General features: G+C 68.8%; 54 protein-coding genes and 1 pseudogene (1 of these 55 running past the window's edge). 39 read left to right on the forward strand and 16 right to left on the reverse strand.

Going from position 1 to position 56012, the window contains the following annotated elements; genetic code table 11:
* Window positions 1–119 precede the first annotated feature (119 nt).
* From parC to QMX80_RS01110, 3 genes are all read left to right on the forward strand, one after another.
* Entirely contained in the window at window positions 120–2363 is a 2244-nt protein-coding gene (gene parC, locus QMX80_RS01100; RefSeq protein WP_282274686.1) for a DNA topoisomerase IV subunit A, read from the forward strand.
* 158 nt (window positions 2364–2521) lie between these two features.
* Window positions 2522–2773, forward strand: coding sequence for a hypothetical protein (locus QMX80_RS01105; RefSeq protein ID WP_282274688.1), 252 nt, complete (start codon window positions 2522–2524; stop codon window positions 2771–2773).
* An 11-nt stretch (window positions 2774–2784) separates the two neighbouring features.
* Window positions 2785–3444, forward strand: a complete 660-nt coding sequence (locus QMX80_RS01110) for a thiopurine S-methyltransferase (protein WP_282274692.1) — start codon at window positions 2785–2787, stop codon at window positions 3442–3444.
* Between the two features lie 74 nt (window positions 3445–3518).
* Here QMX80_RS01110 and bfr read toward each other — a convergent pair whose 3' ends face one another.
* The gene (gene bfr / locus QMX80_RS01115; RefSeq protein ID WP_282274693.1) at window positions 3519–4007 is read right to left on the reverse strand and encodes a bacterioferritin; all 489 of its coding nucleotides are present in this window, start codon (window positions 4005–4007) and stop codon (window positions 3519–3521) included.
* Between the two features lie 348 nt (window positions 4008–4355).
* Here bfr and QMX80_RS01120 point away from each other — a divergent pair, with 348 nt between their 5' ends.
* Window positions 4356–6704, forward strand: coding sequence for a penicillin acylase family protein (locus QMX80_RS01120; protein WP_282274694.1), 2349 nt, complete (start codon window positions 4356–4358; stop codon window positions 6702–6704).
* A 39-nt stretch (window positions 6705–6743) separates the two neighbouring features.
* On the opposite strand, the gene QMX80_RS01125 is transcribed toward QMX80_RS01120, so the two are convergent.
* From QMX80_RS01125 to map, 8 genes are all read right to left on the reverse strand, one after another.
* On the reverse strand, window positions 6744–7169 hold the full coding sequence (locus QMX80_RS01125; RefSeq protein ID WP_282274696.1) for a RidA family protein: 426 nt from the start codon (window positions 7167–7169) through the stop codon (window positions 6744–6746).
* Window positions 7170–7333: 164 nt separating this feature from the next.
* Complete coding sequence (gene asnB, locus QMX80_RS01130) at window positions 7334–9019, reverse strand: asparagine synthase B (protein ID WP_282274697.1); 1686 nt, start codon at window positions 9017–9019, stop codon at window positions 7334–7336.
* 230 nt (window positions 9020–9249) lie between these two features.
* On the reverse strand, window positions 9250–9873 hold the full coding sequence (locus QMX80_RS01135; RefSeq protein WP_282274699.1) for a GGDEF domain-containing protein: 624 nt from the start codon (window positions 9871–9873) through the stop codon (window positions 9250–9252).
* A gap of 123 nt (window positions 9874–9996) precedes the next feature.
* The gene (gene dapE / locus QMX80_RS01140; RefSeq protein ID WP_282274701.1) at window positions 9997–11124 is read right to left on the reverse strand and encodes a succinyl-diaminopimelate desuccinylase; all 1128 of its coding nucleotides are present in this window, start codon (window positions 11122–11124) and stop codon (window positions 9997–9999) included.
* Between the two features lie 50 nt (window positions 11125–11174).
* Entirely contained in the window at window positions 11175–11531 is a 357-nt protein-coding gene (locus QMX80_RS01145; RefSeq protein ID WP_282274703.1) for a Spx/MgsR family RNA polymerase-binding regulatory protein, read from the reverse strand.
* Between the two features lie 124 nt (window positions 11532–11655).
* On the reverse strand, window positions 11656–12690 hold the full coding sequence (gene dapD, locus QMX80_RS01150) for a 2,3,4,5-tetrahydropyridine-2,6-dicarboxylate N-succinyltransferase (protein ID WP_282274705.1): 1035 nt from the start codon (window positions 12688–12690) through the stop codon (window positions 11656–11658).
* Window positions 12690–15338: a [protein-PII] uridylyltransferase gene (locus QMX80_RS01155; RefSeq protein ID WP_282274707.1), complete on the reverse strand. Its 2649-nt coding sequence runs from the start codon at window positions 15336–15338 to the stop codon at window positions 12690–12692. The genes dapD and QMX80_RS01155 overlap by 1 nt, the downstream gene beginning before the upstream one ends.
* On the reverse strand, window positions 15335–16126 hold the full coding sequence (map, locus tag QMX80_RS01160) for a type I methionyl aminopeptidase (RefSeq protein ID WP_282274709.1): 792 nt from the start codon (window positions 16124–16126) through the stop codon (window positions 15335–15337). The genes QMX80_RS01155 and map overlap by 4 nt, the downstream gene beginning before the upstream one ends.
* Window positions 16127–16478: 352 nt before the next feature.
* Between map and rpsB the strand changes: the two genes are divergently transcribed.
* The 17 genes from rpsB (at window position 16479) to QMX80_RS01245 (ending at window position 37551) form a co-directional block, all read left to right on the forward strand.
* Window positions 16479–17267 carry a 30S ribosomal protein S2 gene (rpsB, locus tag QMX80_RS01165; protein ID WP_055764512.1) on the forward strand — a complete coding sequence of 263 codons (789 nt, stop codon included), beginning with the start codon at window positions 16479–16481 and terminating at the stop codon, window positions 17265–17267.
* A gap of 145 nt (window positions 17268–17412) precedes the next feature.
* Window positions 17413–18294, forward strand: a complete 882-nt coding sequence (tsf, locus tag QMX80_RS01170; protein WP_282274715.1) for a translation elongation factor Ts — start codon at window positions 17413–17415, stop codon at window positions 18292–18294.
* A 182-nt stretch (window positions 18295–18476) separates the two neighbouring features.
* Window positions 18477–19982, forward strand: coding sequence for a GGDEF domain-containing protein (locus tag QMX80_RS01175; RefSeq protein WP_282274716.1), 1506 nt, complete (start codon window positions 18477–18479; stop codon window positions 19980–19982).
* 109 nt (window positions 19983–20091) lie between these two features.
* On the forward strand, window positions 20092–20820 hold the full coding sequence (pyrH, locus tag QMX80_RS01180; protein WP_055764505.1) for a UMP kinase: 729 nt from the start codon (window positions 20092–20094) through the stop codon (window positions 20818–20820).
* Between the two features lie 165 nt (window positions 20821–20985).
* Window positions 20986–21543: a ribosome recycling factor gene (gene frr, locus QMX80_RS01185; protein WP_055764503.1), complete on the forward strand. Its 558-nt coding sequence runs from the start codon at window positions 20986–20988 to the stop codon at window positions 21541–21543.
* Between the two features lie 27 nt (window positions 21544–21570).
* Window positions 21571–22320 carry a polyprenyl diphosphate synthase gene (gene uppS, locus QMX80_RS01190; protein WP_273082197.1) on the forward strand — a complete coding sequence of 250 codons (750 nt, stop codon included), beginning with the start codon at window positions 21571–21573 and terminating at the stop codon, window positions 22318–22320.
* Window positions 22317–23138: a phosphatidate cytidylyltransferase gene (locus tag QMX80_RS01195; RefSeq protein WP_055764501.1), complete on the forward strand. Its 822-nt coding sequence runs from the start codon at window positions 22317–22319 to the stop codon at window positions 23136–23138. The genes uppS and QMX80_RS01195 overlap by 4 nt, the downstream gene beginning before the upstream one ends.
* A 1-nt stretch (window position 23139) precedes the next feature.
* Window positions 23140–24354: a 1-deoxy-D-xylulose-5-phosphate reductoisomerase gene (locus QMX80_RS01200; RefSeq protein WP_282274722.1), complete on the forward strand. Its 1215-nt coding sequence runs from the start codon at window positions 23140–23142 to the stop codon at window positions 24352–24354.
* 26 nt (window positions 24355–24380) lie between these two features.
* On the forward strand, window positions 24381–25739 hold the full coding sequence (gene rseP, locus QMX80_RS01205; RefSeq protein ID WP_282274723.1) for an RIP metalloprotease RseP: 1359 nt from the start codon (window positions 24381–24383) through the stop codon (window positions 25737–25739).
* Between the two features lie 71 nt (window positions 25740–25810).
* Entirely contained in the window at window positions 25811–28276 is a 2466-nt protein-coding gene (gene bamA / locus QMX80_RS01210) for an outer membrane protein assembly factor BamA (RefSeq protein WP_055764496.1), read from the forward strand.
* Window positions 28277–28507: 231 nt separating this feature from the next.
* Window positions 28508–29530 (forward strand): UDP-3-O-(3-hydroxymyristoyl)glucosamine N-acyltransferase, encoded by a 1023-nt coding sequence (gene lpxD, locus QMX80_RS01215; protein WP_282274724.1) that lies wholly within the window; start codon window positions 28508–28510, stop codon window positions 29528–29530.
* Complete coding sequence (gene fabZ, locus QMX80_RS01220; RefSeq protein ID WP_055764493.1) at window positions 29527–29985, forward strand: 3-hydroxyacyl-ACP dehydratase FabZ; 459 nt, start codon at window positions 29527–29529, stop codon at window positions 29983–29985. The genes lpxD and fabZ overlap by 4 nt, the downstream gene beginning before the upstream one ends.
* A 19-nt stretch (window positions 29986–30004) precedes the next feature.
* On the forward strand, window positions 30005–30796 hold the full coding sequence (gene lpxA, locus QMX80_RS01225; RefSeq protein ID WP_055764491.1) for an acyl-ACP--UDP-N-acetylglucosamine O-acyltransferase: 792 nt from the start codon (window positions 30005–30007) through the stop codon (window positions 30794–30796).
* Complete coding sequence (lpxB, locus tag QMX80_RS01230; protein ID WP_273082210.1) at window positions 30793–32055, forward strand: lipid-A-disaccharide synthase; 1263 nt, start codon at window positions 30793–30795, stop codon at window positions 32053–32055. The genes lpxA and lpxB overlap by 4 nt, the downstream gene beginning before the upstream one ends.
* Window positions 32052–32699, forward strand: coding sequence for a ribonuclease HII (locus QMX80_RS01235; RefSeq protein WP_055764489.1), 648 nt, complete (start codon window positions 32052–32054; stop codon window positions 32697–32699). Before lpxB ends, QMX80_RS01235 begins: the two co-directional genes overlap by 4 nt.
* A gap of 230 nt (window positions 32700–32929) precedes the next feature.
* Window positions 32930–36517 (forward strand): DNA polymerase III subunit alpha, encoded by a 3588-nt coding sequence (gene dnaE / locus QMX80_RS01240; protein ID WP_282274727.1) that lies wholly within the window; start codon window positions 32930–32932, stop codon window positions 36515–36517.
* A gap of 74 nt (window positions 36518–36591) precedes the next feature.
* Window positions 36592–37551: an acetyl-CoA carboxylase carboxyltransferase subunit alpha gene (locus tag QMX80_RS01245; protein ID WP_055764485.1), complete on the forward strand. Its 960-nt coding sequence runs from the start codon at window positions 36592–36594 to the stop codon at window positions 37549–37551.
* A gap of 107 nt (window positions 37552–37658) precedes the next feature.
* On the opposite strand, the gene QMX80_RS01250 is transcribed toward QMX80_RS01245, so the two are convergent.
* On the reverse strand, window positions 37659–38114 hold the full coding sequence (locus QMX80_RS01250) for a CopD family protein (protein ID WP_273082222.1): 456 nt from the start codon (window positions 38112–38114) through the stop codon (window positions 37659–37661).
* Between the two features lie 62 nt (window positions 38115–38176).
* On the opposite strand from QMX80_RS01250, the gene QMX80_RS01255 reads away from it, so the two are divergent.
* The 3 genes and pseudogenes from QMX80_RS01255 to QMX80_RS01265 all read left to right on the forward strand — a co-directional run bounded on the left by QMX80_RS01255 (window position 38177) and on the right by QMX80_RS01265 (window position 40757).
* Complete coding sequence (locus QMX80_RS01255; protein ID WP_282274732.1) at window positions 38177–38773, forward strand: class I SAM-dependent methyltransferase; 597 nt, start codon at window positions 38177–38179, stop codon at window positions 38771–38773.
* 130 nt (window positions 38774–38903) lie between these two features.
* Window positions 38904–40127: pseudogene (gene phaZ, locus QMX80_RS01260) on the forward strand (polyhydroxyalkanoate depolymerase); the annotation flags it as partial.
* Window positions 40128–40595: 468 nt separating this feature from the next.
* Window positions 40596–40757 carry a DUF2798 domain-containing protein gene (locus QMX80_RS01265; protein ID WP_282274835.1) on the forward strand — a complete coding sequence of 54 codons (162 nt, stop codon included), beginning with the start codon at window positions 40596–40598 and terminating at the stop codon, window positions 40755–40757.
* Window positions 40758–40830: 73 nt separating this feature from the next.
* Here QMX80_RS01265 and QMX80_RS01270 read toward each other — a convergent pair whose 3' ends face one another.
* Together QMX80_RS01270 and QMX80_RS01275 are read right to left on the reverse strand one after the other, a co-directional pair.
* Complete coding sequence (locus QMX80_RS01270; RefSeq protein WP_282274734.1) at window positions 40831–41814, reverse strand: sensor domain-containing protein; 984 nt, start codon at window positions 41812–41814, stop codon at window positions 40831–40833.
* Entirely contained in the window at window positions 41811–42176 is a 366-nt protein-coding gene (locus tag QMX80_RS01275; RefSeq protein WP_273085132.1) for a PadR family transcriptional regulator, read from the reverse strand. Before QMX80_RS01275 ends, QMX80_RS01270 begins: the two co-directional genes overlap by 4 nt.
* A 152-nt stretch (window positions 42177–42328) precedes the next feature.
* Here QMX80_RS01275 and QMX80_RS01280 point away from each other — a divergent pair, with 152 nt between their 5' ends.
* Window positions 42329–43225 (forward strand): peptidylprolyl isomerase, encoded by an 897-nt coding sequence (locus QMX80_RS01280; protein ID WP_282274735.1) that lies wholly within the window; start codon window positions 42329–42331, stop codon window positions 43223–43225.
* A 59-nt stretch (window positions 43226–43284) separates the two neighbouring features.
* On the opposite strand, the gene QMX80_RS01285 is transcribed toward QMX80_RS01280, so the two are convergent.
* A complete protein-coding gene (locus QMX80_RS01285) occupies window positions 43285–44151 on the reverse strand; it encodes a DMT family transporter (protein WP_282274736.1) in 867 nt (288 codons plus the stop codon).
* A gap of 192 nt (window positions 44152–44343) precedes the next feature.
* Here QMX80_RS01285 and QMX80_RS01290 point away from each other — a divergent pair, with 192 nt between their 5' ends.
* Window positions 44344–44637, forward strand: coding sequence for a hypothetical protein (locus tag QMX80_RS01290; protein ID WP_282274738.1), 294 nt, complete (start codon window positions 44344–44346; stop codon window positions 44635–44637).
* Between the two features lie 131 nt (window positions 44638–44768).
* Window positions 44769–44999 carry a hexameric tyrosine-coordinated heme protein gene (locus QMX80_RS01295; RefSeq protein ID WP_273085125.1) on the forward strand — a complete coding sequence of 77 codons (231 nt, stop codon included), beginning with the start codon at window positions 44769–44771 and terminating at the stop codon, window positions 44997–44999.
* Window positions 45000–45039: 40 nt separating this feature from the next.
* Here the strand turns inward: QMX80_RS01295 and QMX80_RS01300 are convergent, their stop codons facing one another.
* Together QMX80_RS01300 and QMX80_RS01305 are read right to left on the reverse strand one after the other, a co-directional pair.
* Window positions 45040–45783, reverse strand: coding sequence for a DUF4349 domain-containing protein (locus QMX80_RS01300; RefSeq protein WP_273085148.1), 744 nt, complete (start codon window positions 45781–45783; stop codon window positions 45040–45042).
* Between the two features lie 50 nt (window positions 45784–45833).
* The gene (locus tag QMX80_RS01305) at window positions 45834–46190 is read right to left on the reverse strand and encodes a GFA family protein (RefSeq protein WP_055764468.1); all 357 of its coding nucleotides are present in this window, start codon (window positions 46188–46190) and stop codon (window positions 45834–45836) included.
* A gap of 106 nt (window positions 46191–46296) precedes the next feature.
* Between QMX80_RS01305 and QMX80_RS01310 the strand changes: the two genes are divergently transcribed.
* From QMX80_RS01310 to QMX80_RS01365, 12 genes are all read left to right on the forward strand, one after another.
* Window positions 46297–48099 carry a DUF885 domain-containing protein gene (locus QMX80_RS01310; protein WP_282274741.1) on the forward strand — a complete coding sequence of 601 codons (1803 nt, stop codon included), beginning with the start codon at window positions 46297–46299 and terminating at the stop codon, window positions 48097–48099.
* A 147-nt stretch (window positions 48100–48246) separates the two neighbouring features.
* The gene (locus tag QMX80_RS01315; protein WP_273085118.1) at window positions 48247–48507 is read left to right on the forward strand and encodes an SHOCT domain-containing protein; all 261 of its coding nucleotides are present in this window, start codon (window positions 48247–48249) and stop codon (window positions 48505–48507) included.
* 85 nt (window positions 48508–48592) lie between these two features.
* Window positions 48593–49147 carry a hypothetical protein gene (locus tag QMX80_RS01320; RefSeq protein WP_282274744.1) on the forward strand — a complete coding sequence of 185 codons (555 nt, stop codon included), beginning with the start codon at window positions 48593–48595 and terminating at the stop codon, window positions 49145–49147.
* A gap of 117 nt (window positions 49148–49264) precedes the next feature.
* A complete protein-coding gene (locus tag QMX80_RS01325; protein ID WP_345782335.1) occupies window positions 49265–49729 on the forward strand; it encodes a LuxR family transcriptional regulator in 465 nt (154 codons plus the stop codon).
* A gap of 98 nt (window positions 49730–49827) precedes the next feature.
* Window positions 49828–50226 carry an MAPEG family protein gene (locus QMX80_RS01330; protein ID WP_282274749.1) on the forward strand — a complete coding sequence of 133 codons (399 nt, stop codon included), beginning with the start codon at window positions 49828–49830 and terminating at the stop codon, window positions 50224–50226.
* A 67-nt stretch (window positions 50227–50293) separates the two neighbouring features.
* On the forward strand, window positions 50294–50683 hold the full coding sequence (locus QMX80_RS01335) for a VOC family protein (protein WP_282274752.1): 390 nt from the start codon (window positions 50294–50296) through the stop codon (window positions 50681–50683).
* Between the two features lie 406 nt (window positions 50684–51089).
* Window positions 51090–51479, forward strand: coding sequence for an SgcJ/EcaC family oxidoreductase (locus QMX80_RS01340; protein ID WP_273085106.1), 390 nt, complete (start codon window positions 51090–51092; stop codon window positions 51477–51479).
* A gap of 75 nt (window positions 51480–51554) precedes the next feature.
* Window positions 51555–51893 carry a tRNA-binding protein gene (locus QMX80_RS01345; protein WP_055764452.1) on the forward strand — a complete coding sequence of 113 codons (339 nt, stop codon included), beginning with the start codon at window positions 51555–51557 and terminating at the stop codon, window positions 51891–51893.
* Between the two features lie 31 nt (window positions 51894–51924).
* Window positions 51925–52176, forward strand: a complete 252-nt coding sequence (locus tag QMX80_RS01350) for a DUF6868 family protein (RefSeq protein WP_055764450.1) — start codon at window positions 51925–51927, stop codon at window positions 52174–52176.
* 46 nt (window positions 52177–52222) lie between these two features.
* On the forward strand, window positions 52223–52702 hold the full coding sequence (locus QMX80_RS01355) for a hypothetical protein (RefSeq protein ID WP_282274758.1): 480 nt from the start codon (window positions 52223–52225) through the stop codon (window positions 52700–52702).
* Between the two features lie 71 nt (window positions 52703–52773).
* Complete coding sequence (locus QMX80_RS01360) at window positions 52774–53346, forward strand: TMEM175 family protein (protein ID WP_055764446.1); 573 nt, start codon at window positions 52774–52776, stop codon at window positions 53344–53346.
* Between the two features lie 544 nt (window positions 53347–53890).
* Complete coding sequence (locus QMX80_RS01365; protein WP_282274762.1) at window positions 53891–54403, forward strand: DUF1993 domain-containing protein; 513 nt, start codon at window positions 53891–53893, stop codon at window positions 54401–54403.
* Window positions 54404–54500: 97 nt separating this feature from the next.
* Here the strand turns inward: QMX80_RS01365 and QMX80_RS01370 are convergent, their stop codons facing one another.
* Window positions 54501–56012, reverse strand: partial view of an ABC transporter ATP-binding protein gene (locus QMX80_RS01370; RefSeq protein WP_055764442.1) — the 3' portion only. Its footprint extends 321 nt past the window's final position; 1512 of the gene's 1833 nt are visible here — the last part of the coding sequence; the start codon falls outside the window, past its right edge; its stop codon occupies window positions 54501–54503.

Consider the following 56012-nt stretch of genomic DNA (forward strand, 5'->3'; position numbering starts at 1 on the left):
CGCGCCGGAACCGCCCGTCCTTCCGCGCGCGGCTTGGCATCCCCCACCACATCCGGATAATCACCCGCTCGCGGGGGCGACGGCCGTCGCCGCCCCCCAGCCACAGGTAACAGCCCCGCATGACCGAACTTGTACGCCCCGCCTTCCACGGTTTCGAGCAGCAGCCGCTGCGCGAGTACGCCGAGCGCGCCTATCTCGACTATTCCATGTACGTGGTGCTGGACCGCGCCCTGCCCTTCATCGGCGACGGCCTGAAGCCGGTGCAGCGCCGCATCATCTATTCGATGAGCGAGCTGGGCCTGAACGCCGCGTCCAAGCCGAAGAAGTCCGCGCGCACCGTGGGCGACGTGATCGGCAAGTACCACCCGCACGGCGACAGCGCCTGCTACGAGGCGCTGGTGCTGATGGCCCAGCCGTTCTCCTACCGCTATCCGTTGATCGACGGCCAGGGCAACTTCGGCTCCAGCGACGACCCCAAGTCGTTCGCGGCCATGCGCTACACCGAATCCAAGCTGACTCCGATCGCTGAGGTGCTGCTGGGCGAGCTGGGCCAGGGCACCACCGACTGGTCGCCCAACTTCGACGGCACGCTGGAGGAGCCGAGCTGGCTGCCGGCGCGGCTGCCGCACCTGCTGCTCAACGGCACCACCGGCATTGCCGTCGGCATGGCCACCGACGTGCCGCCGCACAACCTCAACGAGATCGTCAGCGCGCTGGTGCGGCTGATCGACGACCCGGACGCGACCGTCGCCGACCTGTGCGAGCACGTGAAGGGCCCGGACTATCCGACCACCGCCGAGATCATCACCCCGGCCAGCGACCTGCGGCAGCTCTACGAGACCGGCAACGGCAGCGTGCGCGCCCGCGCCACCTTCCAGAAAGAAAACAGCAACATCGTCATCACCGCGCTGCCGCACCAGGTCTCGCCCTCCAAGGTGATCGAGCAGATCGCCCAGCAGATGCGCGCCAAGAAGCTGCCGTGGCTGGAGGACATCCGCGACGAGTCCGACCACGCCAACCCGGTGCGCGTGGTGCTGATCCCGCGCTCCAGCCGCGTCGATGCCGAGCAGCTGATGGGCCACCTGTTCGCCACCACCGACCTGGAGAAGAGCTACCGGGTCAACCTCAATGTCATCGGCCTGGACGGCCGCCCGCAGGTCAAGAACCTGCGGCAGCTGTTGAGCGAGTGGCTGCGCTTCCGCCAGGACACCGTCACCCGCCGCCTCAACCACCGCCTGCAGAAGGTCGAGCGCCGCCTGCACCTGTTGGAAGGCCTGCTGGTGGCCTTCCTCAACCTGGACGAGGTGATCCGCATCATCCGCACCGAGGATGAGCCGAAGGCGGCGCTGATCGCCCGCTTCGGCCTGTCCGAGGACCAGGCCGAGTACATCCTGGAGACCAAGCTCAAACAGCTGGCCCGCCTGGAGGAAATGAAGATCCGCGGCGAGCAGGACGAGCTGGCCGCCGAGCGCGAGAAGATCCTGTCCATCCTCGGCAGCGCCGCCAAGCTGAAGAAGCTGGTCAAGGACGAACTGCTCGCCGATGCGAAGAAGTTCGGCGACGAGCGCCGCTCGCCACTGGTGCAGCGCGGCGCCGCCCAGGCCATCGACGAGACCGAGCTGGTCGCCAGCGAGCCGGTCACCGTGGTGCTGTCGGAGAAGGGCTGGGTGCGCGCGGCCAAGGGCCACGACGTCGATGCCGGCGGCCTGTCCTACCGCGAGGGCGACGGCCTGCTGGCGGCGGTGCGCGGGCGCAGCACGCAGCAGGTGGCCTTCCTCGACAACGAAGGACGCGCCTACTCCACGCCCACCCATACCCTGCCCTCGGCGCGCGGTAACGGCGAGCCGTTGACCGGCCGCTTCTCGCCGGCCGCCGGCAGCAGCTTCGTCACCCTGGCCAGCGGCGACAACGACACCCGCTTCGTGCTCGCCTCCTCGCACGGCTACGGCTTCGTCACCCGCTTCGAGAACCTCACCGGCCGCAACAAGGCCGGCAAGGCCATGCTCAATCTATCGACCGGCGCGGCGGTACTGCAGCCGATGGTGGTCGCCAACCCGCAGACCGACCGCATCGTCGCGGTCACCAGCGCCGGCAACATGCTCGCCATTCCCGCCACCGAACTGCCCGAGCTGGACAAGGGCAAGGGCAACAAGATCATCGAGATCCCCAAGGCCAAGCTCGCCACCGAGCGGGTGGTCGCGGTGGTCGCGGTATCGCCGGGCGCGACCCTGCAGGTCCGCAGCGGCCAGCGCACCATGAACCTGTCGTTCAAGGAACTGGATGCGTATGTGGGGGCGCGCGCCAGCCGCGGGCATCTGTTGCCGAGGGGGTGGCAGAAGGTGGAAGGCCTCGACGTCCAGTAACCCACTCCACCGGCGCGCGGCGGCGCGGCCGGTACTGTCGTCGCCATGCGCATGCGTGGCGCGGCCTTCCCAGCTCCCTTCGGCGGCGCGCGGTGTGTCGATCCATACTGTGCGCCGGCCGTGGCAATGGCTGGCAACCCGCTTCAAAAGGAATCGCCATGACATCCCCTGAAGACGCCTCCCCGCAGACCATCTGCCCCGAATGCCGCGGCGATAATCTGTACACCCATGGCGGCATCAGCGCCCGCGGCGGCTACGGCCCCGACCTGCTGCCCGGCGCCGGCGGCATCTTCGCCAGCGCCAAGATGCGCAGCATCGTCTGCCGAGATTGTGGCCTGATCCGCTTCTACGCAAGCAGTGAAGCGCTTGAGCGGATCACGCCGGACAACGGCTGGCGGAAAGCCCGCTGAGGAGGAGAACCATGCAACCCGATTTCTGGCTGCAACGGTGGCAACAGGGACAGATCGGCTTCCATCGCGGCGAGGTGATGCCGCTGCTGGAAAAGCACTGGCCCGCACTGCAGATCGCGCCCGGCGGCCGGGTGCTGGTGCCGCTGTGCGGCAAGAGCCTGGACATGCACTGGCTGGCCGCGCAGGGCCAGCGCGTGCTCGGCGTCGAACTGTCGCCGCTGGCGGTGGAGCAGTTCTTCGCCGAAGCCGGGCTTCAGCCCGAGCGCCGCACGAGCCCGCTGGGCGAGCACTACTGCGCGGGTCCGATCGAGATCATCCGTGGCGATGCCTTCGCCCTCGACGACGACACCCTGGCCGGTATCGCCGGCATCTACGACCGTGCCGCGCTGATCGCGCTGCCGCCGGAACTGCGCCAGCACTATCGCGACACCGTGTACGCGCGGCTGCCGGCCGGCTGCCGCGGTCTGGTGATCACGCTCGAATACCCGCAGGCGGAAAAAGCCGGGCCGCCGTTTTCGGTGGGACAGGCGGAAATGGAATCGCTGGCGCCGTCGTGGCGGGTGGACCTGGCCGAACGCCGCGACATCCTCGCGCAGGAACCCGGCTTCCGCGCCGAAGGCGTGAGCGCCCTGTCCACCGCCGTCTACCGCATGCAGCGCACCGTCCCCTGACGCGCCGCCACGCACGAACGAAGAAGGCCGGGAATCCCCGGCCTTCTTCGTTCATCGATGCGGGCTGGCGCCGCTCAGTGCGCCGGCGAACCCTTCGCGTCGATCTTGCTGGTCTGGTACAGCTCCAGGCCGATGCGCTTGATCAGGCCCAGCTGCTGCTCCAGCCACCAGGCATGGTCTTCCTCGGTATCGCGCAGCTGCGCGATCAGGATGTCGCGGCTGACGTAGTCGCCCAGCGACTCGCACAGCTTGACGCCGGCGGCCAGGTTGGCACGCACCTGGTACTCGGTCTGCAGGTCCTTCTCCAGCATCTCGACCACGGTCTTGCCGGCGGCGAAGCCATGCGGGCGCATGTCCGGGTCCCCGCCGAGGAACAGGATGCGCCGCAGCAGCGCGTCGGCATGCTCGGTTTCCTCTTCCATCTCATGGCCGATGCGCTCGTACAGCGCATGCAGGCCCTGGTCCTCGTAACGGCGGGAATGGATGAAGTACTGGTCGCGCGCGGCAAGCTCGCCGCGCAGCAGTTCCTTCAGGCATTCGATGACTTCCGGCTGGCCCTGCATGGGGGTGCTCCTGATGTTCGTGTCGGCACAGGATGCCCGATCCAGCGCGGCGGTGATCTAATCGGAATCAGTTTCAGTTGCGCTTCCGCGGCCGGTACCAACCGCCGGCCTGCCTCGGCCCTTGCTTCGCGGGCCTCCGGGCTGCCCGCGCCGCCGCACAGGGTGGCGGCTGCTCCTGCCTACGCTGCTTGCCGGGCTGGCGTTCCCCATCAACCGTTGCCTGGCCGCACGCGGGAACCGCATCGTCGCGGCGATGCGAACCCGACGCGCCCCTCCGCCCGGGCCCCGCACGCCACGGCCCTGCCTCCCCTACAATCCCGCACGGTTTCCTGAACCGGGGAGAGACGCATGCTGCGCTGGTTGTTGCGTTCGCTGGGAATACTGCTGGGGCTTTCGATCCTTGCCTTGGGCGGCATCTGGCTGCTGCTGCGCGGCAGCCTGCCGGAACTGGACGGCGAACCCGTCCTGCCGGGCCTGGCCGCCGCCGTCCAGGTGCAGCGCGACGGCAACGGCATGGTGACCGTGGATGCCGCCGACGAGCGCGACATGGCCCGTGCGCTGGGCTATGTACACGCGCAGGAACGCTACTTCGAAATGGACCTGATGCGGCGTTCGGCCGCCGGCGAGCTGTCCGAACTGTTCGGCGCCGGCGCCCTGCCGCTGGACCGGCGCATGCGCGTCCACCGCCTGCGCGCGCGCGTGCACGGCCACCTCGACCTCGCACTGGGCGACAAGCGCGCGGTGCTCGAGGCCTATCGCGACGGCGTCAACGCCGGGCTGGCGGCGCTGCCGGTGCGGCCCTGGCCCTACCTGCTGCTGCGCCAGCAGCCGCGCCCGTGGAGCCTGGACGACTCGGTCCTGACCGGACTGGCGATGTATGCCGACCTGCAGGACCCCGGCAACAACCGCGAACTGGCGCTGGCCCGTATCCGCGAGGTGGTGCCGCCGGCGCTGTACGCGCTGATCGCGCACGACGGCAGCGGCTGGGATGCGCCCCTGTTCGGCGCCGCGCGCGGCGATGCGCTCCTGCCCGATGCGGCGACGCTCGACCTGCGCATGCTGGAAACGGGATCGACCGTTCCCCACGGAACGGCTTCCGCTTCACGGGCGGACGAATCCTCTCCAGGCAGCAACAATTTCGCGGTCGCCGGCGCGCTCACCCACGACGGCCGCGCGATCCTGGCCGACGACATGCACCTCGGCCTGCGCGCGCCGAACATCTGGTTCCGCGTGCGCCTGCGCCACCCCGATCCGGCCGCGCCGGGAGGCAAGGTCGACGTGGCCGGTTTCAGCCTGCCGGGACTGCCGGTGGTCGTCGTCGGCAGCAATACCCACGTGGCCTGGGGCTTCACCAACAGCTACATCGACACCGCCGATTTCGCGCGCCTGCCCGCTGGCGCGCCGCTGCGCGAATACCGGGAGAGCATCGCCGTTGCCGGTGCGCCGGCCCAAACCCTGATCGTGCGCGAAAGCGACTGGGGCCCGGTTCTGCACGACAACGCCGACGGCAGCCTGCTGGCGCTGCGCTGGGCCGCGCAGTTGCCGGGCGCGATACGGCTGGACTTCGCCGACATGGCGCGCGCCGCCGACCTGGACGCCGCGCTGGCGGTGGCCGACCGCTCCGGCATCCCGGCGCAGAACCTGCTGCTGGCCGACAGCCGGGGCCGCATCGCCTGGCGCCTGATCGGCGCGCGTCCGCAACGCGCCCCCGCCTGCAAGGCGGACGGCATCGTCGACGCCAGCACGGCGCCCTGCCCTCCGTGGCCGGTCCGCACGGACCAGGCCCCGTCGCAGGTCGATCCGCCCGAGCACCGCCTGTGGACCGCCAACACCCGTGTGCTCGACGGTGCCGCCCTGGCCGAGGCCGGCGACAGCGGCTACGACCTGGGCGCGCGGGCGCGGCAGATCCGCGATGGCCTGTTCGCCCGCGAACGGTTCGACGAGCGCGACCTGCTCGCCATCCAGCTGGACGACCGCGCCGTGCTGATGGAACGCTGGTGGCAACTGCTGCGCGCCACCGTCGAACGCAGCGACGACCCGGCGCTGCGCCGGCTGGAGGCGGCCAGCCGCCATTGGGACGGCCATGCCGCCGTCGATTCGGCCAGCTACCGCATCGCCCGCGGCTTCCGCGGCATCACCCTGGACACGCTGGAAGCCGGCCTGCTCGCGCCCGCGCGGCAGAAGCTCGGCGAGGCCTACATCGCGCCGCGCCTGCCGCAGCTGGAAGGCGTGGCCTGGCCTCTGCTGGAACAGCGCCCGCCGAACCTGCTGCCGCCGCCGTTCAAGAGCTGGGACGAGCTGCTCGCGCACAGCGCGCGGCAACTGGAGACCGATCTGGCCGCGCAGGGCAGCGACCTCGCCGCACGCACCTGGGGCGAACGCAACACCGCGGCCATCTGCCACCCGGTCTCGCGCGCGCTGCCCGGCCTGTTCAAGCGCTGGCTGTGCATGCCGGCGCAGCCGCTGCCCGGCGACGGCAACATGCCGCGCGTGCAGACGCCCGACTTCGGCGCGTCCGAACGCATGGTGGTCTCGCCCGGCCACGAAGCCGACGGCATCGTGCACATGCCCGGCGGCCAGAGCGGGCATCCGCTGTCGCCGTTCTGGGGCGCCGGCCACGACGACTGGGCGCAGGGCCGGCCAACGCCGTTCCTGCCCGGCGCCACCAGACACACCCTGGTCCTGCGCCCGCACTGAAACGATGGGCGCGACGCGCCCGCCAACCGGTGGGCGCAGCTACTTCAACCGCACCGTCCACTCGACCTCGAGCATGTCCTCGGCGTTGAACAGGCGGCTGACCTGCACCCAGCTTGCCGCGGGATACCTGCCATCGGCGAAGAAGGCCTTGCGCTCGGGAATGGCCTGGACCAGCGCATCCATGTCGGTGGTGTACGCGGTCTCCTTCACCACCTGGCTAGTGTCGGCACCGAACCGCCGCAGGATCTTCGTCAACTCGCCGTAGCACGCCTGCACCGCGGCCCGCATGTCCTTGCCGCGACAGGGCACGCCGGAGACATGCAGGGTGTCGCCATCGCGCACCACGCCGGTGTAGCCGATATCCGCTTCCCAGCTGCCCAGCTGGTGGCGCTCCAGCGGCGTCTCCGCGGCATGCACAGGCGAACTGCACAACAGGCCGGATACCAGCAACGAACAGATACGCATCGGAAGTCCTCTGATCGAATGGAGAAAGATGAGCGGCGACAGCGGCATCACGTGGAAACCGCCGTTCCCTGCCGCGCAAGGCATGGGCGCTCCCCGCCCGCGGGAGAGGAGCATCAAGCGTTTGCCGGAGACCGCGCGGCGGACACGCCGCCGCGCCGGCCCTTTCAACCGGCCAGTGCCTGCTCGTGCACGCCGGCCACCGCGCGGCCCGACGGGTCGGCCATCGTCGCGAAGCTGGCGTCCCAGGCGATCGCCGCCGGCGAGGAACAGGCGATGGACTTGCCGCCCGGCACCGTCTCGGCCGCGGCCGGGGTGGGATAGAACTGCTCGAACAGGCTGCGATAGTGGTACGCCTCCTTGGTCTGCGGCGGGTTGTACGGGAAGCGCTTGTCGGCGGCGGCCAGTTCGCGGTCGCTCACCTGCGCCTCGGCATGCGCCTTCAGCCCGTCGATCCAGCCGTAGCCGACGCCGTCGCTGAACTGCTCCTTCTGCCGCCACAGGATCTCCTTCGGCAGGTAGCCCTCGAACGCCTCGCGCAGCACCGCCTTCTCGATGCGGCCGCTGGCCTTGTCCACCATCTTGTGGCTTGCGTCCATGCGCATCGCCACGTCGAGGAAGGCGCGGTCCAGGAACGGCACGCGCGGCTCCACGCCCCAGGCCATCATCGACTTGTTGGCGCGCAGGCAGTCGTAGCTGTTGAGCGCGTCGAGCTTGCGCACCAGTTCCTCGTGGAACTCGCGCGCGTTCGGCGCCTTGTGGAAGTACAGGTAGCCACCGAAGATCTCGTCGCTGCCCTCGCCGGACAGCACCATCTTCACGCCCATCGCCTTGATCCGCCGCGCCAGCAGGAACATCGGCGTGGACGCGCGGATGGTGGTGACGTCGTAGGTCTCGATGTGCCGGATCACTTCCGGCAGCGCGTCCAGGCCTTCCTCGAAGGTGTACTCGAAGCCATGGTGCACGGTGCCGAGCATGTCGGCGGCGATCTTCGCCGCGGCCAGGTCGGGCGAACCGGCAAGGCCGATGGCGAAGGAATGCAGGCGCGGCCACCAGGCTTCGCTCCTGTCGCCATCCTCGATGCGGTGACGCGCATAGCGCGCGGCCACCGCCGCCACCAGCGAGGAGTCCAGCCCGCCGGAAAGCAGCACGCCGTAAGGCACGTCGGTCATCAGCTGGCGGTGCACGGCGGCCTCGAAGGCTTCGCGCAGTTCCTGACTGGATACCTCCACGCCCTGCACGGCGTCGTAGTCGCGCCACGGCCGCTCGTAATACTTCGACAGTTCGCCGGTGGCGCTGTCGTACCAGTGGCCGGGCGGGAACTGCGCCACGTCGGCGCAGGTATCGGCCAGCGACTTCATCTCCGAGGCCACGCACAGGCGGCCCTGCTTGTCGTGGCCCCAGTACAGCGGGACCACGCCGATCGGATCGCGGGCGATGATCACCCGCCCGGCGGCTTTGTCCCACAGGGCGAAGGCGAAGATGCCGTTGAGGCGGTTGAGGAAGGAGGCCGGAGTGTCCTCGCGATACAGCGCGTTGATCACTTCGCAGTCCGAGCCGGTCTGGAACGCATATGGCCGGGCGAGTTCCTGCTTCAGTTCACGGTGGTTGTAGATCTCGCCGTTGACCGCCAGCGCCAGCGCGCCGTCCTCGGACAGCAGCGGCTGCGAACCGCCGGCCGGATCGACGATGGCCAGGCGTTCATGCACGAGGATGGCGCGCTCGTCCACGTATACGCCGCTCCAGTCGGGCCCGCGATGACGCTGGCGCTGTGATTGTTCGAGTGCCTGCCGGCGCAGGGCCTGCAGGTCGTCGCCGGGTTGCAGGCCGAAGATGCCGAAGATGGAACACATGGGAAAGCTCCTGGGTTTCGTAGGGGTCGAACGTCGGAAGCAGCGATTTCGATGGCCTGGATCGCGGATGCGGGAAACAAAAAAACCCGCATCGGCCGATGCGGGTTTTCTGGTCACTGGGCGTATGGTGCTTGTGGCTCAGTCGCAGACCCGCATCGGCCGCGCGCGATTGTTCGCAATCACATTATTGCGATTGTTCGAAGCATTCACGTTGGCGCAGGCGTTGCGGTTCATGGGGCCGACGATAGCGTGGGTTGCGGGGGCCGCGCAACAGTTTCAGCGGCAATCACACCGGCCTGCGCGAGCACGGCCAAATCGTCCCCGCCGGCGCATTCGACCCGGTTGCGGCCGCCGTGCTTGGCCCGGTACAGCGCCGGGTCGCCACCGGCGGCCGGCACGGTTACCGCCACGCCAAGGCTGATGCTGCCCGGCAGGCCGGCGGCGGCCATCGCCGCTTCAGCCTGGCGCCGCACGCGCTCGGCGCGCTGCATGGCCGCCGCGCGGTCGATCCCAGGCAGGATCAACACGAATTCCTCGCCGCCATAGCGCGCGGCCAGTTCGTCGACCCCCGACACCTCCGCGGCCAGCACGCCGGCCACCCGCCGCAGTTGCTGGTCGCCGGCCTGGTGGCCGTGGTTGTCGTTGAACTGCTTGAAGTGGTCCACGTCGGCCATCACGACCGCCAACGGCTCGCCATGCTCGGCGCAGCGCTGCCAGCCACGCCAGCCAGAGCCTGGCCACCCACCGCCAGCGCCCGCGTGGCGTCGAACGCCGACGGCAGCAGGGCATGGACGCCGTTGCCCAGAGGCGCGGACCGTACAACCGCCGCGGCTGCTCCGCCCCGGGGTGAGCACCGCCAGGCCAAGCCGGTCGCCGATCAGCAGGCCGGCACACGCCGCTGGTCGAACACGTCCAAGGCGAAGGCAGGTGCAGGCGGGTCAGCCCGGCCTTGCCCACCACCCACAGGCAGGCATGGTTCAGGCCAGCAGCCGGGTGATCAGTTGCCGGTAAAGATCGGGCAACGCCCGCAGATCGTCCAGCCGCACGTGTTCGTCCACCTGGTGGATGCTGGCGTTCACCGGCCCCACCTCGATGCACTGCGCCCCCAGCGGCGCGATGAAGCGCGCATCGGAGGTGCCGCCGCCGGTGCTTTCCTCCGGCGTGGCGCCGGCGAACCCGGCCAGCACCTCGCGCGCGACGCTGCGCAGGCGCCCTTCCGGCGTGTAGAAAGGCTCGCCGCTGCGGTGCCAATGCAGCTCATGATCGAGCCCATGGCGGTCCAGCAGCGCGGCGATCTCCGCCTCCAGGCGCGCGGCGTTCCAGTGCGGGTTGTAGCGCAGGTTGAACATCGCCCGCAGCTCGCCGGGGATCACATTGCTGGCACCGGTGCCGGCTTCGATGTTGGAAATCTGCAGGCTGGTCGGGGGGAAGCTCTCGTAGCCATCGTCCCAGTGCCGCGCGGCCAGTTCGGCCAGCGCCGGCGCGGCGAGGTGGATCGGGTTGCGCGCCTTCTCCGGATAGGCGACGTGGCCCTGCACGCCCTTGACCCGCAGCTTCGCCGACAGGCTGCCGCGACGCCCCACGCGCAGCAGGTCGCCCAGCGTGGCGCTGGACGACGGCTCGCCGGTGATGCACCAGTCGATGCGCTGCCCGCGCTCGCGCAGCAGCCGCGCGACGTGGCGCACGCCATCGATGGCATCGCCCTCCTCGTCGCTGGTCAGCAGCACCGCCAGCGTGCCGGGGTGGTCCGGGTGGTCGGCGACGAAGCGTTCGACCGCCACCACGAACGCGGCCACGCTGCCCTTCATGTCGGCCGCGCCACGGCCGTACAGCACGCCGTCGCGCACCTCCGGCCGGAACGGATCGCTGGCCCAGGCCTCGATCGGGCCGCTGGGCACCACGTCGGTATGGCCGAGCAGCACCAGCACCGGCGCGCCGCTGCCATGCGTGGCCCACAGGTTGTCGACCTCGCCCAGGCGCAGGTGTTCGCAGGCGAAACCGGCGGCCTGCAGGCGCTCGCCGATCAGTTGCTGGCAGCCCGCATCCTCGGGCGTTACCGAAGGGCGCGCGATCAGCTCACAGGTCAGTTCAAGCACATCGTTCATGCGATATGTCTCCTGCAGGAGCGCACCAAGGCGTGCTCCTGCACGTGCCATCACGCGACGCCGAAGCGCTGCTTGAAGCCGTTGTCGGAAAAGCCCTGCGTCATCGCGCCGTCGCCGGTGACGACCAGCGGGCGCCTGATCAGCTGCGGGTACTCACGCAGCAGCAGCTTCCATTCGGCATCCGACGCGGCCGCCTTGCGGTTGTCCGGCAACTGCCGCCAGGTGGTCGAGGACTTGTTGATCAATGCCGCGAAGCCGCCGGCCTTGCCGGCCCATTCGACCAGCGTTTCCGGGCTGGGCTTGTTGTCGCAGTAATCGACGAAGGTGTAGGCGACGCCGAAGCGGTCCAGCCACTTGCTGGCCTTCTTGCAGGTGTCGCAGTTCTTCAGCCCATACAGGGTCGTCATGTCATGGAATCCTTGGAGCGTGGAACGAGTGGAGGGAAGCGGGACACGAGGGAAGACGACAAGAAGCGGGAAAGCGCGGGCCGCGGCCCCTACCCGTTTCCCGTTTCCCCGCCCGTTGCCTGCTTCAATCCGCCAACCCGCGCAGCAGGTCGTTCACGCTGGTCTTGCTGCGGGTGCGGGCATCGACCTGCTTGACGATCACCGCGCAGTACAGCGAATGGCTGCCGTCCCTGCTCGGCAGCGAACCGGACACCACCACGCTGTAGGGCGGAATGTAGCCGTAGCTGATCTCGCCGGTGGCGCGGTTGTAGATGCGCGTGCTCTGGCTCAGGAACACGCCCATGCCGATCACGCTGTGGTGGCCGACGACCACGCCTTCCACCACTTCCGAGCGCGCGCCGATGAAGCAGTGGTCCTCGATGATGGTGGGACTGGCCTGCAGCGGTTCCAGCACGCCGCCGATGCCGGCGCCGCCGGACAGGTGGCAGTGCTTGCCGATCTGCGCGCAGGAGCCGACCGTGGCCCAGGTATCGACCATGGTGCCCTCGCCCACGTGCGCGCCGATATTGGTGAAGCTCGGCATCAGCACCACGTCGCGGCCGAAGTGGGAACCGCGGCGGGCGATGGCACCGGGCACCACGCGCACGCCGGCGGCGCGGAACTCCGCCTCGCCGTAGCCGGCGAAGCGCGATTCGACCTTGTCCCAGAACGGCGCCGGGCGGCCGTCCATGACGCTCATGTCGTTGACGCGGAAATACAGCAGCACCGCCTTCTTCAACCATTCGTTGACCTTCCAGCCGCCATTGCCGTCCGGCTCGGCCACGCGGAATTCGCCCGACTCCAGGCCATCGATGACACGGTTGACCAGCGGCCGGGTGTAGCCCTCGATCTCGTCCATGGTCAGCATCGCGCGGCGTTCGAACGCGCTCTCGATGCCGAACTTCATTTCCGCCACGCCCGGTGCCGGCGGCTTGCGCAGGCTGCGCGGGCCGATCGATTCGACCGCCTTCGGCGCGGTCTTCGGCTTGATCGCGGGCGCCTTCTTCACCACGGCCTTCGCCGCCTTCTTCGCTGGCACGGCCTTGCTGGCGGCCGGCTTGGGAGCCGGGGCGGTCTTGTTCGGCGCAGCCTTCTTGGCGGGGGTCTTCCTGGTGGCCATCAGTGGGGGTCTCCTGGCGTTCTATCGGGTTCCAGGCAGGCCAGCAATGCGTCGCGCAGAGCCTGCCGGGAGGTTTCGGTAAGCGGTTGGTCGTGGCGGTCGGTGAGCTGGAACTGGTCCTCGGCGCGCTCGCCGAAAGTGGCGATGCGCGCGTCCTGCACCCGCAACCGCTGGTCGCGCAGCACGTGCGCGACGTCGGCCAGCAGGCCGGGGCGGTCGGGGGCCACCAGGTTCAGCACCGTGCGGCCGTGCTCGGCGTTCTCGATGAACTCGATGCGCGGGGCGAAGCGGAAGTGCTTGAGCTGGCGCGGGATCACCCGCCGCGCCGGCCGCAGGATCTGGATGTTGCCGGCCAGCGCCTTGCGCAGCAGCAGCTCCAGGCGCGCGGTGTCGCCATCGGCGAAGCTGCCGGCCGGCGTCACCTCGAAGGTATCGAAGATGGTGTCCTCCGGCCCGTCGAGCACGCGCGCGCGGTGGATGCTGTAGCCGGCGCGGTCCAGCGTCATCACGATCGCGGCGAACAGGCCGTCGCGGTCGGGCGAGTGCACGAACACTTCCAGCGCATCGCTCTCCGGCGCAATCCGCCGCGCCTTGACCAGGGTGCCGCCACGCGCCACCTCCATCAGCGAGGCGGCCTGCCACACCAGCTGCTCGGGGCGGAAACGCATGAAACTCTCGTCCGGCATCGCGCCGAACTGGCGCTCGATCACCGCGTCGGCATGGCCCAGCGCGCGCATCAGCCCGCGCACGTTGGCGCGCGCTTCCTGCACCCGCTCGGCTTCCGGCAGCGGTGGCTCCAGCCCTTCGCGCAGGGCGCGACGCGCGGCGAAATACAGGTCGGCCAGCAGCCGGTCCTTCCAGGCGTTCCACAGCTTGGGGCTGGTGCCGGCGATGTCGGCGCAGGTCAGCAGGTACAGGTAGTCCAGCCGTTCGCGGCTGCCGACCAGCCCGGCGAAGCGGTGGATCACCTCCGGATCGGTGATGTCCTGCTTCTGCGCGGTGACCGACATGCGCAGGTGCTGTTCCACCAGCCAGGCCACCAGGTCCGTGTCGGTGGCGCTCAGGCCATGCGCGGCGCAGAACGCGCGCGCGTCCACCGCGCCGAGTTCGGAATGATCGCCGCCGCGGCCCTTGGCGATGTCGTGGAACAGCCCGGCCAGCAGCAGCAGTTCCGGCTTGCGCAGCCGCGGCCAGACCTCGTGGGCGATGGAGAAACGCTCGTCGGCGCGGCCGGCGGCGAACACGCCGATGTTCCGCAGCACCATCAGCGTGTGCTGGTCCACGGTGTAGACATGGAACAGGTCGAACTGCATGCGCCCGGACACCTGCGCGAAGGCCGGTATCCACTGCCCCAGCACGCCCAGCCGCGCCATGCGCGCCAGCGTGTCCACCGCGCGCGGTCCGCGCAGCAGGCCGATGAACTGCCCGCGCACGGCTTCGCCCACCTGCGTGTAGGCGGGAATCTCGTCCAGCATCTCGGCCAGGCCACGCGCGGTCATCGAGTGCAGGCCGCGCACCTGCGGGATGTGCGCCCAGCAGGCGAACAGGGCGAAGATGCCCGCGATGTCGCCGTGCGGCCACAACGGGTCGTCGGCCGACAGGTAGCCGCGGCGCAGCGAGAAGCCATCGCCGACCGGCTCGGGAGACGCTTCGCCGTCGAACTGTTCCTCGAAGCGCTGCAGCAGGCGGTCGCTGATCCGCCGCACCACCGCCGCGCTGCGGTAAAAGCCCTGCATCATCTTTTCCACGCCGAGATTGCCGGCGTCGTCGGCGAAACCCATGCGCTCGGCCAGCGCCTTCTGGTGGTCGAAGCGCAGCCGCTCCTCGGCGCGCTGCGCGACCAGGTGCAGGCCGAAGCGCAGCCGCGCCAGTACCGCGCGCTCGCGCTTGAGCGCGGCGGCTTCGTCCAGCCCCAGGTGCCCGAGCCCGACCAGCGCGTCGATGTCGCTCACGCCGAACGCGCGCAGCGCCATCCAGCCCAGGGTGTTGAGGTCGCGCAGGCCGCCGGGACCGTCCTTGATGTCCGGTTCGAGGTTGTCGGCGGTGTCGCCGAAACGCTGGTGGCGCAGCAGCAGTTCCTCGCGCTTGGCGAGGAAATATTCGCGCGCCGGCCAGACCAGGGTCGGCGATACCGCGCGCGCCAGCGCCTGCTGCGCACCCGGCTCGACGCACAGCGGCCGCGCTTCGATCAGCGCGGTCAGCACGGTCTGGTCGGCCGCGGCCTGCACGCACTGCGCGGCCGAACGCACCGCATGGCTGGCCGGCAGCCCCGCATCCCACAACAGCGCGAACAGGCGCGCCAGCGCGGCCTCGTTCGCCTGCTGCATCTCAGGCTCGCCCAGCACCAGCAGGTCGATGTCAGAACGCGGGAACAGCTCGCCGCGCCCGTACCCGCCGACCGCGAACAGCGACAGCCCGCCAGCGGCCGGCAGGCAACGCCGCCAGGCCTGCTGGATCAGGTGGTCGGCACTGCGCGCGCGCAGCGCCAGAAGGCGCTCGATGTTGTCGCCCTGCTCGAAGCGCCGGCCCAGCCGTGCATCGGCGTGGGCCAGCGACTGCCGCGCCGCGGCGGCCCACTGCGCATCGCCCGCGGGATCGGCCGGCGCGTCCGGTACATGCTGGACCAGATCCGCCGGCAGTGGGCTCATGCCGCCCCGGATCGCGCGCGCTCGGCCTCGGCCGGCGACAGCGTCAGCACTTCCACGCCGTCCTCGGTCACCGCCACCATGTGCTCCCACTGCGCCGAGAGCTTGCGGTCCTTGGTGACCACGGTCCAGCCGTCCGGCAGCACCTTGGTATGGCGGGTGCCCTCGTTGATCATCGGCTCGATGGTGAAGGTCATCCCCGGCTTGAGCACCAGCCCCTGGCCGGGACGGCCGTAATGCAGCACCTGCGGCTCGTCGTGGTAGACCTTGCCGATGCCGTGGCCGCAGTACTCGCGCACCACGCTGAAGCGCTCGGACTCGGCGTATTCCTGGATCGCGTTGCCGATGTCGCCCAGCGTGGCGCCCGGCCTGACCGCGCGGATGCCGCGCCACATGGCTTCCCGGGTCGTTTCGACCAGGCGCTTGGCCATCACCGACGGCGTGCCGACGTAGTACATGCGGCTGGTGTCGCCGTGCCAGCCGTCCTTGATGACCGTCACGTCGATATTGACGATGTCGCCGTCCTTCAACACCTTGGCCTCGCTGGGGATGCCATGGCAGATGACGTTGTTGACCGAGGTGCACAGGGTCTTGGGAAAGCCGCGGTAGCCGACATTGGCCGGGATCGCGCCCTGCACGTTGACGATGTGGTCGTGGCAGATGCGGTCCAGTTCCTCGGTGGTGACACCGGGCTTGACGTGTTCGCCGATCATGTCCAGCACTTCGGCCGCCAGGCGGCCGGCAATGCGCATCTTGGCAATTTCTTCGGGGGTTTTCAGGTTCACGCTCATGGCCGCCATTATCACCCATTGGCGCCTGCCTGAACGACCTCTCCCCCTGCCCGCGCGTGGCCGGGCCGGACGGCGGTTTGCGCGCCGGAGGCCCTGCCCCTATAATTCCGCGGCTCCGTCGCCGGTCCCTGGCCGCTTCGGGCCGCCCACACCGGGCGTCACCGGTGAATCCACACCTGCTGCCCCCATCCGTGCCGGGGTGCGCGTGCCAGCTGGAGCCAAGGCCCCAGTACGCATGTCGTCGGTCACGGAGGCAGCAGGGAAGCCCAACCCCGGAACCCAGCGCGCTTCCACGCGTCCCGCACACTTTGCCCGCGGGCGGAATCGCCGGTTCCCTGTCAGGAGTTCTGCAATGTCCCAGATCACCATGCGCCAGATGCTGGAAGCCGGCGTCCACTTCGGCCACCAGACCCGTTACTGGAACCCGAAGATGGCTCCGTACATCTTCGGCGCCCGCGGCAAGATCCACATCATCAACCTGGAAAAGACCGTCCCGCTGTTCAACGATGCGATGAACTTCATCTCGTCCGTTGCCCAGAAGCGCGGCACCATCCTGTTCCTGGGCACCAAGCGCAGCGCGCGCGACGCCATCAAGGAAGAAGCCGAGCGTTGCGGCATGCCGTTCATGAACCAGCGCTGGCTGGGCGGCACCCTGACCAACTTCCGCACCGTCAAGCAGTCGGTCGCGCGCCTGAAGGAACTGGAAGCCGGCGAGACCGACGGCACCTTCGAGCGCCTGGTCAAGCACGAAGTGCTGGGCCTGCGCCGCGAGCGCGACAAGCTGGAAGCCTCGCTGGGCGGCATCAAGGACATGAACCGCCTGCCGGACGCGATCTTCGTGATCGACATCGGCCATGAAGACATCGCCATCAAGGAAGCCAAGAAGCTCGGCATCCCGGTGATCGCCGTGGTCGACACCAACTACAACCCGGAGCTGGTGGACTACGCCATCCCGGGCAACGACGACGCCATCCGCGCCGTGCAGCTGTACGCCCGCGCCGCCGCCGACGCCGTGCTGGAAGGCAAGGCCGCCGCCCCGAACGCCGCCTCGGTGCGCGAGGAAGAGTTCGCCGAAGGCGCCGAAGGCGAAGCCAAGCCGGCCCGCAAGCCGCGCGCCAAGAAGGCCGAAGCCGCCGAGTAATCGTGGCGCAATGCAGCCGCGCGACCATCGCGCGGCTGCTTCCCCCGGTAGGGGCGGCGTAAGCCGCGATGCGGCTTTCACGTGAAGCCTGTTCGCGGCTTACGCCGCTCCTACACATCCACCCAAATTCTCAGAGGTTTTAACCATGGCTGAAATCACCGCATCCCTGGTCAAGGAACTGCGCGAGCGCACCGGCGCCGGCATGATGGAATGCAAGAAGGCGCTGGCCGAGAACAACGGCGACATCGACGCCGCCGCTGAAGCCCTGCGCAAGTCCGGCGCCGCCAAGGCCGACAAGAAGGCCGACCGCGTCACCGCCGAAGGCCGCATCGGCGTCGCCATGAACGGCGGCAAGGCCGTGCTGGTCGAAGTGAACTCGGAAACCGACTTCGTCGCCAACGACGTCAACTTCAAGGCGTTCGTCGATGCCGTCGCCGCGGCCGCCCTGGCCTCGGGCGCCGCCGACGTGGAAGCCCTGAAATCGGCCAAGCTGGCTTCCGGCGAAACCGTCGAGGAAACCCGCGCCGCCGCCATCCAGAAGCTGGGCGAGAACATCCAGATCCGCCGCCTGGCCAAGGTCGATGGCGGCAACACCGTCGGCGCCTATGTGCACACCAACGGCAAGATCGGCGTGCTGGTCGACCTGGCCGGCGGCAACGCCGAGCTGGCCAACGGCCTGGCCATGCACGTGGCCGCGATGAACCCGCCGCACAACAAGGCCGCCGACGTGCCGGCCGAGTTCGTCGCCAAGGAAAAGGAAATCGAGCTGGCCAAGATGAGCGAGAAGGACAAGGCCAAGCCGGCCGAGATCCTGGAGAAGATCATCAGCGGCAAGATCAACAAGATCATCAGCGAAGTGACCCTGTACGGCCAGAGCTACGTGCTGGACGGCGACAAGACCGTCGAGCAGGCCGTCAAGGCCGCCGGCGGCGACGTCGTCGGCTTCCAGCGCCTGGTGGTCGGCGAAGGCATCGAGAAGGTGGTCGAGGACTACGCCGCCGAAGTCGCCAAAGCGATGCAGGTCTGACACGGCCCCGATCCGGAGCCCAGAAGAAGCCGCGGACTCCGCGGCTTCTTTTTTATCCGGCGCACGCAGCCGACCCCGTTTTTCCTGTGGACTTCAAGTCCCATTGCCCGATACTGTGACGCAAACACCCCGGCGCCCGCCCCGTCCGTATCCTTGATGGCCTGCTGAACACCTCCTCCGACATGTCCCCCGAGCTCAACGCAGCGCTGTCGCTCTGCCGCAACCTGCCCTCGCCGCCCGGCATCGCCATCCGCATCATCGAATTGGCGCAGGATCCGGAGACCGACATCGCCACCGCGGCCGATGCCATCGCGATGGACATGGCCCTGAGCGCGCGCATGCTGCGCATCGCCAACTCCCCGCTGTACGCCAGCCGGCGCCGGATCGAGAACCTGGGGCAGGCACTGACCATGCTCGGCCTCAACGCGACCCTGCAGCTGGCGCTCGGCTTCTCCCTGGCGCATGCGCTGGAAAAGCAAGGCCAGGACCCGCGCCTGCTGGAACGCATCTGGCGCCGCAGCGTGCTCTGCGCCCTGGCCGCGCGCTTCCTCGGCATGGGCTGCGGGGTGCGGCGCGTCGAGGAGCTGATGCTCGCCGGCCTGCTGCAGGACATCGGCGCGCTGGCATTGATGCAGGCCAGCCCGGACATCTACCCGGCGCTGTTCGACAGCGCCACCTGCAACGAGGAACTGCTCGCCCATGAGCGCGCCATCCTCGGCTGCAGCCACGCCGAAGCCGGCGCCCAGCTGTGCGAGCAGTGGCACCTGCCCCGCTACCTGGTGGAAGCGATCGCCCGCAGCGAGCCGCCGGTGGAACCGACCGACCCGTTCCAGCGCTGCGTCGCCCTGTCCGGCTGCGTGGCGGAAATCTGGCTGGCGCCGGATGCCGATAGCGCGCGCAGCCATGCCCTGCAGCAGGCTTACCAGGAACTGGGCATGGACAGCCAGGGCTTCGAACTGGTGCTGCAGCGGGTCAGCCAGGCGCTGCCGGAACTGTGCGCCCTGCTCGACGTACCGGTGCCCAGTTCGGCGCGCCTGCACTTTCTGCTCGACCACGCCAACGAACTGAAGGAACTGCGCAACCTGCGCGAACTGCAGGATGCCTCGACCACCCGCCGGCGCGCCGACGACTTCGAGCTGATGGCCCGGCGCCTGGCCGAACAGGCGCACCTGGACGCGCTGACCGGCGTGCTCAACCGCCGGCATCTGGAAACGGTGCTGGAGCAGGAGTTCGCCCGCGCCGCACACATGAACCAGCCGCTGTCCATCGCCTTCATCGACCTGGACGACTTCAAGAAGATCAACGACGCCCACGGCCACCTGGCCGGCGACCAGGTGCTGCAGTCCTTCGCCTCGCATCTGCAGGAACAGCTGCGCAACAGCGATACCGTCGCCCGCTTCGGCGGCGAGGAGTTCGTGGTGCTATTCCCCGACACCAACGAGCGCCTCGCGCTGGAGGTGGTGCGGCGCGTGCTGGATACCATCGCGCACACGCCGATGGCCGAGATCGAGGGCGCTCCGCTGCATGTCACCTTCTCCGCCGGCGTGGCCACGCATGGCGACTACGAGCGCTTTGCCAATGTGCAGGATCTGCTCAAGGCCGCCGACGATGTGCTCTACCGCTCCAAGAGTCTGGGCCGCAACCGGGTGATCGCCCGCGCCCCCGAGCCGCAGCCGGCTTCCGGCTGAACACGGGCGAACGCGGGTGGCAATCCGTCATTGCAGCGCAACAAAAGCGCTGCCCGGCATGCCCTCGATCCGTTAGAATTCCCGCGTTTTCCAGCCACCGAGGTCGCCCATGTCCCAGCTCGCCTACCAACGCATCCTTCTGAAACTTTCCGGGGAGGCGCTGATGGGAGACGAGGACTACGGCATCGACCCCAAGATCATCAACCGCCTGGCGCGCGAGGTCATCGAGGCGCAGCAGGCGGGCGCCGAAGTGGCGCTGGTCATCGGCGGCGGCAACATCTTCCGCGGCGCCGGCCTGGCCGCCGGCGGCATGGACCGGGTCACCGGCGACCAGATGGGCATGCTGGCCACGGTCATCAATGCGCTGGCCATGCAGGACGCGCTGGAGAAGCTCGGCGCCAAGGCGCGCGTGATGAGCGCGATCAAGATCAACGACGTGTGCGAGGACTACATCCGCCGCCGCGCCATCCGCCACCTGGAGAAGGGCCGGCTGGTGATCTTCGCCGCCGGCGTCGGCAGCCCGTTCTTCACCACCGACTCCGGCGCCGCGCTGCGCGCCATCGAGATCGGCGCCGACCTGCTGCTCAAGGCCACCAAGGTCGACGGCGTCTACGACAAGGACCCGAACAAGCACGCCGATGCGGTGCGCTACGACACCCTGAGCTACGACCAGGTCATCAGCCAGGGCTTGGAAGTCATGGACACCGCCGCCTTCGCCCTGGCCCGCGACAGCGACCTGCCGCTGCGCGTGTTCGACATGGGCCAGCCCGGCGAGCTGCTGAAGATCCTGCGCGGCGAGAACATCGGCACCCTGGTCCACGGCCGCGACGCCCACTGACGACGCGCCTGCTCCGGCAGGCCCGCGCCGCCGGCACGGGCCCGGCACGGCACGACTCAAGGGGCGCGCAGGGAAGCCGGCGCGCCCCGCTCCACGATTCCCGTCCGGCCGGCAGGGCTGTTCGCCTATAATCGGCCGGTTCCAGAAACATCCAGGATTCCGGCGATGATCAACGACATCAAGCAAGATGCGCAGGCGCGCATGGCCAAGAGCCTCGACGCTCTGCGCCACACCCTCACCACCATCCGCACCGGCCGCGCATCGCCGGCCCTGCTCGACGGCATCAAGGTCAAGGCCTACGGCACCGATACGCCGCTGAACCAGGTGGCCAGCATCAGCGTGTCCGAAGGCCGCTCGCTGGTCATCACCCTGTTCGACAAGAACATGATCAAGGAAGTGGAAAAGGCCATCTACGCGTCGGACATCGGCATCACGCCCACCACCATGGGCACGGTGATCCGCCTGAACCTGCCGCCGCTGACCGAAGAGCGCCGCAGGGAACTGGCCAAGACCGTCGGCAAGGAAGGCGAGGACAGCAAGGTCGCCATCCGCAACATCCGCCGCGATGCCAACCAGGAAGTGGCCCGTCTGCTCAAGGACAAGGCCATCACCGAGGACGAGGACCGTCGCGCGCAGGACGATATCCAGAAGCTGACCGACAAGGCGATCAAGGACGTCGACGAAGTGGTCAGGCTCAAGGAACAGGAACTGATGGCAGTCTGACCGGTGCCGTCCGCCATGCCCAACGGCATGCCAGCACCAAGCCTGCCCGCGCACGTTGCCATCATCATGGATGGCAACGGCCGCTGGGCGCAGCAGCGGCGGCGTCCGCGCATGATCGGCCACCGCGCCGGCGCGCGCGCGGTCAACCGCACCATCGATTTCTGCCTGGAGCGCGGCATCGCCGCGCTCACGCTGTTCGCCTTTTCCAGCGAGAACTGGGGACGGCCGCAGGAAGAAGTGGATGCGCTGATGAAGCTGTTCCTGGGCGCGCTCGACCGCGAGGTGGACGAGCTCGACCGCCGCGGCGTGCGCGTGCGCTTCATCGGCGAACGCTCGCGCTTCTCCTCCGGCATCGCCCAGCGCATGGACCGGGCCGAGCAGCGCACCGCCGGCAACGGCGCCATGGCTCTGAGCATCGCCGCCAGCTACGGCGGCCGCCAGGACATCGCCCATGCCGCGCGCCTGCTCGCCGAGCAGGTCGCCGCCGGCACCCTGTTGCCGGAACAGATCGATGAACACCTGCTCGGCCGGCATGTCGCGCTGACCGACCTGCCGCCGCCGGACCTTTTCATCCGCACCGGCGGCGATACCCGCATCAGCAATTTCCTGCTGTGGCAGCTGGCCTACACCGAGCTGTGGTTCACCGAGGTGCTGTGGCCGGATGTCGATGCCGGCCTCCTGCAGCGGGCGCTGGACGACTACGCGCAGCGCGAGCGCCGCTATGGACTGACAAGCGCACAGGTCGCCGCGGCGGCCACGGAGACCGTTTCCCCATGACCAAGACCCGTGTCATCGCCGCGCTGATCATGGCCCCGGTGGCCATCTGCGCGATCCTGCTGCTGCCTACCCAGTGGCTGGCCGCCGCCGCCGCGCTGGTGTTCCTGACCGGCCTGTGGGAATGGTTCCGGCTCACCGGCGTGGACGGCCTGCCGCGCACAGTGCTGCTGGTGCTGAACCTGCTGCTGATGGTGCTGCTGGTGTGGGCATCGGCCGGCAGCCTGGTGCTGTTCCAGCTGGCCGCGCTGGCCGGGGTCGGCTTCTGGCTGCTGGCGCTGCTGTGGCTGCGCTTCTTCGATTTCGGCGCACACGAGGAAAGCAGCGCGCGCATGCTCAAGCTGGCCGCCGGCAGCCTGGCCATCGTCCCGGCCTGGGCGGCGCTGGTGCTGATCCACGCCGGCGGGCCGCATGGCAACCGCTGGCTGCTGACCGCGCTGGCCATCGTCTGGGCCGCCGATTCGGGCGCCTATTTCGCCGGCCGCGCCTTCGGCAGGCACAAGCTGGCCCCGCGCGTGAGCCCCAACAAGACCATCGAAGGCCTGCTGGGCGGGCTGGTCGCCGGCCTGGCCGTCGCCGTCGGGTTCGGCTGGCTGGCCGGCGTGCAGCCAGCCGATATCGGCTGGCTGCTGCTGGTGGCCGCGGTCGCGGTGCTGGCCTCGGTGCTCGGCGACCTGTTCGAAAGCCTGCTCAAGCGCCACGCCGGCGCCAAGGATTCGGGCAGCGTGATTCCCGGCCACGGCGGCGTGCTGGACCGCATCGACGGCGTGCTGGCCGCCCTGCCGGTGTTCGCGCTGGGCAAGGAAATCTTCGGTTTCTGACATGTCCGTTTCTTCGCCTTTCCACCAGGATGCCCCGCGCCGGGTCGCCATCCTTGGCGCCACCGGCTCGATCGGCACCTCGGCGCTGGACGTCATCGCCCGCCATCCGGAGCAGATGCGCGCCAGCGTTCTGGCCGCCGGCAACAACGTCGATGCGCTGGTCGCGCTGTGCCGGAGCCACCGGCCCGAGCACGCCGCCATCGCCGACCCGGCACTGTTCCAGCGCCTGCGCGACGGGCTGCGCGACGCCGGCCTGGCGACCGAGGCCCACGCCGGCGCCACGGCGATCGACGCGCTTGCCGCCGGCGACGCCTGCGACACGGTGGTCGCAGCCATCGTCGGCGCGGCCGGGCTGTCCTCGACCCTGGCCGCGGCCCGCGCCGGCAAGCGCCTGCTGCTGGCCAACAAGGAGTCGCTGGTGCTGGCCGGCGAGCTGCTGACCCGCGAGGCGGCCGCGGCCGGCGCGGACATCATTCCGATCGACAGCGAGCACAACGCCATCTTCCAGTGCCTGCGCTCGCGCGACGCCAGCGTCGAAGGCGCCGGCGTGCGCCGCATCCTGCTCACCGCCTCCGGCGGCCCGTTCCGCGGCCGCACCCGCGCCGAGCTGGAAGCGGTGACCCCGGCCCAGGCGGTAGCCCATCCCAAGTGGTCAATGGGCCCGAAGATCTCGGTCGATTCGGCCACGCTGATGAACAAGGGCCTGGAGGTCATCGAGGCGCACCACCTGTTCGGCGTGCCCGGCGCGCGCATCGATGTACTGGTGCACCCGCAGAGCCTGGTGCATTCGCTGGTCGAGTTCATCGACGGCTCCACCCTGGCCCAGCTTGGCCTGCCGGACATGCGCACCACCCTTGCGGTGGGCCTGGGCTGGCCGCGGCGCATCGAATCGGGGGTGGCCGGACTCGACCTGCTGGCCCAGGGCCGCCTCGACTTCGAGGCCCCGGACCTGGACGCCTTCCCCTGCCTGCGCCTGGCCTGGCAGGCGATGGAGGCCGGCGGCAGCACCCCGGCGATCCTGAACGCCGCCAACGAAGTCGCCGTTTCAGCCTTTCTTCAGGGCCGCATAGGCTTCCTGTCGATCCCTGCGCTGGTGGAACACGCGTTGTCCGCCCTGCCTCACATGGCTGCCGATACACTGGACGCCCTGCTGGCGGCCGACGCGCGCTCCCGCCAGGTCACCACCACCGCCATCGCCCGCCTGCCCCATGCCTGACCCCGTCTTCCAACCGAGCCGCGACCATGGCTGACTTCCTCGGTTCCGTGTGGTGGATGATCGTCAGCCTCGGCGTGCTGGTGACGTTCCATGAATTCGGCCACTACTGGGTGGCCCGGCGCTGTGGCGTGAAGGTGCTGCGCTTCTCGGTCGGCTTCGGCCGCCCGCTGTGGAGCCGCCGCAACCGTAACGGTACCGAGTTCGCCATCGCCGCCATCCCGCTCGGCGGCTACGTGAAGATGCTGGACGAGCGCGAGGTCGAGGTCCCGGCCGGCGAGCGCGCCGTGGCCTTCAACAACAAGAGCGTATGGCAGCGCATCGCGATCGTGGCCGCAGGCCCGGCCGCCAACCTGCTGCTGTGCATCGCCCTGCTGTGGGCGATGTTCGTGATCGGCCGCCAGGACTACTCGGCGACCATCGGCCGCAGCAGCGGCATGGCCGCCGCCGCCGGCCTCAACGCCGGCGACCGCATCGTCGACGTGGACGGCCGCACCGTCGCGACCTGGGCGGAGGCCAGCATGGCCCTCACCACCGCCGCCATGGACCGCCAGGACGCCAGGGTGCGCGTCCTCGACCCGCTGGACAATGCGCATACCCGCGTGCTGCCGCTGTCCACCCTGCCGGCCGGTTTCGACGAACGCACGGTACCGGTGCAGGCCGGCCTGGCCTGGCAGTTCTGGCTGCAACCGGCACAGATCGAATCGGTGGTGGCAGGCTCGGCCGCCAGCGGCCTGCTGCAGCGCGGCGACCTGATCCTGGCCATCGACGGGCTGCGAGTGGAAAGCGCCGACCAGGTCGCGGCGCTGGTGCAGCGGCTGGGCGAACGCGGCGGCCAGGGCATGATCGAGGTCGAACGCGACGGCCAGCGCCTGGCCCTGGAACTGCAGCCGCAGAAGGCAACGGACGAGGCGGGCAAGGACCGCTGGCTGCTCGGCGTGGGCTTCGTCACCGGCCAGGCGCCGGCCTACGATGCCCGCCAGCAGTACGGGCCGCTGGCGGCGCTGCCGGCCGCCGTGCGCGAGGCCGGCCGGCTGGCCGGCGATTCCCTCGGCATGATGCGGCGCATGCTCACCGGCCATGCCTCGGTCAAGAACATTTCCGGGCCGATCACCATCGCCCGCGTCGCCAATGCCTCGGCCGAACGCGGCGTGGACTGGTTCCTGTACTTCCTGGCCCTGCTGTCGCTGAGCCTGTGCATCATCAACCTGCTGCCGATCCCGATCTTGGACGGCGGTCACCTGCTGTATTACCTTATCGAGTTGGTCAAGGGCAGCCCGTTGAGCGAGCGCGCCATGGCCGCCGGACAGTACGTCGGCCTGGCACTGCTGGCCGGGCTGATGGGGCTGGCGTTCTACAACGACATCCTCGGCCTGGTCCCGCGATGAACTTTTTCCCGCTGACGTCGTCATACGCCGGCACCCACGCAACAATGAAATCGACTCCAACCGGACGTGACATGACGCGACTTCCCAATCGCCGCCTGCTTGCCCTCGCCCTCGCCGCCGGTCTGGCCGCGCCCGCGCTCGCGCAGGCAGCCGAGCCCTTCACCGCCAGCGACATCCGCGTGGACGGCCTGCAGCGCATCTCTTCCGGTACCGTCTTCACCTACCTGCCGGTGGAACGCGGCGACCGCGTCGACGACGCCAAGGTCGGCGATACCATCCGCGCCCTGTACAAGACCGGCTTCTTCGAGGACGTGCAGCTGGACCGCCAGGGCGACATCCTAGTGGTCACGGTCAAGGAGCGCCCGGCGATCAACAAGCTGACCGTCACCGGCAACAAGGACATCAAGAGCGAGCAGCTGCTCAAGGGCCTGAGCGACATCGGCCTGAGCGAGGGCGGCACTTTCGACCGCCTGAGCCTGGACCGCGTGACCCAGGAACTGCGCCGCCAGTACAACGACCGCGGCAAGTACAACGTCGAGATCACCCCGACGGTGAGCCCGCTGGACCGCAACCGCGTCGACGTCGCCATCGCCGTCAAGGAAGGCAAGGCGGCCAAGATCCGCCACGTCAACCTGGTCGGCCCCGAGAAGTTCGAGTCCGCGGACATCCTCGATACCTGGGAATCCAAGGAGCACAACTGGGCCTCGTGGTACCGCCGCGACGACCAGTACTCCAAGGAAAAGCTGTCCGGCGACCTGGAGAAGCTCAACTCCTGGTACCTGGACCGCGGCTACGTCGATTTCAGCGTCGATTCCACCCAGGTCTCGATCAGCCCCGACAAGCGCGACATGTTCATCACCGCCGGCGTGACCGAGGGCGAGCAGTACAAGATCTCCGAGATCAAGGTCACCGGCGATACCGTCCTGCCGCAGGAAAACGTCGAGCGCATGGTGTTCCAGAAGGCCGGCGACACGTTCTCGCGCGGCCTGCTGGAACTGAGCGCCGACGCGATCAGCAACACGCTGTCCAACGTCGGCTACGCCTTCGCCAAGGTCAACCCGATCCCGACCAGCAACCGCGCAGACCGCACGGTGGCGGTCAACATGCAGGTGGTGCCCGGCCCGCGCGTGTCGGTGCGCCGCATCGTGTTCAAGGGCAATACCCGCACCGCCGACGAGGTGCTGCGCCGCGAGATGCGCCAGTTCGAGAATGCCTGGTACTCGCAGGCGGCCATCGACCGCTCCAAGATCCGCCTGCAGCGCCTGGGCTACTTCGAATCGGTCGACGTCGAGACCTCCCCGGTCACCGGCAGCAACGACCAGGTCGACGTGGTCTACAACGTCAAGGAGACCACCTCGGGCAGCTTCGTGTTCGGCCTGGGCTATTCGCAGTCCTACGGCATGACCACCTCGGTGCAGCTGTCGCAGAACAACTTCCTGGGCGGCGGCAACCGCGTCTCGGTCGAAGCCTCGCGCAGCAGCTACCTGCAGCGCTACGGCTTCTCGTACATGAACCCGTATTTCACCGACGACGGCGTGTCGCTGGGCTACAACCTGTCCTGGCGCGAGCTGGACTACTCGGACTTCAACACCGCCCAGTACAACAGCACCAACGGCGCCGCGCAGATGGTGTTCGGCGTGCCGATCACCGAGAACGACAGCTTCTCGCTGATGTTCGGCATCGACAGCAACCAGATCACGACCTACAACGGCTACACCCCGAAGGCGATCATCGACTACATCGATGCGATGGGCACGCGCACCTTCCACTCTTGGCGTACCGAACTGGGCTGGGCGCGCGACACCCGCAACGACTACTTCATGCCCACCCGCGGCACCTACCAGCGCCTGGGCCTGGAAGCCACCCTGCCCGGCTCCACCGCCGAGTACTACAAGCTCAGCTACCAGATCTCCAAATACTGGCCGATCATGCCCTCGCTGGTGATCAACACCCGCGTCGAGCTCGGCTACGGCGATTCCTACGGCAAGGACAAGGTCCGCGACATCTGCTGGAACGTGATCCCGGGCACGCCCGGCACGCCGGCCGACGGCGATACCCCCGCGGTGCCGGGTACGCCGGAAACCACCGAGGTGGTGGACTGCGCGACCAACCCGACCGCCAACCATCGCCAGGTCGTCGCCTCGGGCCTGCCGTTCTTCGAGAATTTCTACGCTGGCGGCACCAACTCGGTGCGCGGTTTCCGCGACAACACCCTGGGGCCGCGTTCGGAGGTCATCGGCGGTTACTACCGCGGGCAGCCGCTGGGCGGCTCGGTGAAGACGGTCGGTGCGGTCGAGGCCTATTTCCCGAAGCTGTTCGACAGCCCGTCGGCACGCGTCTCGGCCTTCCTCGACTTCGGCAACGTCTACAACGGCACCAAGAACTTCGATGCCGGCGAACTGCGCGCCTCGGCCGGTATCGCCCTGCTGTGGCGCGCGCCGGTCGGCCCGATCTCGATCAGCTATGCGTTCCCGCTGAAGAAGAAGGAAGGCGACGAGATCGAACGCCTGCAGTTCACCTTCGGCGGGCAGTTCTGAGGAACTGCCCGCCGCACCCGGGGCCATGCCCCGGGTACCCATAGTTCCGCCCGGCGGAACTATGGGTCGCGCTCTGGCTTTCCGATCCCCCCGCCTTCGGCGCGCCCCCTTACCAAGGGGGCTTTCCTCCAGAACGATTCCTACACTGTGGCGATGCCTGCACAGGCATATCGGGCCCACTCTGCAGTCATGCCGCATGACCGCGCCACTTCCAGACGCTAAACTCCCGGCGTGAATACTCCGACCCATACCGCACATGAACTGGCCGAGCGCTTCGGGCTGCAGGTGCACGGCGATCCGTCCACGGCCATCCATGGCGTGGCCACGCTGGCCCATGCCGGCCCCGGCCAGCTGACCTTCCTGGCCAATCCGCGCTACCGAGCGCAGCTGGCCGACAGCAGGGCGGCCATCGTCGTGCTGCGCGCCGACGACGCCGAGGCCGCGCCCGGCACCGCCCTGGTCGCCAAGGACCCGTACACCACTTTCGCCAAGATCGGCGCGCTGTTCGAGACGGTGCCGCTGCGCGAGGCCGGCATACATCCCAGCGCGGTGATCGATCCGTCGGCGCAGGTCGCCGCCAGCGCCCACATCGGCCCGTTCGTCAGCATCGGCGCGCGCAGCATGGTCGGCGAGAACTGCATCGTCGGCACCGGCAGCATCATCGGCGAGGACTGCGCGCTGGACGCCGGCTGCGAACTGATCGCGCGCGTCACCCTGGTCACCCGGGTCCGCCTCGGCAAGCGCGTGCGCGTCCACCCCGGCGCCGTCCTGGGCGCCGACGGCTTCGGCCTGGCGATGGATGCCGGCCGCTGGATCAAGGTGCCGCAGCTGGGCGGCGTGCGCATCGGCGACGACTGCGAGATCGGCGCCAACACCTGCGTGGACCGCGGCGCGCTGGAAGATACCGTGCTGGAAGAAGACGTGCGCCTGGACAACCTGGTGCAGATCGCCCACAACTGCCACATCGGCGCGCACAGCGCGATCGCCGGCTGCACCGGCATCGCCGGCAGCGCCAGGATCGGCCGCTACTGCCTGCTCGGCGGCGCGGTCGGCGTGGTCGGCCACCTGGAAATCTGCGACCACGTCGTCGTCACCGGCAAGTCGGTCGTGCGCAACTCCATCACCGAACCGGGCGAGTATTCGTCCGGCACCCCATTGACCGACAACCGCACGTGGCGCAAGAACGCCGCGCGCTTCAAGCAGCTGGACAGCCTGGCACGCAGGGTCCTGGCTGTGAGCAAGGAGAAGGAATGAACTCACCGCTGCCGTTGCCCATCGACGTCAACACCATCCGCACGCTGATCCCGCACCGCTACCCGTTCCTGCTGGTGGACAAGGTGGTCGCGCTGGACACCGAGGCCAGGACGATCGTCGCGCACAAGAACGTGACCATCAACGAGCCGTTCTTCCAGGGGCATTTCCCCACCCAGCCGATCATGCCCGGCGTGCTGATCATCGAGGCGCTGGCGCAGGCCGGCGGCGTGCTGACCCAGCTCAGCCTCGGCCGCGACGCCCAGTCCAAGCTGTTCTACCTGGTCAAGGTGGACAACGTGCGCTTCATGAAGCAGGTGGTGCCGGGCGACGTGCTGGAGCTGCACGTGCAGGTCAAGCGCGTGATCCGCAACATGGCCGTCTACTACGGCGAGGCCAAGGTGGACGGCGAAGTCGTGGCGCATGCCGAGGTGCTGTGCGCCGGCACCCGCGAATGACCCCGACCGGAGCCCGCGCATGAGCGACAGCGCCCCCCTGATCCATCCCACGGCCGTCGTCGATCCGTCGGCCAGGCTCGCCGACGACGTGCGCGTCGGCGCGTTCAGCCTGATCGGCGCCGACGTCGAGATCGGCGCCGGCACCGTCGTCGGCCCCCATTGCAGCATCCATGGCCCGACCCGCATCGGCCGCGACAACCGCTTCATCGGCCACGCCGCCATCGGCGGCGAACCGCAGGACAAGAAATACGCCGGCGAACGCACCGAACTGGTGATCGGCGACCGCAACGTGTTCCGCGAGTTCGTCACCGTCAACCGCGGCACCGCCGGCGGCGGCGGCGTCACCACCCTGGGCAACGACAACTGGCTGCTGGCCTACACCCACGTCGCCCATGACTGCCACGTCGCCGACCACTGCGTGTTCTCCAACAACACCACCCTGGCCGGCCACGTCAGCGTCGGCAACTGGGTGATCATCAGCGGCTTCGCCGGCGCCCACCAGTTCTGCCGCATCGGCGACCATGCCTTCCTCGGCATGGGGGCACTGGTCACCGGCGACATCCCGCCATTCACCATGGTCGGCATCGACGGCCACGGGCGCCCGCGCGGCATCAACAGCGAAGGCCTCAAGCGCCGCGGCTTCGACGCCGAGCGCATCGGCGCCATCAAGCGCGCCTACCGCACCCTGTACGTGGCCGGCGTGCCGCTGGCCGAAGCCAAGCTGCAACTGGCCGAGCAGGCCAGGGACAGCGACGACGTGCGGCAGATGCTGGACTTCATCGAACACGCGGACCGCCCGCTGCAGCGATGAGTGCCAGCGGCAACAACGGGAGCCGGGACGCGGGAACGGGGAACGATGGCAGCCAGGCGGCCATCCCCGCATCCGCCATTGCCGCTTCCCGCTTCCCCGCCACCGGCTCCCTGCGCATCGCGCTGGTGGCCGGGGAAACCTCCGGCGATCTGCTTGGCGCCGGCCTGATCGCCGAACTGCGCCGGCGCTTCCCCGATGCCGAGTTCGCCGGCATCGGCGGGGACGCCATGCGCGGCGCCGGCTGCCAGACCTGGTTCGACGCCAGCGAACTGGCGCTGATGGGCCTGGCCGAGATCCTGCGCCACCTGCCGCGACTGCTGAAGCTGCGCCGCGCGTTCCGCGAGCGCGTGCTCGACTGGCGCCCGGACGTGTTCATCGGCATCGACGCACCTGACTTCAACCTCGGCGTGGAGCGCTGGCTCAAGCAGCGCGGCATCCGCACCGTGCACTACGTCAGCCCCTCGGTATGGGCCTGGCGCGAGAAGCGCGCCGAGAAGATCGGCGCCAGCGCCGACATGGTGCTGTGCCTGTTCCCGATGGAACCGCCGATCTACGCCCGCCATGGCGTGGATGCGCGTTTCGTCGGCCATCCCATGGCCGATGCGATCCCGCTGGACAGCGACCGCGCCGACGCCCGCACCCGGCTGGCACTGCCGGCCACCGCGCCGGTGCTGGCGGTGCTGCCCGGCAGCCGCCTGGGCGAGATCGGCCGGCTCGGCCCGGCCTTCTTCGAGGCCGCCTGGCAGGTGGCCGAGCGCATGCCCGACCTGCACATCGTGGTGCCGGCCGCCAACGCCGGCTGCCGGCAACTGATCGACCAGCAGATCGCCGCCTCGGCCCTGCCCGCCGCGCGCCTGCACGTGCTCGACGGCCAGGCCCGCGACGCGGTGACCGCCGCCGACGTGGTGCTGCTGGCTTCCGGCACCGCCACGCTGGAGACCATGCTGGTCAAGCGGCCGATGGTGGTCGGCTACCGCGTCTCGGAGCTGACCTACCGCATCGCCAGGGCCTTGAAGCTGGTCAAGGTCGACCGCTACGCCCTGCCCAACGTGCTGGCCGGCCGCGACCTCGCGCCGGAGCTGATCCAGCACGACTGCACGCCCGAGCGCCTGGCCGCGGCGGTGCTGCAATGGTTCGAGCAGCCCGGATGCGTGGCCGGCCTGCAGGACGACTACCAGCGCCTGCACCTGCAGCTGCGCCAGGACGCCTCCGCCCGCGCCGCCGACGCGGTGGCCTCGCTGCTGGCCGAGCCTGCGTGAACGCACGCGCCGCCGCCTCCTCGCTCGCCCTGTTCGACGACGGGCTGCTGGCCGCCCGCCAGGGCCCTCGCCTCACTGCCGGCGTGGACGAGGCCGGGCGCGGGCCGCTGGCCGGCCCGGTGGCCGTGGCCGCGGTGGTGTTCGACCCGCAACGGCCGCGCATCAACGGCCTGGACGACTCCAAGGCGCTCAGCGCCGCGCGCCGCGAACAGCTTTACGACCGCATCCTCGAGCGTGCCCTGGCCCACTGCATCGTGCTGGTGGACGTGGCCGAGATCGACGGCATCAACATCTTCCAGGCGACCATGCAGGGCATGCGCCGCGCGGTGGAAGGCGTGGCCCACGTGGCCCGGTTCGCCCGCATCGACGGCAACAAGATCCCCAAGGGCCTGCCCTGCCCGGCCGAGGCCCTGGTCGGCGGCGACGCCATCGACCGCGCGATCATGGCCGCCTCGATCCTGGCCAAGGTCAGCCGCGACCGCTACATGCAGGAGCTGCACCAGCGCCACCCCGAGTACGGCTTCGACCAGCACAAGGGCTACGGCACCCCCGCCCACCTGGCGGCCCTGCGCGCGCATGGCCCCTGCCCCGAGCACCGGCGCAGCTTCGCGCCGGTCCGCGACTGCCTGCCTCCCTCCCCGTAGAAGCCGCCCCGGCCACGATGGGGCCTTCCCGAATTGCCTGGCCCAATGCCGCGCATGCCGCAGCAGCGGTTTCGGCCGCGAAGGAAGCTTCGCCTGTTCCGGGAGCCAGGTCGCTGGACAAGGCTCCCCGCGGCTGAAGCCGCTCCTGCGTGTGGCTGCGTGCGGCGCCTGTCAAGCTTGTTCCACGCGCCCCCCGCCGCTACCCTGCCCTGTCATCGCAGTGATCCGGCATGAGCACTCCCCGCTTCGTCCATCTCCACGTCCACACCGAATTCTCGATGGTGGACTCCACCATCCGCGTCCCGGCCAAGCCGGACCAGGCCGATCCGAAGAAGGCCAAGCAGGCCAACCTTCTCAGCCGCTCGGTGGAGATGCGGGCGCCGGCGCTTGCGGTCACCGACCTGAACAACATGTTCGCGCTGGTGAAGTTCTACAAGGCCGCCGAAGGCGTGGGCATCAAGCCCATCGCCGGCGCCGACGTGCTGATCGCCGAGGAAGGCCACGACCCGTGGCGCATGACCCTGCTGTGCCGCGACCGCGAGGGCTACCTGAGCCTGTCGCGCCTGCTCAGCCGCGCATGGCTTGAGGGCCACCGCCCGGAGGGCGGCGTGGCGGTGCACCCGCAATGGCTGAAGGACGGCTGCCACAACCTGTTCGCGCTGGCCGGGCGCCAGAGCCTGGCCGGGCGACTGGCCGGCGAAGGCCGTCATGACCTGGCCGAGCAGCAGCTGGCCGACTGGCAGCGCGTGTTCGGCGACGGCCTGCACCTGGAACTGACCCGCACCGGCCGCGACGGCGAGGAGCCCTTCAACCAGTTCGCGCTGATGGCCGCCGGCCAGCGCGGCCTGCCGGTGATCGCCAGCAACGACGTGCGCTTCCTGTCGCCGCAGGATTTCGACGCGCACGAAGCGCGCGTGTGCATCTCCACCGGCCGCGTGCTCGACGATCCCAAGCGCCCGCGCGAGTACAGCCGCGAGCAGTACCTGAAGACACCGGAGCAGATGGCGGAGCTGTTCGCCGACATCCCCGACGCGATCGACAACACGCTGGCGCTGGCGCAGCGCTGCAACGTCGAGATGCGGCTGGGCACCTACTTCCTGCCCAACTACCCGGTTCCCGACGACGAGACCCTGGACACCTGGATCCAGAAGATGTCGCGCGACGGCCTGACCGAGCGCCTGGAGAAAAATCCGCTTGCGCCGGGCATGAGCCGCGAGGACTACTTCGAGCGGCTCGAGTTCGAACTGGACACCATCATCAAGATGGGCTTCCCGGGCTACTTCCTGATCGTGGCCGACTTCATCCAGTGGGGAAAGAACCAGGGCATCCCGATCGGCCCGGGCCGCGGCTCGGGCGCGGGTTCGCTGGTGGCGTGGGCGCTGAAGATCACCGATCTCGACCCGCTGCCGTACAACCTGCTGTTCGAGCGCTTCCTCAACCCGGAACGCGTGTCGATGCCCGACTTCGACATCGACTTCTGCATGGACCGCCGCGACGAAGTGATCGACTACGTCGCGCGCAAGTACGGCCGCGAGCGCGTCAGCCAGATCATCACCTACGGCACCATGGCGGCCAAGGCGGTGGTGCGCGATACCGGCCGCGTGCTCGGCTTCCCGTACGGCCTGGTCGACGGCGTCTCCAAGCTGATCCCCAACATCCTCGGCATCGGCCTGAAGGATGCGCTGGGCAAGGGCAAGGAAGGGCCGGATTCGGAAATGGCCTCGTCCGAACTGATCCAGCGCTACGAGACCGAGGACGACGTCCGCGACCTGATCGACCTGGCCCTGCAGCTGGAAGACCTGACCCGCAACGCCGGCAAGCATGCCGGCGGCGTGGTGATCGGCCCCGAGCCGCTGAGCGAGTTCTGCCCGCTGTACGCCGAACACGACGAAGGCAGCCTGGGCAGGAACCCGGTCACCCAGTTCGACAAGAACGACGTGGAAGAAGTGGGCCTGGTGAAGTTCGACTTCCTCGGCCTGCGCACGCTGACCATCATCGACTGGGCGGTGAAGGCGATCAACAAGCGCCACGAGCGCGCCGGCATCCCGCCGGTGGACATCGCCGCGATCCCGCTCGACGACGCGCCCACCTACAAGGACATCTTCGCCAACGGCAATACCGGCGCGGTGTTCCAGTTCGAATCCTCGGGCATGCGCCGCCTGCTGAAGGACGCGCGCCCGGACCGTTTCGAGGACCTGATCGCGCTGGTGTCGCTGTACCGCCCGGGCCCGATGGACCTGATTCCCTCGTTCAACGCGCGCAAGCACGGGCAGGAAGAGATCATCTATCCCGACCCGCGCACCGAGGCCATCCTGAGCGACACCTACGGCATCATGGTGTACCAGGAGCAGGTCATGCAGATGGCGCAGATCGTCGGCGGCTACTCGCTGGGCGGCGCCGACCTGCTGCGCCGCGCGATGGGCAAGAAGGTGCCGGCCGAGATGGCCAAGCACCGCGAGATCTTCCGCGAAGGCGCGGCCAAGGGCGGAGTCGACGGCCCCAAGGCCGACGAGATCTTCGACCTGATGGAGAAGTTCGCCGGCTACGGCTTCAACAAGTCGCACGCCGCCGCCTACGCGCTGGTCAGCTACCAGACCGCCTGGCTCAAGCGTCATTACCCGGCCGAGTTCATGGCCGCGACGCTGTCCTCGGACATGGACAACACCGACAAGGTGGTCGGCTTCCTGGCCGAGGTGCGCAACCTCGGGCTGAACGTGGAGCCGCCGCGGGTCAACGCCTCGGCCTACATGTTCGAGGCTTCCAGCGCCGACACCATCCGCTACGGGCTGGGCGCGATCAAGGGCGTCGGCCAGGGCGCCTGCGAGGCGGTGGTGGCCGAGCGCCTGCGCGGCGGCGAGTACGCCTCGCTGCTGGATTTCTGCGCGCGCGTGGAAACGGCCAAGCTCAATCGCCGCACGCTGGAAGCGATGATCCAGTGCGGCGCGCTCGACGGCCTGGGCCGGAACCGCGCCTCGTTGATGCTGCAATTGCCCGAAGTGCTCAAGGCCACCGACCAGATGGCGCGCGAGAAGGCCTCGGGGCAGAACTCGCTGTTCGGCGCGCCCGACCCGGTCAACGCCGCCGCGCAGCTGGACCTGCCGGAAAGCCGCGAATGGCCGGTGGCGCAGCTGCTCAATGGCGAGCGCGAGACGCTGGGCTTCTACCTCAGCGGCCATCCGTTCGACCCGTATGCCGACGACGTCAAGGAACTGGTCGGCACCGACCTGGGCGCGCTGGACAAGCTGGTCGCGCCGGCACCGCCGCCGCGCGACGGCGAGAAGCGCGGCTGGCGCCAGGAAGCGCCGGTGATCCTGGCCGGCATGGTCATCGGCGTGCGCCGCAAGGGCGACAGCCAGGTGTTCGTGCAGCTGGAGGACGGCAGGGGCCGCGTGGAATGCAGCGCCTTCTCCGATGGCCTGGCCGAGTTCGGCCACCTGATGACCAAGGACCGCATCCTGGTGGTCAAGGGCGGCCTGCGCGAGGACGAATTCAACGGCGGCTATGCGCTGCGCATCCGCCAGTGCTGGGATTTCGAGCAGTTGTGCGCCGACCATGCGGTGCGGCTGTCGCTGCGCGTGGACGGCCGCGACGGCCCGATCTGGCAGCGCATCGAACCGCTGCTGGCCACGCACCGCCCGGGGCGCACCCCGATCCGCCTGGACCTGCTGCTGCGGGGCAAGGAGGGCGGCGTCGCCGGCATGCTCGACCTCGGCGGCAGCGGCGCGGTACGGGTCAGCACGCAGCTGCTCGACGCCCTGCGCGAGGACCCGGCGGTGCGCCGCGTCAAGCTGGCCTACAGCCCGCCCTGGGCCACCTAGGTCCGGACGGCCGCGTACGGGTCACGCCGACGCGTTCGGATACACTTCCCCACTTTCATTCAAGACGGTTTCCGATGAATCCGAACTACCTCGATTTCGAGCAGCCCATCGCCGATCTGGAAGCCAAGATCCAGGACCTGCGCAGCGCCAGCGCAGGCCCGGCGGTCAATGTCGAAGCCGAGGTCCGGGCACTGGAAGACAAGCTGCGCCTGCGTACCGCGCAGATCTTCCGCAACCTGTCGTCCTGGCAGGTGCTGCAGGTGGCGCGCCACCCGTCGCGCCCCTACACCATGGATTACATCGGCATCTTCTGCGACGAGTTCCAGGAACTGGCCGGCGACCGCGCCTTCGCCGACGACAAGGCGATCGTCGGCGGGCTGGCCCGCATCGGCGGCCGCCCGGTGATGCTGATCGGCCACCAGAAGGGCCGCGACACCAAGGAAAAGATCAAGCGCAACTTCGGCATGCCCAAGCCGGAGGGCTACCGCAAGGCGCTGCGCCTGATGAAGATGGCCGAGCGCTTCGGCCTGCCGGTGCTGACCCTGATCGACACCGCCGGCGCCTGGCCGGGCATCGACGCCGAGGAGCGCGGCCAGTCCGAGGCCATCGCCCGCAACCTGATGGAAATGGCCGAGCTGAAGGTGCCGGTGATCTGCACGGTGATCGGCGAAGGCGGCTCCGGCGGCGCGCTGGCGCTGGGCGTGGGCGACCGCACCGTGATGCTGGAGTACAGCGTCTATTCGACCATCAGCCCGGAAGGCTGCGCCTCGATCCTGTGGAAGGACGCCGGCAAGAACAAGGAAGCGGCCGAGCAGCTCGGCATGACCGCCCCGCGCCTGAAGGGCCTGGGCCTGATCGACAAGGTCGTGCGCGAGCCGATCGGCGGCGCCCACCGCAACCCGAAGCAGATGGGCAAGCGCCTGAAGGCGGTGCTGCTCAACGAACTGGACGCCCTGGAAAAACTGCCGGTCGACGAACTGCTGGCCAAGCGCTACGAGCGCCTGCGCAGCTATGGTGCCTACGAAGCGGCGTAAGCCCGCTTGGCCAAGGCATCGACCGAAGGCCGGCCATGCCGGCCTTCGGTTTTTCACGGAGCGAAGAACAGGCCCCGTTTCCCGCGACGCAGCGCCCGCGCCAACGGCTAGAACGGCTTGGCCAGCACCAGATAGACGATGGCGATGAACAGCAGCAGCGGCAGCTCGTTGAACCAGCGCAGCGTGCGCGACGATGGCAGCGTCCTGCCCTTGGCCACGCCCTTGAGCCAGCGCCCGGTGAAGATGAAATACGCCAGCAGCAGCACGACCAGCCCCAGCTTGGCATGCAGCCAGCCGGCGGCGCCGGGAGCGACCATGGTCGGGAAATCCGGCAGTACCCGGTAGCCCAGCCACAGCACCAGACCCAGTACGAAGGCGAGGCCGAACATGACGTGGCCGAAGCGGTACAGGCGTCGCCCCATCAACTGCAGGCGTTCGCCGACCTGGGCCTGCCCGGCGGCCTCGGCGATGTTGACCAGGATCCGCGGCAGGTAGAACACCGCGGCCATCCACGCCACCACGAACACGAGGTGGAAGGTCTTCACCCAGAAATACGACTGCATGCGCTGGCTCCATCGGCGGCGTAGGATGGCCGCATTTTCGCCCATCCGCTCCCGACACGCACATGCAGGAAAAGCAATACGACGCCGCCTACTTCCAGCGCTGGTACCGCAGCGGCGACATCGGCGGCCCCGCGCGGCTGGCGCGCAAGGTGCAACTGGCCGTGGCCACCGCCGAGTACTACCTGGAGCGCCCGGTCCGCAGCGTGCTCGACATCGGCTGCGGCGAAGGCGCCTGGCGCGCGCCACTGCTGAAACTGCGGCCGAAGCTGCACTACATGGGGTTCGACGGCAGCGAGTACGCCGTGCGTCGCTATGGCCGCAGCCGCAATCTGCATCTGGCGCGCTTCGGCGATTTCCAGTGGCTGCGCCCGTGCGCGCCGGTGGACCTGCTGGTCTGTTCGGATGTCATGCACTACGTGCCCAGCCGCGAACTGCGCCAGGGCCTGGCCGGCCTGGCCGAACTGTGCGGTGGCGTGGCCTTCCTGGAAACCTTCGCCGCCGAGGACGAATTCCACGGCGACCACGAAGGTTTCCAGGCGCGTCCGGCGCGCTGGTATCGCCGCCAGCTGCGGGATGCCGGCTTCCGTGCGGCGGGCTCGCATTGCTGGCTGGGGCCGATGCTCGGCGAAGACATGGCCGCACTGGAAAGCTCCCCCTGAAGGCCGGCTGCCGGCCGCTGCCCGGCACTACGCAATCGGCATGTCCCGCGGGCGGCACCACGGCTTAACCCCGTGCGCGCCGGTTTGCGTTATGCTGCATGGCACCATATGACCATACATATTGCCCGGCATGCTCTATCAACTGCATGAGATGACCCGCAATCTGCTCGCGCCCTGGGTCCACCAGGCGCAGGCCAACGCGGCGTTCTTCAACAACCCGGGGCACTGGTGGTCGTCCATGCCCGGCGCCGACCGGCTGGCGGCGATGAACGAACTGTTCCACCGCCTCGGCAAGGACTACGAAAAGCCCGAGTGGGACATCCACGAGCTGGAACTCGATGGCGAGGTCGTTCCCGTCGCCCAGCTCACCGAACTGGAAAAGCCGTTCTGCCGGCTGCTGCGCTTCAAGCGCCACAGCAACGACGGCGCCAGGGTCGAAGCCCTGCTCGCCCAGCCCGCGGTACTGGTGGTGGCCCCGCTGTCCGGCCACCACGCCACGCTGCTGCGCGACACCGTGCGCACCCTGCTGCGCGACCACCGCGTCTATGTCACCGACTGGGTGGACGCGCGCATGGTGCCGGTGGAACAGGGCGAGTTCGGCCTGGACGACTATGTCGAGTACGTGCAGGAGTTCATCCGCCACCTCGGCGCCGCCGGGCTGCACGTGGTCAGCGTCTGCCAGCCGACCGTACCGGTGCTGGGCGCGGTATCGCTGATGGCAGCCCGCGGCGAAACCACGCCGCGCTCGCTGGTGATGATGGGCGGGCCGATCGACGCACGCTGCAGCCCCACCGCGGTGAACAACCTGGCCACGCGCAATCCGCTGTCCTGGTTCGAGAACAACGTCATCCACACCATCCCGGCACCGTATCCGGGCCAGGGGCGCCGGGTCTATCCGGGCTTCCTGCAGCATGCCGGCTTCATGTCGATGAACCCCAGCCGCCACCTGATGTCGCACTGGGATTTCTATACCGACCTGGTCAAGGGCGACCTGGACGATGCCAATGCGCATCGCCGTTTCTACGACGAATACAACGCCGTGCTGGACATGCCGGCACAGTTCTATCTGGACACGATCCGCGTGGTCTTCCAGGAATTCCTGCTGCCGCGCGGCGAGTGGTATGTGCGTGGCGAACGCGTCGATCCTTCGGCCATCCGCGACACCGCACTGCTGAGCATCGAGGGCGAGCTGGACGACATCGCCGGGCTGGGCCAGACCGAAGCCGCGCAGAAACTTTGCACCGGCATTCCGGCCGCGCGCCGCGACCACTTCATCGTCGAAGGCGCCGGCCACTACGGCATCTTCAGCGGCCGCCGCTGGCGCGAGGTGGTCTACCCGAAGGTGCGCGATTTCTTCGGCGCGCAGTCCGCGCAGCCGGCCGCGAAGAAGGCGAAGAAGTCCGCCAGCAACGTCACTCCGCTGCGTCGCCGCGCGCAGCGTTGAAGCATCCGGCATCCCCGGGAGCCTTTCCTTCATGGGAAGGTGATCGAAGCGAACGCGGGCCAAGTTGAGCTGCTTCAAAGGCGATATCGCGACAAGGTGCGCTCACTGGCTCCTTGCCAGGACAACACGGCGCACTTACCACGCGCTCCGTCCTCTCGGCTCCTGCCAGGGCCATAAGCGTTCACGTCAACCAACGCGCCCATCGACTCCGGCCCTGCAGGGGCCGTTCGCCCTCCTACGGGCGGGAGGCGCCTTCGCTTGACCGGACCCAGGAGATCATTCGTGAACGCTTCACAAGAAACCACTCTATTCCTCGGTATTTCCAAACTTCCTGCGCGCTGAGGGGCGTGGGTCATGCCGCTGTTGCTGTCCATCCTGATGACCAGCGTCGTATCGCTGACAAGCACCGTGAAAAGCCTCGGCCTGTCACCTCATCTCACGTCCAGATGGTTCGGCGCCTGGGGCGTGTCCTGGCTCATTGCCTTCCCGTTTTGCTGTTGCTCCTGCCGGTGGTGCGCAGCGCTCGTACGCACGCACTGAGGCCGCATCCAGTGGCCAGCACGCGAAAACGGGGCGCCCTTGGCGCCCCGTTCGTTTCTTCCTCCTGTACCGCCTACAACCGCACCAGCAGGTGCTTGGCCACGGCGCCATGCAGCCTGCCGATGGCGCGCGCCAGGTGCATCGTGGCGAACAGCAGCAGCACACCTGCGATCACCAGCACCGGCCACAGCCAGAAGCCTTCGGCCAGATTCACGCCGTCAACCCAGATGCCCACCGGCTGGTGGAACAGCACATCGGCCAACGGCGCGAACAGCAGCACCAACGAGGTCGACAGCAGCGTGGTGGCGAGGCTGAAATAGGCCACGCCCAGCGGCAGCATCAGCAGGAAATACAGCAGCGTCAGCCAAGTGTGGCTGTCGGTGAACATCGCACCGATCCGCGTCGTCCAGCCCAGGCTTTTGTCCGCGTAGGTCAGCCGGCGCGGCATGCGCACGCCCAGCAGGGTTTCGATGATGCGGCCTTCCACCAGCGACAGCACCCGCACCGAGCCCAGAAACAGCAGCAACACCGGAATGCCGATGATCAGGATCAGCAGCGACATCGACAGCGACAGCCCGGTCACCACCCAGGTGAAGAAGAAGATGCCAGTGACCAGCGACAGCAGCATGTAGAACAGCGCGCCGTAGGTATACGGGTCCAGTACCACGCCGAAGAAACGCGCCATCGCCGAGCGCGGCTTCGTCGTTGCTGCAGCCACGCCGGCAGCGCCAGCAGCGACGCCTGCCGCCAGCGGCGGCGCCGCCACCGGCGGTCGCCCGGGCAGCGGCGTGCGCAGCGCGCGGTTCACCGTCACCTCGGTCTCGCGGTAGATATCGGCCACTTCTTCCGGCGCGCCATAGCTGCCAGCGACGCCGGCGATCACCTCGGCCTCGCTCCTGCCTGGTTGTTCGGCCAGCTCCGAGCGCAGGTATTCCTCGGCGTCGTACAACGCGTCCTGGATCATCGCCGGGTCCGCGCCGGCCAGTGCCGCGCGCAGCTGTTCCAGGTACCCGGGAATCGTGGTCGGCAGCGGCCGCGCATGGATCTCGTTGTTCATCGTTCCACTCCCTCCAGTACGGACTCCAGCGAGTCCCGGGTGGCGTTCCAGGCCGCGATCCACTGCTTGAGCACGGCACGGCCCTCGTCATTGATGCGGTAATAGCGCCGCGGCGGTCCGGCTACCGACGGCTCGACATGGCTTTCCAGCAGGCCGGCGCCCTCGAGGTTCCGCAGCACCGGATACAACGCACTCTGCTTGCCGCTGAGCACGCCATCGCCGGTGCGCTCCAGCTCCTTGGCGATCAGGTAGCCGTACAGCGGCTCCCGCGCCTTGGCCAGTACCGCCAGCAGCGCCAGCGAGACCGTGCCGGCGCTGAGCTCCTTCTGGAATTTGCGCAGTTGGGCGTCGAAGTCGCCCATGGCCTTGCTCCTGCCGACTAGCCTGAAGCCAACACTATTACTCACTTCGCTATAGTGGATGTGCCGATAGTCACCCCACTCCCGGCACGCTCTGGCGGCGGTACCGGGCGATCACGCAGAATCGGCCCACACCCGACCACGGAACGCGCCCGATGACGCTACGCCCGACCCTGCTGGCCCTGGCCCTGACGCTGTCCCCGCTGCCGGTGCTGGCCGCCGATGCGCCGGCCAAGTACCGCAGCGTGCAGGAAATCCTCGCCGCCTCGCCGGACAGCGACTGGCACGCGCCAGCCGCCGACAACCTGCTGTACATGGACCTGGACAGCGGTCGCGTCATCATCGAACTGGCGCCTGAATTCGCGCCGGAACACGCCGGCAACATCCGCACCCTGGCACGCGAGGGCTTCTGGAACGGCACCAGCATCTACCGTTCGCAGGACAACTTCGTGGTCCAGTTCGGCGACGCCGACGCCGACGACCCGGCCAAGGCGCGGCCGCTGGGCAGCGCGAAGACCCACCTGCCCGCCGAGTTCCAGCGGCCCTCGCGCGGACTGGCCTTCACCGCCCTGCCCGACCGCGACGGCTGGGCCGCACGGACCGGTTTCGCAGGCGATTTCGCCGTGGCCAGCGACGGCGAACACGCCTGGCTGGCGCACTGCTACGGTGCGGTCGGCGCCGGCCGCAACAACGACGAGGACAGCAGCGTCGGCGCCGAGCTGTACGTAGTCACCGGCCAGTCGCCGCGCCAGCTCGACCGCAACATCACCCTGGTCGGTCGCGTGCTCAAGGGCATGGAACTGCTCAGCGCGACCAGGCGCGGACCGGATCCGATGGGCTTCTACGAGGATGCCGCACAGCGCACGCCGATCAGATCGATCCGCCTGGCCAGCGACGTGCCCGCCGACCAGCGCACGCCGCTGCGGGTGCTGCGCACCGACTCCAGGACCTTCGCCGAGGCGGTGGAGGCCCGCCGCAACCGCCGCGACGACTTCTACAAGCGCGCGGCCGGTCACATCGACCTGTGCAACATCCCGCTGCCGGTGCGCTGAGCCGGGCCGCGTGCGGATGACGGCCGGATGCCGTCGCCGCACGCCTTCATGGGGGACGCTCAGCGCTGGCTCACCGCCACGCTGCCCAGGATCAGGCCGCCGGCGACCAGCATCTGCACGGTCACCGGCTCGCCGAGGAACAGCCACGCGAACAGCGCGCCGAACAGCGGGATCAGGTAGGTGACGGTGGCCGCACGCGACGGCCCGACCCGGCCGATCAGGCGATAGAACACCAGGAACGCCAGGCCCGTGCAGAGGATGCCCAGGGCGACGGCACTGGCCCACGAGCCCAGCGGCACCGGTTGTCGCGGCCAGTGGCTCACCGCCATCGGCAGCATCCACAACGAAGCGCAGCCCAGCGTGGCCGCTGCCGCCGCTGCCGGCGGAAGGCCATGCATGTGCCGCCGGACCAGGTTGGCGCCCAGCCCGTAGAGCAGCGCCGCCACCGTGCCGGCAACCACCGCCGCGCCGATCGCCAGGCCCGAGACTTTCGCCGTGGCCAGCACCACCACGCCGGAGAAACCCACCAGCAGGGCGAACGCACGGCGCGGGCCGATCTTCTCGCCGAAGAACAGGAAGCCGATCAACGCGGCGAACAGCACGGTCATCGCATTGCAGATCGCGCCGATCGCCGCCGGCGCGCGTTCGGCCGCCCAGGCGAACAGCACGAACGGCAACGCCGAATTGACCAGGCCGATGGGCGCCAGCCACAGCCAGCGCCGCGCCGGGAACTGCGCGCGTGCGCGCCACAGGAAGGGCACCAGCACCAGCGCGCCGAGCAGCAGGCGCATTTCCACCAGCGCATACGGCCCGAAGTCCGGTACCGCGATGCGCATGAACAGGAAGGACGAACCCCACACCATGCCCAGGCCGAGCAACTCCAGCGGGGTCAACCAGTCGCGCGCGGCCGGCGTCGCGCCATTCATCGTTTCTCTCCCGGCGCTGCCACGCCCTTTCCCGCCCGCACTCCACACGCCATGGACATCCCTCCGGTAATGGAACGCAAGCATCCGCCCAACCGGGCGCGCTGACAAACACCGCGCCGGCATCCATCGCGCTTCACGCCCCCTTGCCCGGTGACTGACCAGGCTGCACGCTCCATTCCCACGGAGATCGCCATGTCCCTGCTGCGCATCCGCATCACCGGCAGCGCCGACGACGCCCTGGCCGTTGGCGACCTGCTGCATGGCCTGGAAGGCATCGAGCATGTCGAGGAAACCGATGACCTGATGTCGCACATGGACGACGAGGATTCCAGTTCGGCCGGCCTGTCCGACGACATCGGCCCCGGCATCCACGAACTGGAAGTGGAAGTCGGCAACGACGCCACTGCGCAGAAGGCGCGGCAGGCGGTGGAACGGCTGGCGCGCGAACGCGGGCTGGTCATCGAGTACGAGCACGACGAGGGTTGAGCCGCCCTGCAGCCGATGCGACGGCCGGCGGCGGTGAAGCATTGCGCGCGCGGCTTGATCCAGATCAAGACGGCATGGCCGGCGGCGGCGCACATTCGCCTGTCCGCACACCGGTACAGGAGATCGCCGCGATGACCGACCACTGGCTCGACAGCCTCATCACCGCCACGCCGCAGCAGGGCTTCGAACTCGCCGTCCTGCTCAGCCGCCGCGGCGTCAAATACACGCAGCCGGACCTGTCCATCCTGCAGAAGCTGCGCCCGGAATACGCCGACTCCGCCGACGCGCTCACCGCCGCCTCGCAGGTCGTGGCCATCAACTTCCAGACGGTGGCCGCGGCCAACGACTACTGGCGGCCGTGAAAGCCGCAGGAGCGCGTCCTGCTGCGCTCCTGCGCGTGGATCAATCGCGCCTGCGCCGTCGGCGCCACAGCTTCAGCCCGCCCCACGACAGCGCGCCGCCGACCAGCAGCAGCGGCAGCAGGCCGGCGAAGATGCGGATCAGGTAGGCCAGGCTGGTGGTGAAGATGCCGCCGGACTCGGCCAGCGCGCGGCCGATCTCGCTGCGGTTGCGCTGGCTGCTGGTCGAATCCAGCTGGATCGTCACCTTCTGCGTATCGATGCGCCGGTGCTGCTGGGCCGCATCGCGCCCGGCCTGCTCCAGTCCCGCCTCGATCTCGGACAGGCGCTGGGAAATGGTCAGCAGGTCGGCCACCGCCAGATCCTTGCGCTGCTGGTATTCGCCCAGGCGCGCGTGCTCGTTCTTCAGCCGCGCCTGGGTCAGACGGGTGTCGGCCACCTGCTGCGCGAGATCCTCGGCGCGGGTGTCGCGGCGGGTTACTTCGCCCTTCTCGCTGGCCAGCGCAATGATCGGCTCCACGCCCCGTGGCGCGATGCGCACCTCGATCGCGCCGGAGGCGGTATCGCCACCGCTCTGCGACAGCTGCAGCACCGCGCAGTCGCCAAACTTCCCGCCCTGGCAGGCCTCGGCCACCGCCTTCAACCGCGGCGCGATCTGCCCGCCGGGCAGGCGCAGCTGCACCGTGTGCTCATAGGCCAGGAACGCGCCTTCCGGCGAGGCCATCGCGGCCTCGGCGGCGACGCCCGCGGTGCGCGCATCGTGCTTGCTGCAGCCCACTGCCAGCATAAGCGCCAGCAGGATGCCCACCAGCGCGCAGGAACGACGCAGCGCAGCCGTCATCGGCTGGCCCCGTCGTAGCGCGTGATTTCCAGCGCATCCAGATCGACGGCCGGCACGCAACGCAGGTTGATCGCCACGGTCGGCTCGCCGCTGCGCGGGTCCACCGCTTCGCTGAACGGGGCTACGCCGCAGACGCGGCAATGATGATGGTCGATATGCCCGGAATTGAAGCGGTAGCTTTCCAGTCCGGCGGGATCGCTCTTCAGCTCGAAACCGCTGCGCGGGCCGAACCACAGCAGCGAACCGCGCCGCCGGCAGATCGAGCAGTTGCAGGACAGCGCGCTGGCGACCGGTTCGGCCGATTCGAACGCGAACGCGATGCGCCCGCAGTGACAGCTGCCTTCGTAATGCATCGCACGACCTCCAGGGGGCACCTGGCGGCCATGGTAAGCCAATGGCATGGGCGCCCGTGCGGCAGCTGCCCTATGCTCCGGTTTTCCCTCCGCAACAGGTATCCCGATGCGCAAGCACCTGCTCGCCGCCGCCCTGCTCGCCAGCCTGGCCGGCTGCCAGAACAGCGACGCCCCGACCGCCCCGTCCACCGCAGCCGAACAGGCCGGCCAGAGCCAGGCCGACGCCCAGTTCGCCGAGCTGTCGAAGAAGGCGCTCGATACCTGGATGCAGCTGTCCCCGGTCAGCGCCACCCAGATCGGCGACCACCGTTACGACAGCGAACTCGACGACCTCAGCGCCGCCGGCCAGCACAAGGGCCTGGAGGCCAGCAAGGCGCTGCTCGCCGACCTGGACAAGATCGATGTCGGCAAGCTCGGCCGCGAGAACCAGGTCGACGCCGCGATCCTGCGCAACCAGCTGCAGTCCGACATCTGGAGCAACGAGAGCCTGCAGTCCTGGCAGTGGGACCCGCAGGTCTACAACGGCCTGGCCGGCAGCGCCATCTATGGCCTGATGGCGCGCGAATTCGCGCCGCTGCCCGAGCGCCTGAAGTCGGCCACCGCGCGCATCGAGAAGATCCCGCAGATCTTCGCCGCCGCCCGCGCCAACCTGGACCCGGCGCGCGTGCCGAAGATCCACGCCGAGACCGTGGCCAAACAGAACAAGGGCATCCTCAGCCTGGTCGAGACCTTCATCACCCCCAACATCGGCCAGCTCGAGGCGGCCGACCAGCAGCGCCTGACCGCTGCCATCGACAACCTCAACAAGGCCGTCGCCGAGCAGCAGGAATGGCTGGACAAGACCCTGGTGCCCAACGCCAGGGGCGATTTCCGCATCGGCGCGGAGAAGTACGACCAGAAGCTGAAGTTCTCGCTCAACTCCTCGCTGTCGCGCGCGGAGATCGGCGAGCGCGCCCGCGCCGAACTGGCGCGCGTGCGCAAGGACATGTACGGCATCGCCCAGGTGGTGCTGAAGGACAAGCCGGGCGCGCCGGAGATGCCGGCCGAGCCGAGCGACGCGCAGCAGCAGAAGGCCATCGAGGCCGCGCTGGAACTGGCCTATGCCGACAAGCCCGCGCGCGACAAGGTGGTGGAAGACGCCAAGGCCTCGCTGGCGCAGTCCACCGAGTTCGTGCGCACGCACGACCTGGTGACCCTGCCCGACGCGCCGGTGGACATCATCCTGATGCCGGAATTCCAGCGCGGCGTGGCCGTGGCCTACTGCGATTCGCCCGGCCCGCTGGACAAGAACCTGAAGACCTTCTACGCGGTCTCGCCGATTCCGGACGACTGGAACGACAAGCAGGTCGACTCGTTCCTGCGCGAATACAACAGCCGAATGATCCACCTGCTCTCGATCCACGAAGGCACGCCGGGCCATTACCTGGAAGGCTGGCACTCGGGCAAGTTCCCCTCCACCCTGCGCGCCGTGCTGCGTTCGGGCCTGTTCGCCGAGGGCTGGGCGGTCTACACCGAGCGCATGATGCAGGAACAGGGCTACCTGGATAACGACCCGCTGTTCCACCTGGTGCAGCTGAAGTTCTACCTGCGCACGATCGCCAATGCCATCCTCGACCAGGGCGTGCACGTGGACAACTGGAGCCGCGAGCAGGCCATGCAGCTGATGACCCACGACGCCTTCCAGCAGGAGAGCGAAGCGTCCGGCAAGTGGGTGCGCGCCCAGCTCACCTCGGCGCAGCTGCCGACCTACTTCGTCGGTGCGCAGGAACACTTCGACACCCGCAAGGCCGTGCAGGAAAAGCAGGGCGCCGGCTTCAACCTGAAGGCCTACCACGACCAGATCCTGTCCTACGGCGCGCCGCCGGTGCGCTTCGCCCGCCAGCTAATGCTGGACCAGCCGATCGAATAATCGCCCGGCTCGATGGATGCGCAAAGGCCCGGGATTCCCGGGCCTTTGCCGTTGCGCCGCCTGGAACCGGAAATCCGGCCAGTGCCGGTGCCTTCCCATCCAGCAGCCGGGACCGGATACTCCGCGACACTGCATGAGGGGAAGGACATGGGCAGCTTCAGCATCTGGCATTGGATCATCCTGCTCCTGGTATTGGGCATACCCGTCATCCTCGTGGGCCTGCTCGTCTGGCTGGCGGCCCGCGGCTCGGGGAAATCCGCCCGCGCCGCCATGCCGGTGCCCTCGAGGCCGCCGCCGTTGCCATCGACCGGAGCGCGGCTGCAGGAACTGGCCACGTTGAAATCACAGGGGCTGATCAGCGAGGCGGAGTACGAGCAGAAGCGCGCCGCGCTGCTCGACGACCTCTAGTCCCGCCCCGGCGTCTCTGCAGACCCGTGCCTGCCGGCGGCGCGATGCGGCGCCCGCGGCACCCATCGCCGCCACAGGGGAAGAAATGGACGGTTTCGATTTTCTGTTCTCGCTCTATTCGCTGCTGCTCGGCCTTGCCGTGGCGCACGCGATGACCGGCTTCGCCGACAGCTGGGTGGATCGCGCGCGGACCGCCCTCGGCGCGTCGACGATCCTGCTCGGCCTTCTCATCCTGCTGCGCGCTGCGGGGCAATGGACCTCCTTCTGGGATGGACGCGGCGGCCTGGCGATGGACCCATGGAAGGTTCTTGTCTGCCTGGGAATGGCCCTGCCCTACATCTTCATCGCCCGCGTCATGTTCCCGCGGACGGACGCCGGTTACGCCAGCATCGACGACTACTATCTGGAAAACAGGCGCGCGCTGATGACCGCGCTGCTGATTCCCACCTGCGTCAGCTTCGCCAGCAACATCGCCCTGTCGGGATCCGCGTTCCTGCAGGAACCATTGTTCATCGCGATGAAGTACGTCCTGCCGCTGGCCATTCCGCTTGCCCTGATCTTCGCCGGGCGCCAGCGGTGGCACCGCGCAGGCCTGGGGGTGCTGACGGCCTGCACGCTCGCCCTCATGTTCTGGGCGTGAAGCGCGGGTCCGCCGTTCACCCATGCCGATACCGCCCGGAGGCATGATCCGCTCCAGGCACCCGTGTTCCCCCGACACCCCGATGGAGACCGCATGAACGTGATGCTCGCCGCGCTGCTGTCCGCCGCCGCCCTTGCCGGCACGCCCGCGCATGCCGCTTCGCCGGCCGATTCACCGCTGGTCGGCCACTGGGTGCTGGAGGTGGACAGCCTGTCGATGCCGCCCGAAGCGCGACCGAAAAGCGTCAACATCGCCTTCGCCGCCACGCCGGACGGCCAGTGGAACGAACGCGTCGAAATCGTCGACCAGGGCGGCAATGCGCTGCATTCGGAGTCCACCCTGTCCCTGGACGGCACGCCCGGCCGCGCATCCGGCACCTATTGGGTCGATGTCCTCGCGGCCAAGATGCCGGAGCCCAACGTCCTGGTCATGCAGTTCGTCTACGAAGGCATCCCGCGCTCCACCCGCGTCTATTCGGTGAGCGGAGACGGGAAGGTCATGACCGAGACGGAGGCCTATTTCAAGGATGGAACGCCGGTGCTGCGGACTGCCTATTTCAGACGCGCGCCCGGCAGCCCCTGAAGGCCGCCATCGCCCCGCCGCTCCCGCGCATCCGGTGATGGCGCAAACCGGCCGTCGCATGCGCGTCGCTCCACCTCATTCGTGAAACAGGAACGCACATGCACAATGTCCTGATCTTCCCGATGGCGGCCCACGTCGCTCTGGCCGCGCTCCTGTACGTCCTGCTTACCGTCGCCCGGGCGCCCGCGGTCTGGGGCATCGGCCGCCGGGTCGACGGCGGCAATCCCTGGGCCGACGTCGAACCGCGCATCAGCGCCAATCTTTCCAACCAGTTCGAATGGCCGCTGTTCTTCCACGCCGCCTGCCTGGTTCTGCTGCCGTTCCCGCCGGGCCCGACGACGCTCGCACTGGCCTGGCTGTTCGTCGCCGGCCGCGTCCTGCACAGCGCCGTCCAGATCCTGACCCGCAACGTCCGCCTCCGGGGAATCGTCTTCACCCTCAATTTCCTCGCCGTGCTGGGCCTGTGGGTCGAAGCGGTGGGAACGTGGTCGCGCTGACGCTTCATCCCGATGGGCAAGGCGGTACCGCGGACCTGCCCCGCCCGCCCCCAGCAACGGAGTCACCATGAAACGCCTCTGGACGATCATCGCCGTGGCCGACGTCGCGCGCAGCTTCGCGTGGTATCAGTCGCTCCTGGGGCTGCCCCCCTCGCAACCCGCGCACGATCATTTCGGCCAGCTCGTCGACGCGGACGGCACGGTGCTCCTGTGTCTGCACCGATGGCAGGCGCACGACCACCCCACGCTCGCCACCCCGGCGCATGCCGAGCCCGGCAACGGCCTGCTGCTGTTCTTCCGCGTGGACGACTTCGACCAGGCCCTGCAACGCGCCCGTCGGCAGGTCGCGGCGCTGGCGCTCGCGCCCGCCCTGAATCCCGGCACGGGAACCCTGGAGTTCGCCGTCCGCGATCCGGATGGCTATTACGTCATGATCAGCGCGCAGGACGCGATCTGATGGCAGGCGACGACCGCCCCGCGCCGTACAGCGCCTCCTCTTCCTGCATCACACGCATCGGCCGCGGCAGGGAACAAGCATGACCGCCTCCGGTCCGCCTGGCGTACTCCACCCGACGCCCTCGACGGAAACCTTGCCTACTTCTGCGCCATCCGTCCGGGCTCTTCAGCCCGAGGACGCTGGAAGCGGCGGAACGCGGCCTGCCCGGCGTACCGGTGCCGCATGACGGGCAGGCCGTGGCAACCGCAGGACAGGCATTTCCCACAGCCAAGCCGCCCGAAGGGGGCGCACAGGGAGGCCCGCCATGCAGGAACCCGCGTCGCCTGCCGGCCACTGAAACCCCGTCGTCCTCACGCGGCGACAGCGCGGTGCGGCGTTACCTTGGGACATCCGGAGGGGTCGCCCCATGCATGACGATGAACAGGAAATCCGGCGGCTGGTCGACTCCTGGCTCGCCGCCAGCCGCGACGGCGACGTGGACGCCGTGCTGGCACTGGTCGCCGACGACGCGGTGTTCCTCACGCCCGGCAACCCGCCCATGCGCAAGGCCGATTTCGCCACCGCCATGCGCGCGCAGGCCGGCGCCGATGCGCCCCGGGTCGAGGGCCGCAATGCGATACGGGAAATCCGCGTGCTCGGCGACTGGGCCTTCCTGTGGCAGCAGCTGGCCGTCACCATCACCCCGCCCGGCGGCCGCCCGGTATCCCGCGAGGGCCACACGCTGACGATCCTCAACCGCCGGAACGGGCACTGGGTACTGGCGCGCGACGCCAACCTGCTCGGCCCCGGCGCATGACCCGCATGGCAACGCGTATTGACGGCCCGCGACCATCGGCGCTATTGATCGGCACCCCCCAACCGAGACGCGCGCGTGGAAACGATCGACTGGAACGACTTCACCAAGGTGGAACTGCGCGTGGGCCGCGTGGTGGCCGCCGAGCCGTTTCCGCAGGCGCGCCGGCCGGCCTACATCCTGCAGGTGGATTTCGGCCCGGAGATCGGCGTGCGCAAGTCCAGCGCGCAGATCACCGACCTGTATGCGCCGGAAACGCTGATCGGCAAGCAGGTGGTGGCCGTGGTGAATTTCCCGCCCAAGCAGATCGGGCCGATCATGTCCGGGTGCCTGGTCACCGGCTTCCACAACGCCGGGGGACAGGTATCGCTGTGCGTACCCGAGCACGAAGTCCCGCTCGGCACCCGGCTGCTGTAACGGGCTTTTTCCCTCCCTGCGGAGCACTGCCATGCACAGCGATTTCCTCTGCCGTTTCCTGCTGTGGTCGCTCGCCTTCAACTACGCCGTGCTGTTGACCTGGTTCATCGCCTTCATCTCCGCGCGCGGCGCGCTGCGGCGGCTGCACGGCCGCTGGTTCGCGTTGCCGGACGCTACCTTCGATGCGATCCACTACGGCGGCATGGCCGTGTACAAGATCGGCATCCTGCTGTTCAATCTCGCGCCGCTGGTTGCGCTCTGCCTGGCGCGCAACGGCGGTTGACCCACAACCTTCGCTGGCATCCGCCGGTTCCCCGACGAGGACTCCCATGACCCGCTCCGCCACCGCCAAGAGCAGTCCGCGCAAAAGCACGGCCACGAAGAAGGCCGCCAGCACCTTCACCGCGGAAGAACAGGCCGCCATGAAGGCGCGGGCACGGGAACTGAAGGCCGAGGCGCGCGCCAACCGCAGCAGCGCCGAAGGCGAGGCCGACCTGCTGGCCCGCGTCGAGGAAATGCCCGCGGCCGAGCGCGACGTGGCGCGCCGCATCCACGCGCTGGTGATGGCCGCTGCGCCCGGCCTGCAGCCACGCACCTGGTATGGCATGCCGGCCTGGGCGAAGGACGGCAAGGTGCTGTGCTTCTTCCAGAGTGCGGGCAAGTTCAAGACGCGCTACGCCACCTTCGGTTTCAGCGACCAGGCCACGCTGGACGACGGCGGCCTGTGGCCCACGTCGTTCGCCATCCACCGCTTCGGCGACGCCGAGGCCGCCACGCTGGCCTCGCTGGTGCGCAGGGCAGCCGGTTGAGCCGGAATCGACCATCCATCTCTCCCGCGATGGGAGGGCAACGCCAGGACAGCAACCAACGGGGACAGTACATGGGCAAGGGACGTCTTGAAGCATTCAGCGACGGCGTACTGGCGATCATCATCACCATCATGGTGCTGCAGATCCAGGTCCCGGACGGGGCCACGCTGGCCGCGCTCGAACCGTTGATCCCCACGCTGCTGGCCTATGTGCTCAGCTTCGTCTACGTGGGCATCTACTGGAACAATCATCACCACCTGCTGCAGGCGTCCAGCCGCATCTCCGGCAGCGTGCTGTGGGCCAACCTGCACCTGCTGTTCTGGTTGTCGCTGCTGCCCTTCGGCACCCGCTGGATGGACGACTACTACACCCAGCCGCTGCCCAGCGCGGCCTATGGCGTGGTGCTGCTGGGCGCAGCGGTGGCGTACTGGCTGCTGCAGCGGCGCATCATCGCCGCCGAGGGCGACAGCTCGGCACTGAAACAGATGCTGGCCGGTGACTGGAAAGGCAAGCTGTCCCCGGTGCTGTATCTGCTCGGCATCGGCCTGAGCTTCGTACAGGTGCATCTGGCGCAGGCAACCTACGCGCTGGTGGCGCTGCTCTGGCTGATCCCGGACCGCCGCATCGAACGTCGCATCGGCTGAGCCGCCGCGGCGCGCAGGCAGGCCGAAGTACAGCTCGGACGGTCACGGCCGATCCGGCAGGCGCAGGAATCCTCCTCCATCCGGTTCCATCCGCGAAGGCAGACGCTGTCCAGGGACTACCGCGCCGCACGTCAATTGCCGCACCAGTACCCGCAGGCGGTGCGGCAGCTGTAAATCATCGCCGACGCGATCAGGGCCGGCGAGCTGGACGCGGACCCGCGCGCAACCCAGGCGCGGGCGTTGATCGCCAGGACCGCGCCGCAGTCCAGCGCCCGCAGCGAGGCCGCGCAGGCGGCCACACGAGATCGCCAACGGCGGCTTTGCCGATGACGGCTGCGGCAGCGGTCGTTGTGCCGGGTCTGCAACGGGTGCCGGCGCGGATCAGGCTGCCGGCATGAGGCACGCAACGCGCCGGTGGCGCCCGATCAGCAATCCCGCCTTGCGCTTCAGGCGCATATCGCGCGTGCACGGCCTATGCTGTCGGGGTTTCAGTACGCGCGCGGCCACCCCGCCGCGCCGGTTTTCCCTCTGACGGAGTTCCACCATGTCTCTTTCGATGTACAGCGCCTCGATACCCGTTCTCAAGCAGATGCTCGGCGCCTTGTCCGGGGTCTTGGCCAAGGCCGAAGCCCATGCCGCCGAGAAGAAGATCGAACCGGCCGCGCTGCTTGGTGCGCGCCTGTTCCCGGACATGTTCCCGCTGGTGCGCCAGGTGCAGATCGCGGCCGATTTCGCCAAGGGCATCAGCTCGCGCCTGGGCAATACCGAGGTGCCGTCCTGGCCGGACGACGCCGAGGCCGGCTTCGCCGAACTGCAGGCGCTGATCGCCAAGGCGCTGGCACACCTGGACAGCTTCCGCGCCGAACAGTTCGAAGGCAGCGAGTCGCGCGAGATCGTGCTGCGCGCCGGTACGCCGAAGGAGAAGAAGCTGCAGGGCGATGTGTACCTGCTGCAGTACGGCCTGCCGCAGTTCTTCTTCCACGTGACCACCAGCTACGCGATCCTGCGCCACAACGGCCTGGAGATCGGCAAGCGCGATTACATGGGCAGCTACTGAGTCCACCGGCCCGGCCGGGCCCTGCCTGGAAGCCTCCGCCGGTGCTGCCGGCGGCGGCTTTTCACGGCGCAGGACAACGGCCGCCGGCGCCGCGGCCTCAGTCTTCGGCCGCGACAAAGCCCCCGGTCTGCCGCGCCCACAGCCGCGCGTACAGGCCACCGGCGGCGAGCAGCTCGGCATGGCTGCCGGTCTCGACGATGCGGCCATGGTCCATCACCACCAGCCGGTCCATGCGCGCGATGGTGGACAGGCGGTGGGCGATGGCGATCACCGTCTTGTTGCCCATCAGCTCATCCAGGCTCTCCTGGATGGCCGCTTCCACCTCCGAATCCAGTGCCGAGGTCGCCTCGTCCAGCACCAGGATCGGCGCATCCTTGAGCAGCACCCGGGCGATGGCGACGCGCTGGCGCTGGCCACCGGAGAGCTTCACGCCGCGCTCGCCGACATGGGCGTCGTAGCCGCTGCGGCCCTCGCTGTCGCGCAGATCGGCGATGAAGCCATCGGCGCGGGCCTTGGCCACGGCGGCGCGCAGCTGGTCCTCGGTCGCATCGGGGCGGCCATAGAGCAGGTTGTCGCGGATCGAACGGTGCAGCAGCGAGGTGTCCTGGGTGACCACGCCCACCTGCGCGCGCAGCGAGTCCTGCTGCACGGAAGCGATGTCCACGCCATCGACCAGGATGCGGCCGCGTTCGACGTCATGGAAACGCAGCAGCAGGTTCACGAGCGTGGATTTCCCCGCCCCCGAGCGCCCGACCACGCCGATCTTCTCCCCGCAGCGCACGTGCAGGTCCAGTCCTTCGATCACCCCGTGGTTCTTGCCGTAATGGAAGGACACGCCCTCGAACCGGATGTCGCCGGCCAACCGCGCCAGCGCCGGGGCGCCGGGCGCATCGTCCACCGTCGGCGGCAACGAGATCGAATTGATGCCGTCATGCACGGTGCCGATGTTCTCGAACAGCGCCGACAACTCCCACATGATCCACTGCGACATGCCCAGCATGCGCAGCACCAGCGCCACGGTCACCGCGACCGCGCCGGCGCTCACCGAGCCGCCGTGCCACAGCCACAGGCCCAATGCCACCGCGGAAAACAACAGCAGCATGTTCAGCGCATACAGCAGCGAGTAGATCCGCGTCGCCAGCCGCATCTGCGGATGCACCTTGTCCAGGAAGCCGGCCATCGCCTCGCGCGCGTAGGCCTGCTCGCGCCGCGAGTGCGAGAACAGCTTGACCGTGGCGATGTTGGTGTAGCTGTCCACGATGCGCCCGGTCATCTCCGAGCGCGCATCGGCCTGCTCGCGCGAGATGCGCTCCATGCGCGGCACGAAATGCCACATCAACAGCGCATAGCCGGCCAGCCAGGCCGCGAACGGCAGCATCATCCGCCAGTCCGAAGCGCCGGCCACCGCCAGCGTGCCGATGAAGAACACCAGCACGTAGTTGCCGATGTCGAACAGCTTGACCACGGTCTCGCGCACCGCCAGCGAGGTCTGCATCAGCTTGGTGGCGATGCGCCCGGCGAATTCGTCCTGGAAGTAGCCCATCGACTGCCGCAGCAGGTAGCGGTGCACGCTCCAGCGGATCCGCATCGGGAAATTGCCGAGCAGGGT

The organism is Stenotrophomonas sp. PS02297 (assembly GCF_029959705.1).
Taxonomy (GTDB): domain Bacteria; phylum Pseudomonadota; class Gammaproteobacteria; order Xanthomonadales; family Xanthomonadaceae; genus Stenotrophomonas; species Stenotrophomonas nitritireducens.

What these genes read in the sequence shown, in the direction of transcription:
- parC (WP_282274686.1), top strand. Translation starts at nt 120, where the DNA reads ATGACCGAACTTGTACGCCCCGCCTTCCACGGTTTCGAGCAGCAGCCG.
- QMX80_RS01105 (WP_282274688.1), top strand. Translation starts at nt 2,522, where the DNA reads ATGACATCCCCTGAAGACGCCTCCCCGCAGACCATCTGCCCCGAATGC.
- QMX80_RS01110 (WP_282274692.1), top strand. Translation starts at nt 2,785, where the DNA reads ATGCAACCCGATTTCTGGCTGCAACGGTGGCAACAGGGACAGATCGGC.
- bfr (WP_282274693.1), bottom strand. Translation starts at nt 4,007, where the DNA reads ATGCAGGGCCAGCCGGAAGTCATCGAATGCCTGAAGGAACTGCTGCGC.
- QMX80_RS01120 (WP_282274694.1), top strand. Translation starts at nt 4,356, where the DNA reads ATGCTGCGCTGGTTGTTGCGTTCGCTGGGAATACTGCTGGGGCTTTCG.
- QMX80_RS01125 (WP_282274696.1), bottom strand. Translation starts at nt 7,169, where the DNA reads ATGCGTATCTGTTCGTTGCTGGTATCCGGCCTGTTGTGCAGTTCGCCT.
- asnB (WP_282274697.1), bottom strand. Translation starts at nt 9,019, where the DNA reads ATGTGTTCCATCTTCGGCATCTTCGGCCTGCAACCCGGCGACGACCTG.
- dapE (WP_282274701.1), bottom strand. Translation starts at nt 11,124, where the DNA reads ATGAACGATGTGCTTGAACTGACCTGTGAGCTGATCGCGCGCCCTTCG.
- QMX80_RS01145 (WP_282274703.1), bottom strand. Translation starts at nt 11,531, where the DNA reads ATGACGACCCTGTATGGGCTGAAGAACTGCGACACCTGCAAGAAGGCC.
- dapD (WP_282274705.1), bottom strand. Translation starts at nt 12,690, where the DNA reads ATGGCCACCAGGAAGACCCCCGCCAAGAAGGCTGCGCCGAACAAGACC.
- QMX80_RS01155 (WP_282274707.1), bottom strand. Translation starts at nt 15,338, where the DNA reads ATGAGCCCACTGCCGGCGGATCTGGTCCAGCATGTACCGGACGCGCCG.
- map (WP_282274709.1), bottom strand. Translation starts at nt 16,126, where the DNA reads ATGAGCGTGAACCTGAAAACCCCCGAAGAAATTGCCAAGATGCGCATT.
- rpsB (WP_055764512.1), top strand. Translation starts at nt 16,479, where the DNA reads ATGTCCCAGATCACCATGCGCCAGATGCTGGAAGCCGGCGTCCACTTC.
- tsf (WP_282274715.1), top strand. Translation starts at nt 17,413, where the DNA reads ATGGCTGAAATCACCGCATCCCTGGTCAAGGAACTGCGCGAGCGCACC.
- QMX80_RS01175 (WP_282274716.1), top strand. Translation starts at nt 18,477, where the DNA reads ATGTCCCCCGAGCTCAACGCAGCGCTGTCGCTCTGCCGCAACCTGCCC.
- pyrH (WP_055764505.1), top strand. Translation starts at nt 20,092, where the DNA reads ATGTCCCAGCTCGCCTACCAACGCATCCTTCTGAAACTTTCCGGGGAG.
- frr (WP_055764503.1), top strand. Translation starts at nt 20,986, where the DNA reads ATGATCAACGACATCAAGCAAGATGCGCAGGCGCGCATGGCCAAGAGC.
- uppS (WP_273082197.1), top strand. Translation starts at nt 21,571, where the DNA reads ATGCCAGCACCAAGCCTGCCCGCGCACGTTGCCATCATCATGGATGGC.
- QMX80_RS01195 (WP_055764501.1), top strand. Translation starts at nt 22,317, where the DNA reads ATGACCAAGACCCGTGTCATCGCCGCGCTGATCATGGCCCCGGTGGCC.
- QMX80_RS01200 (WP_282274722.1), top strand. Translation starts at nt 23,140, where the DNA reads ATGTCCGTTTCTTCGCCTTTCCACCAGGATGCCCCGCGCCGGGTCGCC.
- rseP (WP_282274723.1), top strand. Translation starts at nt 24,381, where the DNA reads ATGGCTGACTTCCTCGGTTCCGTGTGGTGGATGATCGTCAGCCTCGGC.
- bamA (WP_055764496.1), top strand. Translation starts at nt 25,811, where the DNA reads ATGACGCGACTTCCCAATCGCCGCCTGCTTGCCCTCGCCCTCGCCGCC.
- fabZ (WP_055764493.1), top strand. Translation starts at nt 29,527, where the DNA reads ATGAACTCACCGCTGCCGTTGCCCATCGACGTCAACACCATCCGCACG.
- lpxA (WP_055764491.1), top strand. Translation starts at nt 30,005, where the DNA reads ATGAGCGACAGCGCCCCCCTGATCCATCCCACGGCCGTCGTCGATCCG.
- lpxB (WP_273082210.1), top strand. Translation starts at nt 30,793, where the DNA reads ATGAGTGCCAGCGGCAACAACGGGAGCCGGGACGCGGGAACGGGGAAC.
- dnaE (WP_282274727.1), top strand. Translation starts at nt 32,930, where the DNA reads ATGAGCACTCCCCGCTTCGTCCATCTCCACGTCCACACCGAATTCTCG.
- QMX80_RS01245 (WP_055764485.1), top strand. Translation starts at nt 36,592, where the DNA reads ATGAATCCGAACTACCTCGATTTCGAGCAGCCCATCGCCGATCTGGAA.
- QMX80_RS01250 (WP_273082222.1), bottom strand. Translation starts at nt 38,114, where the DNA reads ATGCAGTCGTATTTCTGGGTGAAGACCTTCCACCTCGTGTTCGTGGTG.
- QMX80_RS01255 (WP_282274732.1), top strand. Translation starts at nt 38,177, where the DNA reads ATGCAGGAAAAGCAATACGACGCCGCCTACTTCCAGCGCTGGTACCGC.
- QMX80_RS01265 (WP_282274835.1), top strand. Translation starts at nt 40,596, where the DNA reads ATGACCAGCGTCGTATCGCTGACAAGCACCGTGAAAAGCCTCGGCCTG.
- QMX80_RS01270 (WP_282274734.1), bottom strand. Translation starts at nt 41,814, where the DNA reads ATGAACAACGAGATCCATGCGCGGCCGCTGCCGACCACGATTCCCGGG.
- QMX80_RS01275 (WP_273085132.1), bottom strand. Translation starts at nt 42,176, where the DNA reads ATGGGCGACTTCGACGCCCAACTGCGCAAATTCCAGAAGGAGCTCAGC.
- QMX80_RS01280 (WP_282274735.1), top strand. Translation starts at nt 42,329, where the DNA reads ATGACGCTACGCCCGACCCTGCTGGCCCTGGCCCTGACGCTGTCCCCG.
- QMX80_RS01285 (WP_282274736.1), bottom strand. Translation starts at nt 44,151, where the DNA reads ATGAATGGCGCGACGCCGGCCGCGCGCGACTGGTTGACCCCGCTGGAG.
- QMX80_RS01290 (WP_282274738.1), top strand. Translation starts at nt 44,344, where the DNA reads ATGTCCCTGCTGCGCATCCGCATCACCGGCAGCGCCGACGACGCCCTG.
- QMX80_RS01295 (WP_273085125.1), top strand. Translation starts at nt 44,769, where the DNA reads ATGACCGACCACTGGCTCGACAGCCTCATCACCGCCACGCCGCAGCAG.
- QMX80_RS01300 (WP_273085148.1), bottom strand. Translation starts at nt 45,783, where the DNA reads ATGCTGGCAGTGGGCTGCAGCAAGCACGATGCGCGCACCGCGGGCGTC.
- QMX80_RS01305 (WP_055764468.1), bottom strand. Translation starts at nt 46,190, where the DNA reads ATGCATTACGAAGGCAGCTGTCACTGCGGGCGCATCGCGTTCGCGTTC.
- QMX80_RS01310 (WP_282274741.1), top strand. Translation starts at nt 46,297, where the DNA reads ATGCGCAAGCACCTGCTCGCCGCCGCCCTGCTCGCCAGCCTGGCCGGC.
- QMX80_RS01315 (WP_273085118.1), top strand. Translation starts at nt 48,247, where the DNA reads ATGGGCAGCTTCAGCATCTGGCATTGGATCATCCTGCTCCTGGTATTG.
- QMX80_RS01320 (WP_282274744.1), top strand. Translation starts at nt 48,593, where the DNA reads ATGGACGGTTTCGATTTTCTGTTCTCGCTCTATTCGCTGCTGCTCGGC.
- QMX80_RS01330 (WP_282274749.1), top strand. Translation starts at nt 49,828, where the DNA reads ATGCACAATGTCCTGATCTTCCCGATGGCGGCCCACGTCGCTCTGGCC.
- QMX80_RS01335 (WP_282274752.1), top strand. Translation starts at nt 50,294, where the DNA reads ATGAAACGCCTCTGGACGATCATCGCCGTGGCCGACGTCGCGCGCAGC.
- QMX80_RS01340 (WP_273085106.1), top strand. Translation starts at nt 51,090, where the DNA reads ATGCATGACGATGAACAGGAAATCCGGCGGCTGGTCGACTCCTGGCTC.
- QMX80_RS01350 (WP_055764450.1), top strand. Translation starts at nt 51,925, where the DNA reads ATGCACAGCGATTTCCTCTGCCGTTTCCTGCTGTGGTCGCTCGCCTTC.
- QMX80_RS01355 (WP_282274758.1), top strand. Translation starts at nt 52,223, where the DNA reads ATGACCCGCTCCGCCACCGCCAAGAGCAGTCCGCGCAAAAGCACGGCC.
- QMX80_RS01360 (WP_055764446.1), top strand. Translation starts at nt 52,774, where the DNA reads ATGGGCAAGGGACGTCTTGAAGCATTCAGCGACGGCGTACTGGCGATC.
- QMX80_RS01365 (WP_282274762.1), top strand. Translation starts at nt 53,891, where the DNA reads ATGTCTCTTTCGATGTACAGCGCCTCGATACCCGTTCTCAAGCAGATG.